This is a genomic window from Chryseobacterium sp. ON_d1 (genome assembly GCF_006829085.1).
Classification (GTDB): Bacteria; Bacteroidota; Bacteroidia; order Flavobacteriales; family Weeksellaceae; genus Chryseobacterium.
In genome coordinates, this window is record NZ_BJTC01000001.1 from 668,856 (window position 1) to 726,526 (window position 57,671).

56 protein-coding genes (2 of these 56 cut by a window edge) are annotated in these 57,671 nt (G+C 38.8%); 35 read left to right on the forward strand and 21 right to left on the reverse strand.

Translation table 11 applies throughout. From position 1 onward, the window contains the following. Positions 1–625 carry the 5' portion of an NUDIX domain-containing protein gene (locus CRS_RS02790; protein ID WP_142722555.1) on the reverse strand. 62 nt of this gene lie to the left of the window's left edge, so 625 of the gene's 687 nt are visible here — the first part of the coding sequence; it begins with the start codon at positions 623–625; the stop codon falls past the left edge of the window. A gap of 513 nt (positions 626–1,138) precedes the next feature. On the opposite strand from CRS_RS02790, the gene CRS_RS02795 reads away from it, so the two are divergent. Genes CRS_RS02795 through CRS_RS02820 form a run of 6 tightly spaced genes read left to right on the forward strand, consistent with a single transcriptional unit; the run spans position 1,139 to position 11,101 of the window. After that, complete coding sequence (locus tag CRS_RS02795) at positions 1,139–3,514, forward strand: glycoside hydrolase family 127 protein (RefSeq protein ID WP_142722556.1); 2,376 nt, start codon at positions 1,139–1,141, stop codon at positions 3,512–3,514. Between the two features lie 32 nt (positions 3,515–3,546). Continuing rightward, on the forward strand, positions 3,547–5,451 hold the full coding sequence (locus CRS_RS02800) for a sialate O-acetylesterase (RefSeq protein ID WP_142722557.1): 1,905 nt from the start codon (positions 3,547–3,549) through the stop codon (positions 5,449–5,451). A gap of 28 nt (positions 5,452–5,479) precedes the next feature. Beyond that, a complete protein-coding gene (locus tag CRS_RS02805) occupies positions 5,480–6,925 on the forward strand; it encodes an MFS transporter (protein ID WP_142722558.1) in 1,446 nt (481 codons plus the stop codon). Between the two features lie 9 nt (positions 6,926–6,934). After that, positions 6,935–8,044 carry an endo-1,4-beta-xylanase gene (locus CRS_RS02810; protein ID WP_142722559.1) on the forward strand — a complete coding sequence of 370 codons (1,110 nt, stop codon included), beginning with the start codon at positions 6,935–6,937 and terminating at the stop codon, positions 8,042–8,044. A 21-nt stretch (positions 8,045–8,065) separates the two neighbouring features. Beyond that, positions 8,066–9,040 carry a glycoside hydrolase family 43 protein gene (locus tag CRS_RS02815; protein WP_142722560.1) on the forward strand — a complete coding sequence of 325 codons (975 nt, stop codon included), beginning with the start codon at positions 8,066–8,068 and terminating at the stop codon, positions 9,038–9,040. Between the two features lie 27 nt (positions 9,041–9,067). Further along, a complete protein-coding gene (locus tag CRS_RS02820) occupies positions 9,068–11,101 on the forward strand; it encodes an alpha-glucuronidase (RefSeq protein ID WP_142722561.1) in 2,034 nt (677 codons plus the stop codon). Positions 11,102–11,225: 124 nt separating this feature from the next. Here CRS_RS02820 and CRS_RS02825 read toward each other — a convergent pair whose 3' ends face one another. Next, complete coding sequence (locus CRS_RS02825) at positions 11,226–11,822, reverse strand: hypothetical protein (RefSeq protein ID WP_142722562.1); 597 nt, start codon at positions 11,820–11,822, stop codon at positions 11,226–11,228. Between the two features lie 157 nt (positions 11,823–11,979). Here CRS_RS02825 and CRS_RS02830 point away from each other — a divergent pair, with 157 nt between their 5' ends. The 18 genes from CRS_RS02830 (at position 11,980) to CRS_RS02915 (ending at position 29,239) form a co-directional block, all read left to right on the forward strand. After that, positions 11,980–12,852 carry an AraC family transcriptional regulator gene (locus tag CRS_RS02830; protein WP_142722563.1) on the forward strand — a complete coding sequence of 291 codons (873 nt, stop codon included), beginning with the start codon at positions 11,980–11,982 and terminating at the stop codon, positions 12,850–12,852. Positions 12,853–12,942: 90 nt separating this feature from the next. Further along, a complete protein-coding gene (gene fsa / locus CRS_RS02835; protein ID WP_142722564.1) occupies positions 12,943–13,596 on the forward strand; it encodes a fructose-6-phosphate aldolase in 654 nt (217 codons plus the stop codon). Between the two features lie 90 nt (positions 13,597–13,686). Next, positions 13,687–14,871, forward strand: coding sequence for a galactokinase (gene galK / locus CRS_RS02840; RefSeq protein ID WP_142722565.1), 1,185 nt, complete (start codon positions 13,687–13,689; stop codon positions 14,869–14,871). Beyond that, positions 14,855–15,904, forward strand: coding sequence for a UDP-glucose--hexose-1-phosphate uridylyltransferase (locus CRS_RS02845; protein WP_142722566.1), 1,050 nt, complete (start codon positions 14,855–14,857; stop codon positions 15,902–15,904). Before galK ends, CRS_RS02845 begins: the two co-directional genes overlap by 17 nt. Positions 15,905–15,982: 78 nt before the next feature. Continuing rightward, the gene (locus tag CRS_RS02850) at positions 15,983–16,783 is read left to right on the forward strand and encodes an HAD family hydrolase (protein ID WP_142722567.1); all 801 of its coding nucleotides are present in this window, start codon (positions 15,983–15,985) and stop codon (positions 16,781–16,783) included. Between the two features lie 34 nt (positions 16,784–16,817). Then, on the forward strand, positions 16,818–17,024 hold the full coding sequence (locus CRS_RS02855; protein ID WP_142722568.1) for an ArsR family transcriptional regulator: 207 nt from the start codon (positions 16,818–16,820) through the stop codon (positions 17,022–17,024). Positions 17,025–17,337: 313 nt separating this feature from the next. Then, positions 17,338–18,159, forward strand: a complete 822-nt coding sequence (locus tag CRS_RS02860; RefSeq protein WP_142722569.1) for an alpha/beta fold hydrolase — start codon at positions 17,338–17,340, stop codon at positions 18,157–18,159. Between the two features lie 16 nt (positions 18,160–18,175). Further along, entirely contained in the window at positions 18,176–18,487 is a 312-nt protein-coding gene (locus CRS_RS02865; RefSeq protein ID WP_002978753.1) for a hypothetical protein, read from the forward strand. Positions 18,488–18,519: 32 nt separating this feature from the next. Continuing rightward, entirely contained in the window at positions 18,520–19,152 is a 633-nt protein-coding gene (locus CRS_RS02870) for a hydrolase (protein ID WP_142722570.1), read from the forward strand. A 64-nt stretch (positions 19,153–19,216) separates the two neighbouring features. Then, a complete protein-coding gene (locus CRS_RS02875; protein WP_228451155.1) occupies positions 19,217–20,560 on the forward strand; it encodes an alginate export family protein in 1,344 nt (447 codons plus the stop codon). A gap of 20 nt (positions 20,561–20,580) precedes the next feature. Further along, positions 20,581–21,324 carry a M17 family peptidase N-terminal domain-containing protein gene (locus tag CRS_RS02880; RefSeq protein ID WP_142722572.1) on the forward strand — a complete coding sequence of 248 codons (744 nt, stop codon included), beginning with the start codon at positions 20,581–20,583 and terminating at the stop codon, positions 21,322–21,324. Positions 21,325–21,330: 6 nt separating this feature from the next. Beyond that, a complete protein-coding gene (locus CRS_RS02885) occupies positions 21,331–23,220 on the forward strand; it encodes an amidohydrolase (protein WP_142722573.1) in 1,890 nt (629 codons plus the stop codon). Between the two features lie 12 nt (positions 23,221–23,232). Further along, positions 23,233–23,658 carry a DoxX family protein gene (locus tag CRS_RS02890; protein ID WP_142722574.1) on the forward strand — a complete coding sequence of 142 codons (426 nt, stop codon included), beginning with the start codon at positions 23,233–23,235 and terminating at the stop codon, positions 23,656–23,658. 1 nt (position 23,659) lies between these two features. After that, positions 23,660–24,133 (forward strand): Dps family protein, encoded by a 474-nt coding sequence (locus tag CRS_RS02895; protein WP_142722575.1) that lies wholly within the window; start codon positions 23,660–23,662, stop codon positions 24,131–24,133. Between the two features lie 4 nt (positions 24,134–24,137). Next, on the forward strand, positions 24,138–24,803 hold the full coding sequence (locus CRS_RS02900) for a YoaK family protein (protein ID WP_142722576.1): 666 nt from the start codon (positions 24,138–24,140) through the stop codon (positions 24,801–24,803). 111 nt (positions 24,804–24,914) lie between these two features. Beyond that, positions 24,915–27,116 (forward strand): histidine kinase dimerization/phosphoacceptor domain -containing protein, encoded by a 2,202-nt coding sequence (locus CRS_RS02905; RefSeq protein ID WP_228451156.1) that lies wholly within the window; start codon positions 24,915–24,917, stop codon positions 27,114–27,116. 12 nt (positions 27,117–27,128) lie between these two features. Beyond that, complete coding sequence (locus CRS_RS02910; protein ID WP_142722578.1) at positions 27,129–28,481, forward strand: sigma-54 dependent transcriptional regulator; 1,353 nt, start codon at positions 27,129–27,131, stop codon at positions 28,479–28,481. Between the two features lie 116 nt (positions 28,482–28,597). Further along, positions 28,598–29,239 carry a TMEM175 family protein gene (locus CRS_RS02915; RefSeq protein ID WP_142722579.1) on the forward strand — a complete coding sequence of 214 codons (642 nt, stop codon included), beginning with the start codon at positions 28,598–28,600 and terminating at the stop codon, positions 29,237–29,239. On the opposite strand, the gene CRS_RS02920 is transcribed toward CRS_RS02915, so the two are convergent. The 18 genes from CRS_RS02920 to CRS_RS03005 all read right to left on the reverse strand — a co-directional run bounded on the left by CRS_RS02920 (position 29,218) and on the right by CRS_RS03005 (position 47,594). After that, the gene (locus CRS_RS02920; RefSeq protein ID WP_142722580.1) at positions 29,218–30,777 is read right to left on the reverse strand and encodes a sigma-54-dependent Fis family transcriptional regulator; all 1,560 of its coding nucleotides are present in this window, start codon (positions 30,775–30,777) and stop codon (positions 29,218–29,220) included. The genes CRS_RS02915 and CRS_RS02920 overlap by 22 nt on opposite strands. A 132-nt stretch (positions 30,778–30,909) precedes the next feature. Next, positions 30,910–31,731, reverse strand: a complete 822-nt coding sequence (locus CRS_RS02925; protein WP_142722581.1) for an alpha/beta fold hydrolase — start codon at positions 31,729–31,731, stop codon at positions 30,910–30,912. Positions 31,732–31,778: 47 nt separating this feature from the next. Continuing rightward, the gene (locus tag CRS_RS02930) at positions 31,779–32,297 is read right to left on the reverse strand and encodes a thioredoxin domain-containing protein (RefSeq protein ID WP_142722582.1); all 519 of its coding nucleotides are present in this window, start codon (positions 32,295–32,297) and stop codon (positions 31,779–31,781) included. A 2-nt stretch (positions 32,298–32,299) separates the two neighbouring features. Next, a complete protein-coding gene (locus CRS_RS02935) occupies positions 32,300–32,761 on the reverse strand; it encodes a redoxin domain-containing protein (protein ID WP_142722583.1) in 462 nt (153 codons plus the stop codon). Between the two features lie 4 nt (positions 32,762–32,765). Further along, entirely contained in the window at positions 32,766–33,458 is a 693-nt protein-coding gene (locus CRS_RS02940) for a YoaK family protein (RefSeq protein ID WP_172616984.1), read from the reverse strand. A gap of 8 nt (positions 33,459–33,466) precedes the next feature. Beyond that, entirely contained in the window at positions 33,467–34,513 is a 1,047-nt protein-coding gene (locus tag CRS_RS02945; RefSeq protein WP_142722585.1) for a cupin domain-containing protein, read from the reverse strand. Positions 34,514–34,644: 131 nt separating this feature from the next. Beyond that, entirely contained in the window at positions 34,645–35,202 is a 558-nt protein-coding gene (locus tag CRS_RS02950; protein ID WP_002978770.1) for a hypothetical protein, read from the reverse strand. A 201-nt stretch (positions 35,203–35,403) separates the two neighbouring features. Next, complete coding sequence (locus CRS_RS02955; protein ID WP_228451157.1) at positions 35,404–35,955, reverse strand: antibiotic biosynthesis monooxygenase; 552 nt, start codon at positions 35,953–35,955, stop codon at positions 35,404–35,406. 22 nt (positions 35,956–35,977) lie between these two features. Further along, positions 35,978–37,036 carry an NADH:flavin oxidoreductase/NADH oxidase gene (locus CRS_RS02960; RefSeq protein ID WP_142722587.1) on the reverse strand — a complete coding sequence of 353 codons (1,059 nt, stop codon included), beginning with the start codon at positions 37,034–37,036 and terminating at the stop codon, positions 35,978–35,980. Positions 37,037–37,048: 12 nt separating this feature from the next. Further along, positions 37,049–39,256, reverse strand: a complete 2,208-nt coding sequence (locus CRS_RS02965; RefSeq protein WP_142722588.1) for a hybrid sensor histidine kinase/response regulator — start codon at positions 39,254–39,256, stop codon at positions 37,049–37,051. Positions 39,257–39,363: 107 nt separating this feature from the next. Next, complete coding sequence (locus CRS_RS02970; protein ID WP_123870921.1) at positions 39,364–40,059, reverse strand: LytTR family DNA-binding domain-containing protein; 696 nt, start codon at positions 40,057–40,059, stop codon at positions 39,364–39,366. A gap of 54 nt (positions 40,060–40,113) precedes the next feature. Continuing rightward, positions 40,114–40,587 carry a Dps family protein gene (locus CRS_RS02975; RefSeq protein WP_142722589.1) on the reverse strand — a complete coding sequence of 158 codons (474 nt, stop codon included), beginning with the start codon at positions 40,585–40,587 and terminating at the stop codon, positions 40,114–40,116. Between the two features lie 190 nt (positions 40,588–40,777). Next, positions 40,778–41,620, reverse strand: coding sequence for a sugar phosphate isomerase/epimerase (locus CRS_RS02980; protein ID WP_142722590.1), 843 nt, complete (start codon positions 41,618–41,620; stop codon positions 40,778–40,780). 20 nt (positions 41,621–41,640) lie between these two features. Then, positions 41,641–43,050 (reverse strand): carbohydrate porin, encoded by a 1,410-nt coding sequence (locus tag CRS_RS02985; RefSeq protein WP_142722591.1) that lies wholly within the window; start codon positions 43,048–43,050, stop codon positions 41,641–41,643. Positions 43,051–43,055: 5 nt separating this feature from the next. Continuing rightward, entirely contained in the window at positions 43,056–44,300 is a 1,245-nt protein-coding gene (locus CRS_RS02990; protein ID WP_142722592.1) for a sugar MFS transporter, read from the reverse strand. Positions 44,301–44,311: 11 nt separating this feature from the next. Next, on the reverse strand, positions 44,312–45,226 hold the full coding sequence (locus CRS_RS02995; protein ID WP_142722593.1) for a carbohydrate kinase: 915 nt from the start codon (positions 45,224–45,226) through the stop codon (positions 44,312–44,314). Positions 45,227–45,278: 52 nt separating this feature from the next. Beyond that, on the reverse strand, positions 45,279–46,289 hold the full coding sequence (locus tag CRS_RS03000; RefSeq protein ID WP_142722594.1) for a LacI family DNA-binding transcriptional regulator: 1,011 nt from the start codon (positions 46,287–46,289) through the stop codon (positions 45,279–45,281). Positions 46,290–46,583: 294 nt separating this feature from the next. Further along, positions 46,584–47,594, reverse strand: a complete 1,011-nt coding sequence (locus tag CRS_RS03005) for an AraC family transcriptional regulator (RefSeq protein ID WP_142722595.1) — start codon at positions 47,592–47,594, stop codon at positions 46,584–46,586. Positions 47,595–48,144: 550 nt separating this feature from the next. Here CRS_RS03005 and CRS_RS03010 point away from each other — a divergent pair. From CRS_RS03010 to CRS_RS03020, 3 genes are read left to right on the forward strand one after another with little or no spacing between them, the layout of a single operon-like run. Then, positions 48,145–49,572, forward strand: coding sequence for a hypothetical protein (locus tag CRS_RS03010; protein WP_142722596.1), 1,428 nt, complete (start codon positions 48,145–48,147; stop codon positions 49,570–49,572). Positions 49,573–49,606: 34 nt separating this feature from the next. Then, complete coding sequence (locus CRS_RS03015) at positions 49,607–50,035, forward strand: transposase (RefSeq protein WP_142722597.1); 429 nt, start codon at positions 49,607–49,609, stop codon at positions 50,033–50,035. 22 nt (positions 50,036–50,057) lie between these two features. Further along, on the forward strand, positions 50,058–50,381 hold the full coding sequence (locus tag CRS_RS03020) for an AsnC family protein (protein ID WP_142722598.1): 324 nt from the start codon (positions 50,058–50,060) through the stop codon (positions 50,379–50,381). A 114-nt stretch (positions 50,382–50,495) separates the two neighbouring features. Here CRS_RS03020 and CRS_RS03025 read toward each other — a convergent pair whose 3' ends face one another. Continuing rightward, the gene (locus CRS_RS03025) at positions 50,496–51,791 is read right to left on the reverse strand and encodes an NRAMP family divalent metal transporter (RefSeq protein ID WP_142722599.1); all 1,296 of its coding nucleotides are present in this window, start codon (positions 51,789–51,791) and stop codon (positions 50,496–50,498) included. A gap of 277 nt (positions 51,792–52,068) precedes the next feature. Here CRS_RS03025 and CRS_RS03030 point away from each other — a divergent pair, with 277 nt between their 5' ends. The 8 genes in view from CRS_RS03030 to ribA are tightly spaced (at most 44 nt apart) and all read left to right on the forward strand, a layout consistent with a single transcriptional unit that may run on beyond the window. Continuing rightward, positions 52,069–52,728 carry a MarR family winged helix-turn-helix transcriptional regulator gene (locus tag CRS_RS03030; protein ID WP_142722600.1) on the forward strand — a complete coding sequence of 220 codons (660 nt, stop codon included), beginning with the start codon at positions 52,069–52,071 and terminating at the stop codon, positions 52,726–52,728. Positions 52,729–52,768: 40 nt separating this feature from the next. Then, positions 52,769–54,259 (forward strand): NAD(P)/FAD-dependent oxidoreductase, encoded by a 1,491-nt coding sequence (locus CRS_RS03035; RefSeq protein ID WP_142722601.1) that lies wholly within the window; start codon positions 52,769–52,771, stop codon positions 54,257–54,259. 1 nt (position 54,260) lies between these two features. Further along, positions 54,261–55,097: a phytoene/squalene synthase family protein gene (locus CRS_RS03040; protein WP_142722602.1), complete on the forward strand. Its 837-nt coding sequence runs from the start codon at positions 54,261–54,263 to the stop codon at positions 55,095–55,097. Positions 55,098–55,141: 44 nt separating this feature from the next. Next, positions 55,142–55,615 (forward strand): SRPBCC family protein, encoded by a 474-nt coding sequence (locus CRS_RS03045; protein ID WP_142722603.1) that lies wholly within the window; start codon positions 55,142–55,144, stop codon positions 55,613–55,615. Then, positions 55,612–56,064 (forward strand): sterol desaturase family protein, encoded by a 453-nt coding sequence (locus CRS_RS03050; RefSeq protein WP_142722604.1) that lies wholly within the window; start codon positions 55,612–55,614, stop codon positions 56,062–56,064. Before CRS_RS03045 ends, CRS_RS03050 begins: the two co-directional genes overlap by 4 nt. After that, complete coding sequence (locus CRS_RS03055) at positions 56,064–56,750, forward strand: lycopene cyclase domain-containing protein (protein ID WP_228451158.1); 687 nt, start codon at positions 56,064–56,066, stop codon at positions 56,748–56,750. The genes CRS_RS03050 and CRS_RS03055 overlap by 1 nt, the downstream gene beginning before the upstream one ends. Next, positions 56,740–57,282 (forward strand): lipocalin family protein, encoded by a 543-nt coding sequence (locus tag CRS_RS03060; RefSeq protein WP_142722606.1) that lies wholly within the window; start codon positions 56,740–56,742, stop codon positions 57,280–57,282. The genes CRS_RS03055 and CRS_RS03060 overlap by 11 nt, the downstream gene beginning before the upstream one ends. 42 nt (positions 57,283–57,324) lie before the next feature. Further along, positions 57,325–57,671, forward strand: partial view of a GTP cyclohydrolase II gene (ribA, locus tag CRS_RS03065; protein WP_142722607.1) — the 5' portion only. It continues 244 nt past the right edge of the window; 347 of the gene's 591 nt are visible here — the first part of the coding sequence; the start codon lies at positions 57,325–57,327; its stop codon lies beyond the right edge, outside the window.

The window sequence follows — 57,671 nt, forward strand, 5'->3', positions numbered from 1 at the left end:
AAAGAAAAGAGCCTTTTCTGGAGGAACTCATATCCTTTTTATTAGTATTGACAAGGATATCCATACTGTTGATCTTGCTGGTAAAGTTCCGTTTGTCAAACTTTTCGTCAAAAATAGCTTCATAAAGATTCTGAAGATCCTTCATGGTAAATTTTTCAGGAAGAAGCTCAAATCCTATTGGCCCAGTGGAAGCTCTTCTCCTCAGTCTGGCCACAGCATCTTTTACCATCTTATTATGATCGAAAATAAGCTCGGGTGCTTTCTGAAGTTCCACCCATTTTGCACTGTACTGCTCGTTGATCTGAATATCTTTCTCAATATTAATCAGTGCGTAATAAGAGATAGACATAATTCTGGCTGTTGGCTCACGGTTAATTTCAGTATAACACTTCAGCTGCTCAAGATAGATGTTCTCAAGACCGGTCAGCGTATACAAAACCCTGTTGGCCGCTTCATCTGATGTCTCGTCACTTCCGATGAACCCCCCCATCAGCGACCATTCGCCCATCTGAGGTTCAAAATTTCTTTTTACCAAAAGGATTTTAAGATTTTCGCCATCAAAACCGAAAATGATACAGTCAACGGCAACAAGGTGTTTGGGATATTGGGAGTAATCCTCAGTCATCTTTTATATTTTACTACAAAGGTAAAGCTTTTATGAATACGATATTATATAAATGTGATTCATACACTTTTTATTCTTAATGATTTATTTCATTAAAATTATAGCCAAAGGATATTTTGGGAGGTGAAACATCCATCAAAACCAGAAAATATCCCTGAAATCAGGTTAATCAAGTATGAATTGAATGTTAAAGTTGTGTTAAAATTAAATTAATAGTTAAAAATAATTAGATAAAACAGCTTAACGTTAAAAATACGATAAGGTATTTGCTGTATTATTAAAATTTTGAATAAAACATATCCTGAATTCATTTTTACAGGGAATCATATGATCTTAAGGTTTTGTTTTTCTTTAAATTAAATATCTTATTTTTTATGATAAGGTAGTATGCTTTTTGTTATTTTTAGGGCTTTATGGAAAGTTTTAAATGAAAAAATAGATCGAACAGACCAGGGAAATGTTTCGTATATTGATTCTTTCCATTATTTTAGAAATGTTGAATTAACATTTATAATGGCCCCGAAACTTTCAGTTTTTTTATTGTGTTTTGCTGCATTTACTTCAGCGCAGGTGAAGGAGAAAATTCATTATTTTCCTTTAGGAACTGTTAAGCTGTCAGAGAGTGTTTTCAATAAAGCCATGATGGCAGACCGTCAATATCTCATGGCTTTGGAGCCGGATAGGTTGCTGGCTCCTTACCTTAAAGAAGCGGGGCTGAAACCAAAGGCTGATAATTATCCTAATTGGGAAAATACCGGTTTGGACGGCCACATAGGAGGACATTATATTTCCGCATTATCCCTGATGTATGCTTCGACAGGGGATTCTGCAATAAAACAGAGAATTGATTATATGATCAGTGAGCTGGAACGTTGCCAGAAAGCCTCTCCGGACGGATATATTTCAGGAATTCCCGACGGAAAAAAGATCTGGAAAGAAATAAAACAGGGAAATATACGCGCTTCAGGCTTCGGCTTGAACGACCGGTGGGTACCTTTATATAATATTCACAAACTGTACTCAGGATTGCGTGATGCCTATTGGTATGCAAAAAGTGAAAAAGCAAAGACAATGCTGATCAGACTCACAGATTGGATGATGAATGAAGTGTCGGATCTTTCTGATGAACAGATACAGGATATGCTGCGCAGTGAACATGGAGGACTCAACGAAGTTTTTGCAGATGTTTACGATATCACTCATGACCAGAAATATCTGAAACTGGCCCATCGCTTTTCTCATCAGGCTATCCTTAACCCTCTTTTAGCAGGAGAAGATAAGCTTACAGGCCTTCATGCCAATACACAGATTCCAAAAGTAATCGGCTACAAGCGCATTGCTGATCTTGAAAACAATGCCTCCTGGAGTAATGCCGCTGATTTTTTCTGGCATAATATTACCGAGAAAAGATCGTCTGTTATTGGCGGAAACAGTGTCAGTGAGCATTTTAATCCTGTCAATGATTTCAGCAGTATGATAAAAAGTATTGAAGGCCCCGAAACCTGCAATACCTATAATATGCTGAAGCTGACCAAAGAGCTTTATGCAACACTACCCGAATCTTACTACATAGATTATTACGAAAAAGCATTATACAATCATATCCTTTCCACAGAAAATCATGATCAGGGAGGTTTTGTCTACTTTACGCCAATGCGTCCCGGACACTACCGTGTGTATTCACAGCCTCAGACCAGTTTTTGGTGCTGTGTAGGATCCGGAATGGAAAACCATGCCAAATATGGGGAAATGATTTATGCCCGGTCAGATAAGGATTTATATGTGAACCTGTTTATCCCTTCCACACTGACATGGAAACAGCAGAAAGTAGTGCTCCGACAGGTCAATAATTTCCCGGAAGCTCCTGAAACAACATTGATTTTTGATGCTGCAGGAAAGTCAGAATTTGATTTAAAACTGAGATGTCCGGAATGGACGACACCTTCGGAAGTAAAAATTCTGGTCAACGGAAAACAGGAAAAAGTACAGCGTGGTTCCGATGGCTATTTTACCCTGACTAAAAAATGGAAAAAAGGAGATGTTGTGAAAATGACCCTGCCGATGCATCTTTCTGCAGAACAACTTCCTGACCATTCCAATTATTATGCATTTAAATACGGACCTGTGGTGCTTGCCGCAAAATACGGTACCGAAAACCAACAGGGACTTCTTGCGGACGATAGCAGAGGCGGCCATATTGCTCACGGTCCGCAAATCCCTTTAAACGAAATTCCCGTTATCCTTGGAAGCCCTTCCGAGGTGGTCAGCCATGTTACGCCTTTGAACAATAAACCGCTCAACTTTGCCGTTAAGGGTCTTTATCCGTCTGAAAAATTCGGGGAAGGACTAAATCTTGTGCCGTTTTACAATATTCAGGCAGAAAGATATATTCTGTACTGGCCTCAGGCTGACAAAAACGAAATAGAAAATACATTGAAGCAGAAGGCAAAAGAAGAAACGGAAACCAGAAAGCTGGACATGATCACCGCAGATAAGATCCAGTTAGGTGAACAGCAGCCGGAATCAGATCATTTTATAGAAAGCAAAGACTCTGGCACAGGATATATGGAAGACAGACATTTCCGTGATGCCAAAGGCTGGTTCAGTTACCAGATGAAAAATAACGGAAAAAATGCTTCATACCTTTACCTGCTTTATTTTGATGCGAATGCCAACCGCACGCTGAATATTGAGATCAACGGAAAAAAAATCATGGCTCAAAATCTGGAAGGAAAGTCCGGAAGTTTACCCCAATATCTGATTGTTCCGATTCCGGATTCAGAAAAGAATGAAGAAAATCTTAGTGTAAAATTCCTTGCAGATGAAAAACTCATGACTGCTAAAGTCATTGAAGTCCGTTTACTGACAGAAAATTACGAAAAGAAATAAAGCTGAACCAACATTAAAAACAGATTTTTTCCATGAAGAACAGAACTCTATATTTATTATTTTTTCTTGCAGCTATTTGCAGTTTTCATGCAAAGGTAAGGCTTCCCGCATTGGTTTCAGACGGAATGATCCTTCAGAGAAATCAGGATCTTAAAATCTGGGGATATGCAGATGCAGGAGAAAAAATTACAATTAAGTTTATCAATAAAACGTATAGTGCCACAGCAGACCAAAGTGGAAACTGGGCTCTTATGCTTCCAAAGCTTAATGCCGGAGGCCCATATACCATGATGATTAATGAGATCACCCTTAAAGATATTCTTATTGGTGATGTGTGGGTAGCTTCAGGACAATCCAATATGGAACTTCCGATGCGCAGGCTGACACCTCTGTATGGAGATGAAATTAAAAAGGCGAATAATCAGAATATAAGATTCTTCACCGTTCCGCAGAAATACAATTTTAAAGCTCCGCAAAATGATCTTGACGGCGGGAAATGGGAAAGTACAAATCCTCAGACAATACTTGATTTTTCCGGGGTTGCCTATTTCTTTGCCAAAGAACTGAATGAAAAAAATAAAGTTCCGGTAGGAATCATTCATACCAGTCTGGGAGGCTCTCCGGTTCAGGCCTGGATGGATGAAAAATCACTGAAAAAATACCCGGAATACCTGGGTGAAGCAGAAAAATGGAAAAACGATGACCTGATACAATCTACAGAATCCCAGGAAAGATCATTAAGCAAAGCATGGTATGCAGAGCTGGATCAGAGTGATATTGGGTTCAATCAGCACTGGGAAAAAGATAACGGAAATGATGCAGGATGGAAAACCATAATGCTGCCTGGATCATGGGAAGATCAGGAAGGCCCGTTTGACGGTTCGGTATGGTTCCGTAAAGAAATTATCCTGCCCAAGGGAGCAGATCAGAAAGCAGCATTTTTAAATATGGGAAGGATAAAAGATGCTGATGTTACTTATATTAATGGGATCAAAGTAGGAAATGTAACCTATGAATATCCACCACGCTGGTACGATATTCCCAAAGGGGTTTTAAAAGAAGGAAAGAACATCATTACGGTAAGAGTCATCAATGGCAGTGGAAAAGGACAGTTTATTGCTGATAAACCATATTACTTAGAAATTGACGGACAAAAAACAGACCTTAAAGGGGAGTGGAAATATAAAATAGGAGCAAAAATGGAAAAAATGGCTCCTGGACAGACATTTATCCGCTGGAAACCGGTAGGGCTTTACAATGCTATGATTAATCCGCTGATCAATTATAAAATCAAAGGATTTATCTGGTACCAGGGTGAAAGCAATACAGGAAAGCCAAAAGAATACGGAGATTTATTGTCAACAATGATCTCAGACTGGCGTTCAAAATGGAAAAAGAATGATCTGCCGTTCTTCATTGTACAGCTGGCTAATTTTATGGAGAAAAAAGATGAGCCGCTTGAAAGCAACTGGGCTGAGCTGAGAGAACAGCAGAGACAGGTTTCTCTTCATATTCCTTACTCTGGCCTTGCAGTAATTATTGATGTAGGAGAGTGGAATGATATTCATCCGCTCAATAAAAAAACAGTGGGTGACAGGCTTGCTTTACAGGCTCTGAAAATAGGTGAAGGCAAAAAAATCATAGCTGACGGCCCCGTTTATCAGTCGATGAAGACAGAAGGAAAAACCATTATTCTATCCTTTAAACCCGGAACAGATGATCTGGTACAGGGAGAACTGAAAGGTTTTGCCATACAGCAGAAAGATGGCAGCTACCAATGGGCCAAAGCAGAAGCAAAAGGAAATAAAGTGATGGTATGGAATGATCAGGTCACAAGCCCTGTCAATGTACGCTACGACTGGGCAGACAATCCAGACGGCAATCTTAAAAACAAAAGCGGGCTTCCTGCTTCACCTTTTACAACAGAAAAAAATTAATTTAACATAGAAAACCTTATCAAAATCAATGGATAATCAGCCACAAAAAATATCGGTAATAGAGAAAGTAGGGTATAGCCTGGGAGATCTGGCGGCCAATCTTGTTTTTCAGACCTTAGTGACCTACCTGACCTATTTTTACACAGATATTTACGGACTCAAAGCAGAAGATGCTTCTGTCATTACCCTTACCGTAGGTTTAATTGCCGGGTTTGGCTTTAATCCGCTTATCGGAGCGCTGGCAGACCGTACAAGTTCACGATGGGGGAAATTCCGTCCATGGATTCTATTTACCGCCGTACCGCTTGGTATTGCAGCACTATTAGCTTTCAGTACGCCTCACTTTTCCTATCAGGGTAAAATGATTTATGCTGCGGTTACCTATTCATTATTATTGTTATTATACGCTTCCAATAACCTGCCTTATGCTGCATTGAGTGGCGTTATCACGGGAGATATGGGAGAAAGAAACAGTATTTCTTCATACCGTTTTGTAGCAGTAATGTTTGCACAATTCTTTGTACAGGTATTTATGCTTCCTATCATTTTATATGTAGGACATGGAGACAAAGCACAGGGAATTGAGACTGTTATGACTTGGCTGGCTGTGATCGGATCCATCATGCTTTTGATTACCTTCTTTACCACCAAAGAAAGAATCATTCCCAAACCGGACCAGAAATCAAGTCTGAAAGAAGATTTAAAAGATTTATTCCAGAACAGACCCTGGATTATTATGCTTACCGTGACCGCATTTATATTTATCACACTGGCCATGAAAGGAGGATCGTATGTATACTATTTCAACAACTATGTGGATGAAAATGCACTCAAAAGTTTTATCTCACCCATTACAGCATTTTTTAATTCTGCAGGGATGAATTTCTTCGGAGAAGACCCGAAATCTGCCGGGTTCGGATTGTTTAATGCAGGAGGAATTGTAATGATGATTGTAGGCATTACTTTTTCTAAAAAGCTGGCAGACAGATTTGGAAAAAGAGATACTTTTATCGCTTCATTATTCATTTCTACACTGTTTATTCTGTTCTTTATATTTTATCCTCCGAAAGCTGTGGGAATTATGTTCCTGTCCCAGATTTTACACGGATTCTTTTATGGAATCAGCACACCGCTTTTGTGGGCAATGATTGCTGATGTGGCCGACTATTCGGAATGGAAGAACAATCGCAGGGCAACAGCTATTATCTTTTCTGCCATGATGGTAGGACTGAAAGTAGGCCTGAGCATTGGAAGCTCTCTGGTAGCTTTAATTATAGGAAAATACGGATACATTTCTGTACATGGGAATGAACAGGTTATTCAGCCTGAAACAGTGGCTGCAGGAGCGAAAATGCTCGTGAGCATATTCCCGTCCATACCGTTTTTCATTGCCTGCGGACTGCTTTTATTTTACAAAATCAACAAAAAAATGGAAGTTCAGATTGAAAAAGATCTGGCTGAAAGAAGAAAATAAAAACTCAATATGAAACGTATTTTAATAGGTTTGGCGGCTCTTACCGCTTCCGGACTGTCGGCGCAGAGGTCTGATGGTACTTTAAAAAGAGCATTTCAGGATAAATTCTACATCGGGACGGCGATGAATCTTCCCCAGATTGACGGTACAGATAAAAAAGCGGTAGCCATTATCAGAAATCAGTTCAGCTCTATTGTCGCCGAAAACTGTATGAAATCTATGTTTCTGCAGCCAACGGAAGGAAAGTTTTTCTTTGATGATGCTGATAAATTTGTTGATTTCGGAATAAAAAACAATATGTTCATCATCGGGCATACTTTAATCTGGCATTCGCAGCTTCCAAAATGGTTTTTTTCAGATAAAAATGGAAAAGATGTTTCTCCGGAAGTATTGAAACAGCGCATGAAAAGCCATATTACAACGGTAGTTTCCCGTTACAAAGGGAAAGTAAAAGGATGGGATGTGGTGAATGAAGCCATTCTTGAAGACGGAACCTACAGAAAAAGTAAATTTTACGAAATCCTGGGTGAAGATTTTATTCCTTTGGCATTTCAGTATGCACAGGAAGCTGACCCCAATGCAGAACTATATTACAACGATTATAATGAATGGTATCCTGAAAAGGTAAAAACAGTCATTGCAATGGTTGAAAAACTTAAATCAAGAGGAATCCGTATTGATGGAGTAGGAATGCAGGCCCATGTCGGAATGGATAACCCTTCTATCGATGAATATGGAAAAGCAATTCTGGCCTATTCCAATGCGGGAGTTAAAGTTAATATTACGGAACTGGAAATTAGCGCACTGCCTTCTCCATGGGGCAGTTCTGCCAATGTTTCAGATACCGTTGCCTATCAGAAAGAAGTGAATCCTTACACCAAAGGACTTCCCAGGGAAGTAGAAATGAAGTGGGAAAAGCGTTACCTTGATTTCTTTGGTTTGTTCTTGCAACATAAAGATAAAATAAGAAGGGTAACCTTATGGGGAGTTACTGATAAACAATCCTGGAAAAATGATTTCCCGGTAAAAGGAAGAACAGATTACCCGTTACTTTTTGACAGGAAAGACCAGGAGAAACCTGTGGTACAGAAAATAATAAAACTGGCAGAGAAAAATTAAAATCAATAGAATTTTTACTTAATGAAAAAATCAAAATATTTATTCCCGGAAGATTATATGGCAGACCCTTCCGTTCACGTTTTTGAAGATAAAATCTATATTTATCCCTCTCACGACCGCGAAAGCGGAATTGAAGAAAACGATAACGGGGATCACTTTGACATGAATGATTACCATGTTTTCTCAATGGATGATGTAGACAGAGGAGAAATTAAAGATCATGGCGTAGTCCTTTCGGTAAAAGATATTCCATGGGCGGGAAGACAGCTTTGGGATTGTGATGTAGCCTTTAAAGACGGAAAGTATTATATGTACTTTCCCCTGAAAGATCAGAATGATATTTTCAGAATCGGTGTTGCTGTGAGCGACAAACCTTACGGTCCTTTCATCCCTGAAAGACATCCGATGATGGGAAGCTACAGTATTGATCCCTGTATTTTTGAAGATAACGGAAAATATTATATATACTTCGGAGGAATATGGGGTGGACAATTGCAGCGCTATAGAGATAATAAGGCCCTTGAATCTGCGATAATTCCTGAAAATGACCAGCCTGCAATCCATTCAAAGGTAGCTTTGCTAAGCGATGATATGCTTCAATTTGCTGAAGCTCCTAAAGACGTTGTCATTATCGATGAAAACGGAAAACCACTGCTTCATGGTGATAAACACCGCTTTTTTGAAGCGTCATGGATGCATCAGTACAATGGCAAATATTATTTTTCTTATTCTACAGGAGACACCCACCTGATTTGCTATGCAACAGGGGATAATCCTTACGGTCCGTTTACTTTTCAGGGAGAAATTCTTACTCCGGTGATAGGATGGACAACGCATCACAGCATTGTGGAGTTTAAAGGAAAGTGGTACCTGTTTTTCCATGATTCTGTTCCCAGTGGTGGTAAAACATGGCTGAGAAGCATGAAAGTCATTGAACTGGAATACGATCATGAAGGGAAAATCAAAACGATTGAAGGTCTGGAAGACCAGTCATAGTCATCTGTAATAATTTAAAATTTTTCAATGCGATATCTGAGACTCAATATTCTATTTTTTCTGATATTTCCTTTGCTGGTTTTCGCGGAGGACGGAAGTCAGCTCTGGCTTCGGTTTCCTGCAAAAAACGGAATATCGGCAGATAAAATTATTTCCAAAGGGAACAGTTCCACGCTGAACATTGCCAGAAAAGAGCTGAGTAGCCACTGGCAGGGGCAGGCTGTGGAACTTCGTACAGAAAACAAGGAGAAAAATCTGAAAGACGGCTACAAAATTATTTCCACGTCTGAAAAAATCGTTATTTCTGCAGGGAAAGAAATAGGACTGCTGTATGGAGTCTATCATATTTTGCGATTACAGCAGACAAAGGCCGACCTGTCTCACTTAAACACCATTGAAAAACCTTCATATGACGTAAGGATTTTGAATCATTGGGATAATCTGGACGGAAGTATTGAAAGAGGATACGCAGGAAGATCACTTTGGAAATGGGAAGATTTACCCGGTAAAATTTCTCCGAGCTATGAAGAATACGCGAGAGCTAATGCCTCTGTAGGAATTAATTCCGTTGTTTTGAATAATGTGAACGCATCGCCCAATATGCTTAGGGAAGACTATCTTAAGAAAGTCAAAGTTCTGGCCGATATTTTCAGACCTTATGGCATCAAGGTGTATCTTTCTGTAAATTTTTCTTCACCTAAAGTGCTGGGTGGATTACAAAATTCAGATCCATTGAATAAAGATGTACAAAAGTGGTGGAAAGATAAAGCAGCTGAAATTTACAGATTAATTCCTGATTTCGGCGGGTTTTTGGTGAAAGCCAATTCCGAAGGACAGCCTGGCCCTCAGGATTATGGAAGAACGCATGCAGACGGAGCCAATATGATGGCTGATGCTCTGAAACCTTACAGTGGAATCGTGATGTGGAGAGCATTTGTCTACAGTCCGAGCAAAGACGACAGAGCCAAACAGGCTTATCTGGAATTTGTTCCTCTGGATGGTAAATTCAGGGATAATGTCATTATTCAGATCAAAAACGGTCCGGTTGATTTTCAGCCCCGCGAAGCTTTTAATCCGCTTTTCGGAGCATTAAGAAAAACTTCTGAAATGGTAGAATTTCAGATCACCCAGGAATATCTGGGCTTTTCAAATCATCTCGTTTTTCTGGCTCCTTTATTCAAGGAAACACTGGATAGCGACACCTATTCTGACGGCCAGGGATCCACGATTGCTAAAATTACAGACGGTACATTAAGACCCGCAAAAATTTCAGCTATTTCAGCCGTTGCCAATATCGGGGAAGATACCAACTGGACAGGACATCATTTTGCACAGGCCAACTGGTATGCATTCGGAAGGTTGGCATGGAACCATCAGCTGAGTTCAGAGCAGATTGCGGATGAATGGATTAAAATGACCTTTACAGACGATCAGAAATTCCTGGATCCGGTAAAGGAAATCATGCTTTCTTCCAGGGAAACTGCTGTGGATTATATGATGCCTTTGGGACTTCACCATATCTTTGCTGGAGGACATCATTATGGTCCTGAGCCATGGGGAGATTATAAAGGCGGAAGACCGGACTGGTCTCCTGTCTATTACCATCAGGCTGATGCTAAAGGAGTAGGTTTTGACAGGACAAAAACAGGAAGTAATGCTGTTTCACAGTATTTTCCGCCACTGAATGAAAGATATGGAAATATCTCAACCTGCCCGGAAAATCTTATTCTATGGTTTCATCATGTTCCGTGGGATTATGAAATGAAAGACGGAAAAACACTGTGGGATGAGCTGTGTTATACCTATGATTCAGGGGTGAAAAAAGTAAGGGACTATCAGAAAGTCTGGGATAGAATGGAACCTTATATAGATAAACAGAGATTTGCTGATGTACAGTCAAAACTCAGAATTCAGTCAAAAGATGCAGTCTGGTGGAAAGATGCCTGCCTGCTGTATTTCCAGACCTTTTCCAAAAAACCGATTCCTTATGACATCGAACGCCCTGTCCATGAACTGGAAGATCTGAAGAAGATTAAGCTGAATATGGGTCATCACAATTAAAAAATGAGGCAGCTCTTTTTCCTGATCGGAAATGGAGCTGCCTCAAAACAATAAACTGTAAGTAAAATTTTAATCCAAAATAATTGGAATGATCGATATGTCAATCTATCTGTAATAGTTGGGATTACCTGAGTGAAATCAGTCGGTTAAAAACATTTCCGTTTTCTTCAACCCGGATGATGTATTGGTCTGCTGTCTTAGGATCAAGATCAAAAGTAATATCCACTTTGCCATCAGCATATTTTCTGTTGGAGTTATAATAGGTGGTATTGGAAAGGTCATATACTGAAATGCTTACAGGACCTTTTACATCAGACATGTGAAGTTTGGCCATATGCCCTGAAATGGTGTATTCAGGTTTATTGACTGAACTTACCGGCTTTTTTTCCACTTCCATTCCATTTTCAGCATTGATTTTTATTTTGTATTTCTCTATCTTCATCTCTGATTCCGCTACCAGATAATAAGTTCCCGGTACCAGACTCTGAAAATCATAAGTCTTCGTTACATGATCCCCATCTGCAAGATTTTCGGAAAATAATTCGTCATGGGCACTGTTATAAATAAAAACAGATACACTTCTGGCGTTCGAAAGCTCAAAATTCAGTGTTTTGGCCTGTACGTTTCCAAAAGAAAGGGAAAAATCCCTGTCCTTACTCATTAAGCTTGCAGAAAATAATAATGACCCTGCAAGAAATACGGTTTTTAATAATGTACTCATGGGTTAAGGCTTTTAGTGATAATTGATAATGCAAAGCTAGGACAGTAGTATTGATCATGCTACAATATAATTTTCGTATATATGTTCTATTTTAACCTTGTTTATATTTTATTGATATATTTTTGTTAATTTTGTGTAGGATAAAATATTTGAATCCATGAAGCATCTACATCCTTCGTTTGAAGCAATACGGCCCACGATTGGCAGCAGCTTTACCAGCCTGAAGTTTCTTGCCAGCGAAAATATAAAATCCCATGTTTGGCACTACCATCCTGAGATTGAACTGATCTTTGTCTGTAAGGGTTCCGGAAAAAGACAGATCGGAAGCAGCATTACCTATTTTTCAGATGGAGATCTGGTTCTGATCGGAAGCAATCTTCCCCATTGCGGACTTACGAATGAAAATACTAATAATGACTACGAGATGGTCATCCAGTTTAAACCTGATTTTTTAGGAGAACCTATATGGAACTTACCGGAAATGCAGAGGATTTCGAGTTTACTAGAAAAATCTAAGGCCGGGATAGTATTTGGGGAAGAGGTGAAGAAAAAAATCGGACAAGAAATTGTTGAAATGCATGAAGCTTCCTCTTTGGATAAGCTGTGCAGATTTCTGAAAATATTGGATGATCTGTCTGTTACTCAGGATTACAGAATTTTAAATGCAGGAAAATATTATCTCCAGACCCAGATCGAAGACAACGAAAGGATCAATCTTATATTCAACTACGTGAAAGATCATTTCAAAGAAGCCATTACGCTGGAGGAAGTTGCTGATCTTGCCAATATGAAAGTACCTTCTTTTTGCCGCTATTTTAAAAAAATTACGAACAAGACTTTTACCCGGTTTGTTAATGAGTACAGGATTACCCACGCGCTTAAGCTTCTTGCAGAACAGCCTTTAAGCATTACTGAAGTCTGCTTTGAATCCGGATTTAATAATTTCAGTTATTTTAATAAGACATTTAAAGAATATATTCAAAAAAGTCCTTCTCAATACAGGAAAGAGTTTAATTATTTCATGGAATAATTTTTGAAGAACAATAAAAAAGTCTGTTATCATACTAATTTATTAAAATATAAGTGTAATTTTAACACTTATAAATAATTAGTCACATTTATGAAATTTTTTATTGATACCGCCAACCTGGCGATGATAGAGGAAGCCCATGCTCTTGGAGTTTTGGATGGAGTAACTACAAATCCCTCACTGATGGCGAAAGAAGGAATTTCCGGAAAGCAGAATATACATCATCATTACCTTGATATCTGTAAAATTGTGGATGGGGATGTAAGTGCTGAAGTATTGGGAATTACTTTCGAAGAAATGGTTAAAGAAGGAGAAGAGCTTGCTGCACTCCATCCAAGAATTGTTGTAAAAGTACCCATGACTCAAGATGGGATCAAAGCCATCCGTTATTTTTCTGAAAAGGGAATAAAAACAAACTGTACGCTTGTATTCTCTTCCGGACAGGCACTACTGGCCGCCAAAGCAGGAGCTACTTATGTTTCTCCGTTTCTGGGAAGGCTGGATGATGTCTCTACGGATGGTCTTCATCTGATTTCGGAAATCAGAACAATTTATGATAATTATGCTTTTCAGACACAGATACTGGCTGCCTCAGTACGACACAGTATGCATATTATCAATTGTGCCAAGATAGGTGCTGATGTGGTGACATGCCCTTTGGCTCCTATACTGTCTCTTCTCAAACATCCTCTGACAGACTCAGGATTAGATCAGTTCATCAAAGATTCACAAAAAATGAAATAAGATTGGGCAGAAAAAGTATAATCTCTGTTATAAATTCAGTAGTTTTATTACACAGATCACCTAAGATCTGCTTTATCAGAAAAGATTGATATGCACGAACAGTTAATCAACCCAACTATAGAAAAGTTTAAGGCCGAATTCAAAGCAGAGCCTGAACACATTTTCCTCTCCCCGGGAAGAATCAATATTATTGGTGAGCACGTAGACTATAACGATGGTTTTGTGCTTCCTGCTGCCATAGACAAATACATCTGTTTTGCTGTCCGCAGGCGGCCCCAGACAAATGTATGTACCCTCATTGCTAAAGATCTTGGAGAAGAATATACATTTGATGTCACCATGGAAGTAAAGCCGGTACAGCAGATGTGGGCGAATTATATTCTGGGTGTTTTCAGCCAGCTTCAGAAGCCGGAAAACCCGTTTTGTGGAATGGAAATTGTCTTCAGCAGTACCATCCCGATGGGCTCCGGACTTTCTTCTTCTGCAGCACTTGAATGTGGTTTCGCCTACATCCTCAATGAGCTTTTTGATCTTCAGCTATCCAAAAAAGAGATTGCAGTGATCGGGCAAAAATCGGAACATACTTTCGCCGGAGTTCAGTGTGGTATTATGGATCAGTTTGCCTCTGTTTTCGGAAGGGAAGATAAAGTAATTATGCTCGATTGTCACTCCCTGGAATATCAGTATTTTAATGCGGATCTTAAAGGATACAGTCTGTTGCTGTTTGACAGCTGTGTAAAGCATACTCATCTGACATCCGGTTATAATGAAAGACGTAAAGATGTTGAAAACGGTAAAAAAGTCCTTTGGAAAAAATTTCCGGAAATAGAAAAATTCAGAGACTTCACGGTGGCGATGCTTGATGGTGTAAAAGAGGAAATGGGAAGTGTTTCATACAAAAGATGTCTCTACCTGCTGAAAGAAATCCAGAGGGTGGAAATGGCAGCAAAAGCGATTTCAGAAGGAGATGTTGAATATCTTGGGACACTGCTCACGGAAACGCATGCCGGTCTTTCAACTGAGTATGAAGTCAGCTGCAATGAACTTGATTTTTTAGTGGAACATGCATTGAAGCAGAAGGGAGTATTGGGAGCAAGAATCATGGGAGGCGGTTTTGGAGGCTGCAGCATCAATCTGATTAAGGAAAATAAAGTTGAAGAAGTGATCAGCGCCGTTCGTGAAAAATATCTTGAACATTTTAATATTCAGATGAAAGTTTATCAGGTTAAAATTTCCGAAGGGATAAAAGAGTACACCAATGAATACATCATTTGACCGTAAAAAACATCCCCACAGAAGATACAATCCTCTTTTGGACGAATGGATACTGGTTTCCCCGCAGCGGGCAAACAGGCCATGGCAGGGGCAGAGAGAAGAAACAGCAGAAGAAAACCGTCCTGTATACGACCCGGACTGTTATCTCTGTTCGGGAAATAGACGTGCTAACGGAGCCAGGAACCCAGAGTATAAAGGAACCTATGTTTTTAATAATGATTTTGGAGCATTGCTGAATGAAGAAGTTGATTTTTCCAATGAAGATCCCGGATTTTTTACTCTTCTTCCCGAACGTGGTATCAACAGGGTGGTCTGTTTCTCTGAAGATCACAGCCTTACTTTACCGGAAATGTCTGTAGAACACATAAAAAATGTAGTGGATGTATGGCAGGAGCAGTTCAGTGAACTGGCCGCTCTGGAGCATATCAACTATATTCAGATTTTTGAAAACAAAGGAAGCATCATGGGTTGCAGCAATCCTCATCCGCACGGCCAGATATGGGCACAGTCGTCCATTCCGGCAATGGTTCAGAAAACCCAGACTCAGTTGAAATCGTATTTTGAAAAGAATAAGAGAACATTACTGGAAGACTATCTTGAGCAGGAAATTGCGGCTGGCGAACGTATTGTTACAGAAAACGAGCATTTTGCAGCACTGGTACCGTTTTGGGCATCATGGCCTTATGAGACGATCATGATCAGCAAACAGAAAAGAGAAAATATTGCGACATTTTCTGAGGATGAAAAAGAGTCTTTTGCAGCGATGCTCAAGGATCTGACCACCATGTACGACAATCTTTTTGAAACATCGTTTCCTTATTCTGCAGGAATCCATCAATCTCCTACAGATGGTAAGGAACATCCGGAATGGCATTTTCATATGCACTTTTATCCTCCGCTGCTCAGGAGCGCAGAAGTTAAAAAATTTATGGTAGGATATGAAATGCTGGCAGAACCTCAGCGCGACATTACCCCGGAACAAAGTGCCGAAATATTAAGAAACCTTCCCACCATTCATTACAAGAAAAAATAATAAAATCAATATCTTTGGAAAGAATATGCAGATTGTAATTCTGATAAACGCAGAATATCGCATAACCTTAATAAAATTATGGAACAGATTAAATTAATTGTTACCGATATGGATGGGACATTTCTCAATTCCAGTCATGAAATGAGTCCTGAATTTTCGGATGTTTATAAAGAACTGAAAAAAAGAAATATTGTATTTGTACCCGCAAGCGGAAGACAGATGCCCGGGATTACCCATTATTTCGGAGATATAGAGAGTGAAATCGGTTTTATTGCTGAAAACGGAGGTTATGTCATCTATAAAGATCAGGAGCTTTTTGCCGATGTATTGGAGTATAAATATATTGTTGAGATCATCAAAGCGGTTCGGGAAATACCGGGTGCTAAAGCAGTACTGTCCGCTAAAAAAATGGCGTATTATGAAACTGAAGATCAGCAGTTTGTAGACTTTTTCTCAAAGTACTATACCGAGAATATGAAAAAGGATGATCTGACAGAAAGAATTGATGATACAGCTTTCAAAATAGCGGTTTACCATCCGGATGGCTCTGAAAAATATCTGTTTCCGGTCCTTAAAAGATTTGAAGAATTCGGTCTGGAAGTGGTTGTTTCTGGCGAGTACTGGCTGGATATTATGAATAAGGATATCAATAAAGGCAATGCCCTTAAAATCCTTCAGAAATCGTTGGGAATCTCACCTGAAAATACGATGGCTTTCGGAGATTATATGAACGATATAGAAATGCTTAAGAATGCTAAATATTCTTACGCCATGAAAAATGCCCATCCGAACGTAAAACAGGTGGCCAATTTTGAAGCATGTACCAATGACAGCTTCGGAGTGCTGAAAACAATTAAGGATTATCTACATCTGAACTAACATTTCCTATAATAAACTTAATAACCAATACAATATGAACAAATCAACCGGCAGAAAACCCGCTAAAACCTGCTATGAGCATATCGGCGGAAAATTAGGGCAGCTTCTTTTAGAACAGTTCGTTGAGAAAGGCTGGATTGCCAAAGAGAATCCTGCAGATCGTAACTATTATATTACAGAGAAAGGACAGGAAGAATTTACAAAACTGGGGCTTGATCTGTCACAAATAAAGGCAGAATAACGGATATCATCATAACTTCCGGTATTACAAATAGTATAATAATATTAAAAAAATCAGACCTGAGTCTGATTTTTTTGTTTTTAATCGTATGTAAGCAGGAATTTAGATTGGTAACACATGCTTTTGGATTTTTTCTGTGCTTAAATTTTCTATGTTTTTATATAAATACTGATAGCTGAATCATAAAACTACGGTATTTCGTAGTATAATTTATGAGTTGTTTTTATTAATATATTGGAAATCAATTGGTTTGTTGTTTTGGGTTGTTTTTTGGCATTATGCTCATAAGTTTAATTCAAAAAATACTACAACAATGAGCACACTAACCTTAAAAGACGGAACAGAAATTTTTTACAAAGATCAGGGGCAGGGACCTGTACTGATGTTTCACCACGGATGGCCTTTATCATCTGATGACTGGGATGCACAGGTGATTTTCTTTTTACAGAGAGGATACCGAGTGGTTACCCACGACAGAAGAGGCCACGGGCGTTCCAGCCAGAACATTTATAATCATACTATCGAACAGTATGCTTCTGATGCTGCAGAACTGGTTGAATTCCTTGATCTGAAAGATGTTGTACACATCGGGCATTCAACAGGTGGCGGGGAAGTGATCCGTTATGTTAACAAATATTCAAACGGGAGAGCTAGGAAAGCGGTTCTGATCAGTGCCATTCCACCGGTAATGGTTAAGAGTGAAAACAATCCTGACGGTGTTCCTATGGAAGTTTTTGACAATATCAGAGAACAGACGATGAACAACAGAAATCAGTTTTATTACGATCTTACTATTCCGTTCTATGGCTACAACAGGGAAGGTGCTGATGTAAAAGACGGAATACAGAGAAACTGGTGGAGACAGGGGTTAATGGGAGGAATTGTTGCTCATTATGATGGGATCAAAGCCTTTTCAGAAACAGATTTAACCGAAGATTTAAAAGCTGTTGATATTCCGGTATTGGTTCTTCACGGTGAAGATGACCAGATTGTACCGATTGAAAATTCAGCGATAAAATCAGCCAAATTACTGAAGAACGGAAAACTGATTACCTATCCTGGTTTCCCTCACGGTATGCCGACAACAGAGCATCCAACCATCAACAAAGATATTTTAGCTTTTATCACAGAATAATCAGCATTCTTTACCAATGAATACGATACAGCCAGCTTTTGATACGTTGACTGAGGCCGTTCAGTGGCTTAATCAAAACGGATATACAGAAGATTTTAACCTTAAAAATGATTGCATCAGGCTCAATAATTTTCTTGATGTTTCTCCGGAAGACTTTAAAATACGATATACATTCCGCTTTGAAGGAGATACCGATCAGGGAGATGAAGAAGTAGTCTACGGCATCGCTTCCGACAAGTATTCTGTAAAAGGCATCCTGACGAGCGCTTACGGAATCTATGCCGATACTGTAAGTACAGAACTCATCAGAAAACTATCATCCAATTAACTTAACCCCAATTATTTAATAAAATAAACTTTATGAAACCATCATCAAAACTCCTTTCCCCTGAAAATCATGCACTGGTACTGATTGATTTTGAAGGACAAATGGCATTTGCCACCAAAAGTATCTCCATGAATGAGCTGCGTAATAACGTTGCGGTACTATGTGGTGCTTCTAAAATATTCAATGTTCCGACTATCGTCACCACAGTTGCTGAACAAAGTTTTTCAGGTCCTGTTTTCCCTGAAATTGAGGAAGCATTTCCTATGGCAACATCAGGGTATATCGACAGAACTACTATGAATACATGGGAAGATGAAGCCGCTTATAAAGCAATTGTGGGAACACAGAAACAGAAGCTGGTTTTCGCAGGATTATGGACAGGCGTTTGTATTGTGGGTCCTGCATTATCTGCGCTTGAGGAAGGCTATGATGTGTATGTCATTACCGATGCCTGCGGAGATGTAAGTGATGAGGCGCACGAAAGAGCAGTACAGAGAATGATCCATTCCGGAGTAAAGCCTATGACTTCCATTCAGTATATCCTTGAACTTCAGAGAGACTGGGCACGTCAGGAAACATACAGTCCTGTAACTGACCTTATGAAAAAATATGGTGCGTCTTACGGATTAGGAATCCATTATGCTCACCATATGCTGAATCATTAAAATCCATATACCATTTTCAATGTTGAAATCTGCACCTTCAATACTGTTCTTAAAAGCTTTTATCATGACAGTTCTTTTATGTTCTGAAACATTCTCCTCCCAGAGTTTTAAACTTCTGCGGTATGACGAAAATTATGAATATCTGAAAGATTCCACAAAGAGCTTTTATGACAAAATTAAATATCTCCCTCTCAATGAAAAGAAAGATATCTATCTCTCATTGGGTGGCGAGGCAAGGTATGAATATGTGGATTTCAACAATGAAGATTGGGGAAGGCTTAAGATAGGACACAACGACTTTTTTCTCCAACGCTATGACCTTCATGCAGACTGGCATTTCGGGAAAAACTTCAGAATATTCTCACAGATCAGAAGTGCTTTGCAAAACGGAAGAAAAAACGGTTCAAGAGGCATTGATGAAGACCAGCTAAGTATTCAGAATCTCTTTCTGGATGCAGGTTTGGTGAATAAGGAAGATCAGAAGCTGATAGTGAGGCTGGGAAGACAGGAGCTGGACTACGGTTCCGGCAGATTAATTTCTGTAAGGGAAGGACCGAATGCAAGGCTGTCTTTTACAGGAGCTAAAATCATGTATTCCTATAAAAATGTTTCCGTAGATGCTTTTGCAATGATGGCAGACTCTGTCAAGACCGGAGTTTTTGATAATACCCTTTCAAAGCAGCTTAATCTTTGGGGACTTTATTCCAAAATCATTATTCCTGAAGCCGGGAATCTGGATCTGTATTATCTCGGAATCCGTAGAGACGAATCTGTTTTTGAAGCCGGAACAGCAAGAGAAAAGCGTCACACAGTCGGTGGAAGGCTGTGGAAATATGGCGGCGGATTTATTTATAACCTGGAAGCAGCCTATCAGTTCGGACGCTTCGGAAATGAAAAGATCAGTGCGTGGACAGGATCTGTAGATATAGGTTATCTTTTTGAAAACTTTACATTCAGGCCAAGTATCAATCTGAGAAACGATTATATATCAGGAGATCATTCAAAAAATGACGGAAAGCTCAATACATTTAATCCTTTATATCCGAAAGGAGGCTATTTCGGCTTCAGCCCGCAGGTGGGTCCTGTCAATTTAATTGATATTCATCCGTATATGACCCTTGATCTGACTTCCAAACTCAAAATGCAGATGGATGTTGTCTTCAACTGGCGATATTCCCTGAACGACGGAGTCTACCGGCCGAGCGGGGCACTGAACCGTCCCGGAAGCAGCTCAGATGAAAGGTATATCGGAACCGCTTATTTAACGAGTTTCACTTATAATTTCAACAAACATTTCTCTTTTGTGAGCGGGCTTCAGTATTTCCACAAAGGGCTTTTTATTGAAGATATCATTCAGGATGCAAAAAGCGGTGTTTTCTGGAATATCAGGCTGGGATTCAAATTTTAATCATTACTAAATCATTTATTATGCAAAATTCAATTTCAAAATACATCAATTGGTCAAAAATATTCTTTACAGCATTGGTGTTGGCAACTGCGGGAACCCACTTCGTTTCAGCACAGGCTGCCGCAGAAAAAACAGCTATTGGAACCTCAAAAACATGGGGAACTGTTGACGGAATTTCTGTTGTAGGGCTGGTACAGGGACCCTCTGCTGCCAAAGCAGATTTGCAGATTGCCTGTGTTTTCGAGTATACGGAAGGAGATATTTTCAATCCGCCGGCGCTTCCCAAAGAACTGAACGGAATGGTTCATCTGGATGAAGCATTAAAAGGAATTATTACAGAAGTCCGTAAAAAAGGACAGTTCAAAGGACACGCTTTGGAAACCTTATTAATTAATCCTCCGAAAGGAAGCCTTGCCTCCGGAAAACTGCTGTTGATCGGCTTGGGTAACAGAAACTCTTTCGATGCCGAACTCATGAAAGAGGTAGGAAGTGTTGCGATGAGAGAAGCTTTGAAACTGCAGGTACATACTGTATCATTTGCCAGCGATATCAAAGATGCAGGAATTGATTCTCCGACAGCCCTGGTAGCAGAAAATGTGGTCTTAGGTGCCTTTGACGCCTATCGTGCCCAATCATATTTAAATACTCAGCATTTATCCGATAAAATGAAACTAAAAAAACTGATTCTGCTGGCCGGGCCATCATTTTTCACCGTTGCCGGAGGAGGAATTCAGGAAGCTATTTCGAAATTGAACACCAAATAATTAAAGATGAAAGCAGATCTTATCGTATACAACGGAAAAATACACACTTTCAATAAAGAAACTCCGGAAGTTTCTGCAGTAGCCATTAAAGACGGGAAAATTATCGCGGTTGGAAATGACGGACTGGCACACCAGTTCGCAGATGAAGCCACAAAACTGATTGATCTTAAAAAGAAAAGAGTAGTGCCGGGAATCAATGATTCTCATATCCATCTGATCCGTGGCGGATTAAATTATAATCTGGAACTAAGATGGGATGGCGTTCCCTCACTGGCCGATGCGCTCAGAATGTTAAAAGACCAGGTAGACCGTACGCCTTCTCCGCAATGGGTTCGTGTCGTAGGAGGATGGTCAGAATTCCAGTTTGCAGAAAGAAGGATGCCAACCCTGGAGGAAATTAATGCCATTGCCCCGGAAACACCTGTTTTTATCCTGCATTTATACGACAGGGCTTTAATGAACAGAGCAGCATTGAAGGCGGTAGGATTTACCAAAAATACTCCGGCTCCGGCAGGCGGACATATTGAAAGAGATGCTAACGGTGAACCCACAGGGCTGATTATTGCGACACCCAATGCCATGATCTTATACTCAACACTGGCAAAAGGCCCGAAGCTTTCTTACGAGCATCAGCTGAATTCTACCCGACATTTTATGACAGAACTGAACCGTTTCGGAATTACCAGCGTCATTGATGCCGGAGGAGGATTCCAGAATTTCCCGGACGACTATCAGGTGGTCAACGAGCTGAATGAAAAAAAACAGCTTACTGTAAGGATCGCCTATAATCTTTTTACCCAGAAACCTAAACATGAATTTGAAGATTTCAGCGATTGGATCGATACTGTAAAATTATATCAGGGCGATGACATGTACCGCCACAACGGAGCAGGAGAGATGCTGGTATTTTCGGCAGCCGATTTTGAAGACTTTCTTCAACCAAGACCGGATCTGCCTGAAAACATGGAAGCAGATCTTGAAAAAGTAGTCCGTTTACTGGTAGAAAACCGCTGGCCATTCAGGCTTCATGCCACCTATAATGAAAGCATCACCCGGTTTTTAAATGTTTTTGAAAAAGTAAACCGCGACATTCCCTTCAATGGTCTACCATGGATTTTTGATCATGCGGAAACCATTGATGAAAAAAATATCGAAAGGGTAAAAATGCTTGGCGGCGGAATCGCCATCCAGAGCAGAATGGCTTACCAGGGAGAATATTTTGCAGACCGTTATGGTTCCCCGGCAGCAGAAAGTACACCACCCGTGAAAAAAATGCTGGAAATGGGAGTTCCTGTAGGCGGAGGCTCAGATGCCACAAGGGTAAGCAGCTACAATCCGTGGGTTTCCATGTATTGGCTGACCGCAGGTAAAACTGTTGGCGGACTTCAATTATACCACGAAACAAAGCTGGACAGAGCAACCGCATTGGAGCTCTATACAAAAGGCAGCGCATGGTTCTCTCAGGAACAGCAGAAAAAAGGTGATATCAGGGTAGGAATGTTTGCAGATCTGGCAGTTCTTGATCAGGATTATTTCACGGTTGATGATGAAGATATCAAAAATATTGAAGCGGAAATGACCATTGTAGACGGGAAAATAGTCTATGCCAAAGGAACATTCTCATCCTATGCACCACCATCTATTCCTGTGCTTCCGGACTGGTCTCCAACGAATCTTTATAACGGATATTACCCTGCAGGCGGACATTTTCAGAAAGAAATTGAGAAAAATACGAAACAGGATTTAAAAGCTCCACTAATCTCACAAATTCATAGCTGTGCAGGAAGCTGCGATATCCATCATCATAACCATAACCAGGCAAGGATGAGCAATGTGCCCGTTAATAATTACCACACATTCTGGGGAGCTTTAGGCTGTTCGTGCTTTGCTTTTTAACGATCAATACATATGGAAATTTTAAAACAAATCCTTTCATCAGATTTAGGCTCATCATTCAATGATGCTTCATTTCTGGTTTTTCGGGTACTCCTGGCGATTCAATTGTTCAGAGTGCATGGTTTAAAGAAATTCAGGCTGGAAAACGGACAAAGGGAAGTGATTCCAAATCCTCTGGGATTGCCTGATCAACTCAATGCCATAGTCGCTTCATTTGCTGATCTGGTGGTTCCATTTCTGATCATTTTAGGGCTGGGAACCAGACTTGCGGTTTTACCGACCATTGGTGTGACGGCTATCGGATATTTTGTAGTTCACAGAAAAGATTCACTGGAAGTACGGGATGTTCCTTTTATGTACACCCTTTCCCTGTTACTGATTCTTGCATTAGGAGCAGGAAGATATTCACTTGATTATTACTTATTAAATATTTTATAAAATGAAAACTTCAATCGGAATTAAAAACGAAAATTTAGCAAAAGTTGCTGAAGTACTGGTTACCACTTTAGCAGATGAATTTGTATTGTATACCAAAACAAGAAAAGCACATTGGAATGTGGAAGGACCGGATTTTTACAATAAACACCTGTTTTTTGAAGCACAATACGGACAGCTGGACGACATCATCGATGATCTGGCGGAAAGAATCAGAACGCTGGGGCATTATGCACCGGCCACTTTAAGGGAGTACCTGGCATTAACGCATCTGTCCGAACATCATCTTGAATCGAACGACAGCCTGGCTTACATCAGGGCGCTTCTTTCCGACCATGAAAGCATCATCATTCATCTTCGTGAAAATATTGAAAACTTCGCTGTTGAATTCCGTGATTCAGGGACAAGCGACTATATCACAGGGTTATTGGAAACCCATGAGAAAATGGCCTGGATGCTCCGTTCACATTTAAAATAGGAAAATGGAAATAAAACATAATATCGGCTTTGTCACCTTATTGTTAACCATGATTGCCGGATATTGCGATACCGTGACTTTTGTATCGGCAGATGCCCTTTTTTCGGCGCATGTTACAGGGAACTTTATTGTATTTGCCTATCAGTTTGTGAAGGGATCGGATATTCATGCGTGGGTAAAGCTGCTTACTTTTCCGGTATTTATTCTTGCAGTTATGGCAGGGGGAAGGATTGCCGGAAAGGTCATCAATCATTATACGCTGTTATTCTGGGAAGGAGCATTGCTTTTGTCGGCCGGAATTATTGTAGCCGTTTTCAGTTACTATGGAACATTTTCAGAAGTCGTGATGTATACTGTGGCTATGATTACCGTTTTTGCAATGGGACTTCAGAATGCTTTCGGAAAACTTTATGCAAAAGAAACCCATGGCCCGACTACCATGATGACAGGAAATGTAACCCAGGCTTCCCTGGATTTCGGAACACTTCTGTCAAGCGGCTTTCACCACCCTGAAGCATGGGCAAGCCTGAAGAAACAGCTGATTACCATCCTTGGATTTCTGGTAGGCTGTTTTTTAGGAGCTTATGCAGGGAAACAGTTCGGACTGGTAACATTGATTTTACCCGGACTGGCAATGATCATCTGCTATTTTTACCACCGTAAAAACTAGCAGTGGACTATGGCAGATTACAGGATAATAGATTACCTTTAAAAAATGAATTTCAGCCTTTATTTTTTATCTAAAAATCTACTAAAGATAGTGTGTTTTTCATTGGTTTTGATGTTTTCATGCAGTATAAAAGCGCAGACCCAGGAAAACCCTGCACTGTTGAGAAAACAGATTTCCTCTTCCACCAATACTGCTCAGAAAACTGCTTTATTATTGCGGCTGAGTAATTATTACATTACTAAAAAAGGAGAGTTGAAAGCTGATCTCGACAGTGCCGCTATTCTGAACAGACAGGCAAAAGCACTCAATATGAAATCCGGGGATCCGATGTCTGCCGGAAAACTCATATTTCTGGAGGCTAAAATAGATAAAGAAAGAGGCAGTAAAAATATTGCTTTTTCCAGAATGAAAGAGGCTCTTTCTTATTTTGAAACCCATCAATTTAAGGAGCAGGCCGGAGAAGCATACAACGAACTATCGTATATGTATGACAATAAACCTGAGTATTTTGATACTAAAATTAAACTTAAAGAAAAAGCGTTGGAACTTTTTAAAAATTCAGGATCAAAGCTGAATCAGGCAGGCATTTTAAAAGATCTTGGTGAGCTTTACTATATCAAAGAAAATTCTGATAAGGCACTGGGCTTGCTCAGGCAATCCCTTTCTGTCTATCAGTCTGTGAAATTCAGAGAATTACAGAGTGTGTACAATCTTATTTCCCAGGTTGAAATTCAGAAAGCGGACTATGAGGAAGCGCTCCGCTATGGCCTTCTGGCAGAAAAAACAGCGGAAAGTGTGAATGATTATTCATTGCAGATGTGCTCTATTTACAGCAACATCGGAATGGTGTATTATTATCTCCGCCAGAATGATGATGCCATGAAGTATTGGGAGAAATCATTGGCTACTGCGAAAAAAAATAAAGATAATAACTACATCAGAACGGTGGCCAATAATATTTCTACGATGCTGATCAGGCAGAAAAAATTTAAGCAGGCCATTACCATGATTCAGGAATACAGAGAAAAGTATCCTATTGTAGATCAGAATTTTGAAATGTCAGAGAATTATATTCTGTTCAGTACGTACACTATTCTAAAGCAGTTTAACGAAGCTGAGGCGTACTACAAAAAACTGGTAGCCTATTATGGTGAAAATGCAGAAAAAAATAACCAGCAGGCCTCATTGCTGCGAAGCTTTGTTTTCTATCACTACCAGACCCGGAATTTTGATAAAATGTATCGTGAAGCCAGACTTTTTGATTCGATAGCCAAAAATAACGGGAATGATATGCTCCGTTCAGAAAATCATTTGATGTGGTTCAAAGCAGATTCCATACAGGGAAAATACCTTGATGCCATACAGCATTATCAGCTGTACAAAAAGCTTTCCGATTCTGTTTTTAACGGTGAAAAAAGTAAGCAGATCAACAGCCTTAAAATTCAGTTTGAGACAGAGCAGAAGGATAAAAACATTCAGCTGCTAACCCAGAAAGCAAAACTGCAGGATATTAAAATTGCGAATGATACCTTTATCAGATATGTTTTCATCGGAAGCATTCTGGCGCTGATCCTTTTTGCAGCCTTGCTGTATAACCGCTCAAGATTAAAAAGCAATGCCAATAAAAACCTGGAACTGAAGCGTAAGCAGATTGATGAACAGAATGAACAGCTGAAAAAGTTACTTTCTGAGAAAGAATGGCTATTAAAAGAAATCCATCACAGGGTTAAAAATAATCTGCAGATTGTGATCAGCCTGCTCAATACGCAGTCGGCTTATCTGGACAATGAAGATGCTTTGATGGCCATACAGAACAGCCAGCACAGAATGCATGCCATGTCCCTGATCCATCAGAAGCTTTATCAGTCTGACAATCTTTCAATGATTGACATGTCGTGGTATATTTATGAGCTGATTACTTATATCAAAGAATGTTATTCATCCGAAAGGAAAATCAACTTTACAGTAGATACTGATAAAGTGTTTCTTGATGTGGCCCAGGCGGTTCCTATGGGACTGATCGTCAATGAAGCAGTCAATAATACCGTAAAATATGCATTTCCGGATGACCGGAAAGGGGAAGTTTTCGTTTCATTTAAAAATACCGGTGAAGATCTTTGTGAACTGATGATTTCAGATAATGGAGTAGGACTTCCCGAAGATTTTAATATCGAGGAAACAGAATCTTTGGGAATGAATCTGATGCGTGGACTTACCGATCAGCTGGACGGAACTTTTCATCTTGAAAACAAAGGGGGCTTAAAAGTCACCATTACCTTCAGAAAAAATACAGAAATAACACCTTCAAATTAAAGGCTGATTATTATGAAAGAAAAAATATTAATTGTAGAAGATGAATTTATTGTAGCCAATGATCTCAAACTGATGCTGATGAAGGCCGGTTATCAGGTTACAGGAATTGCTTCTTCAGTGGTTCAGGCCAGAAAACTGATTGCAGATAATAAGCCGGATTGGGTGCTTCTTGATATCATCTTAAAAGGTGACCTCACAGGAATCGATCTTGCCTGGGAACTGCGTGAAATGAATCTTCCTTTTCTTTATATTTCAGCCAATACCAACCAGTCTACCCTGGAAGCCGTGAAGGAGACACAGCCCTACGGATTTATGGTAAAACCCTTCCGGGAGCGTGATATGATTGTTATGCTTGACATTGCCAGATACCGTTATGACATGGAAAGAGGCTGTGAATTGTGTACTGATACCGGAAATCATGAAGTCATTGAAGGAATTATCGGGAAAAGCAAGGTTCTTCAGGATGTTGTTGAAAAAATAAGGGTAGTAGCTCCTACAGATACGTCTGTTCTGGTAGTCGGGGAGAGCGGAACAGGAAAGGAAAAAGTGGCCCATTCCGTTCATGAGCTTTCAGAGCGTAAAGCTCATCCTATTGTTGTGGTCAACTGTGCTGCACTGCCGCATGCGCTTATCGAATCCGAATTGTTTGGACATGAAAAAGGAAGCTTTACCGGAGCCAATACATTGAGAATCGGAAAGTTTGAGCAGGCTAACGGAGGAACCGTCTTCCTGGATGAAATAGGGGAGCTGCCATTAGATTCACAGGTTAAACTGCTGAGAGTTTTACAGGAAAAAGAAATCGAACGGCTGGGGGGAAATAACACAATTAAAGTAAACGTAAGAATTGTGGCAGCAACCAACCGTTCCCTGGAAAAAGAAGTGGCAGAAGGAAGATTCAGGCTGGATCTGTATTACCGTTTGAATGTATTTCCTATTGAACTGCCTCCGCTGAGAGAAAGAAAGGAAGATATCGTATTGCTGGCCCATTTTTTCCTGAATAAATATGCCGCTGCTTCGAGAAGAAATATCACATCTATCAGTGAAAAAGCATTAGAACAGCTGCTGAATTATCACTGGCCCGGAAATATCCGTGAGCTGGAGCATCTTATTGAAAGAAGTGTTCTATTGGCCAAAACCACAGAAATAGAAAGCTTTGATCTGCCCAAAATCGTTGAAAAGCCTACAGAAACACAAGGGCCGCTGAAATCATTGGAAGATATGGAAAGAGATCACATCATGAATGCGCTTCAGACTTCCAACGGGAAAGTTTCAGGGCCGGGCGGTGCTGCAGAGCTGCTGAAAATACAGCCACAGACTTTATATTCCAAAATGAAAAAACTGGGAATTGACAAAGGCTATAAATAATTCAGGGGAAAGCTAGCCGGAGACCCTATTTTCTTTCAATTTTTTAATCATAATTCTTCAAATAATTGGAGGACAAAATCATTATGTCTTTACAATCCTAAATCAATCAGGTAATTATGGAAAAAGAAACGCTCAGAATAGAAGGATTCAGTGATGGTGTTTTTGCAATAGCTGTAACGCTTTTGGTGCTGGATCTTCACTTTCCTGAAGAGAACTCAATACAAAACGGGAATGATCTGCTGGTCTTTCTGAAGAATCAGTGGCCGGCATTTCTGGCATTTATCCTTTCGTTTTTCAGTATTTTCATCATGTGGGTGAACCATCATAAGATTTTCAAACAGATCTACAGTCGGAATTCAGCAATTATGTTTGCCAACGGACTGATCCTTTTTCTGGTTTCGGCAGTTTCTTATCCTACCGCTTTGCTGGCAAGGTATTTTGATGGTGAAGCCTCTTCTGTTGTCGTGGCCCTCTATACCGGCATTTTTGTTCTGATCAATCTTGCTTACAATTTATTATGGTTTCTGGCTACCCGTAACAAAAAACTTTTGCGTCCCGGTATTACCGATGCTGCTATAAAAAAGATCCATAATAATTACCTGTACGGGCTTCCCATCTATGTTGTTGCATTAATCCTGTCGTTCTGGATCCCGGCCTTGTCGCTGCTGATCATTTTAGGACTTTGGATTTTCTGGGCATTGTCTTCTGGGAAAATAGAAATGGGGCTTGACAAACATTATTCAGATTCCTTGAAATAGTGCTTTTTTTCTATTCCAAGTTTCTGCATTTTGGAAATAAGCGTTGTCGGAGGCAATCCCAGTAATTTGGCAGCGCCTGTTTCCCCGAAAATGCGGCCATTACATTTTTTGATTATTTTTAAAATATATTCCTTTTCAAATTCCTGCAGTGTTTTAACCTGAACATCCTGATCTATATTTTGAGAGTTGATAACTTTAGGAAAATCCATTTCCCTGATCATATCTCCTTTTGCCGTCAGTATGCTTCTTTCAACCATATTTTCCAGTTCACGGATATTACCCAACCATGGATTGTCGATCATCATTTTGACCACGTTCCGAGAAAAACCATTAATCTTTTTGCCTGTTTTAGGATAGAGTTTTTCAAGGAAATAGTCTGCCAGCAAAGGAATATCCTCTTTTCTTTCCCGCAAGGCAGGAAGATGGATAGGAAAAACATTCAGCCTGTAAAAAAGATCACTTCTGAACCGGCCTTCCGTCACTTCTTTTTCAAGATTCCTGTTGGTGGCCGTAATGATCCTTACATTCACTTTTATTCTTTTGTTTCCCCCGATTCTTTCAATTTCTTTTTCCTGAAGAACCCTCAGAAGCCTCGCTTGTAATTCCAGAGGAAGTTCACCAATTTCATCCAGGAAAATAGTACTGTTGTGTGCCTGTTCAAACTTTCCTTTCCGCTGTTCTGTTGCTCCGGTAAAACTTCCTTTTTCGTGTCCGAAAAGCTCAGATTCTATTAAGTTGGCAGGAATAGCCGCACAGTTTATCCTGATCATCTTTTTTCCCGAAAATTCCGAAAGTTCATGAACCGCCTGTGCTATAAGTTCTTTTCCCGTGCCCGTTTCTCCAAAGATAATCACATTGGATTGTGATGGAGCTACCTGTGAGATCTTTTCAAAAATGTGCTGCATGGCTTTACTTTGCCCCACAATTCCCTGAAAGCCGTGTCTGCTTTTCTTTTCTTCTTCAGTTTCTTTCGAAAAATTCTGGATATTTCCCTGAAATGTTTTCAGTTGTTCCTGAACATCCATATTATGGAGGGTAATGGAAAGCTGGGTAGAAATGCCGTTTATAATTCTTTCCGGAATTGTATCTTTTGAAATAAAGCTTTTGTAGAAAAGGAAAAGTACATTTTTACTTTCACTGACAGCCGGAAGTCCCAATCCTACAGCCATCCGCATTCCAGAATTTTTAGCTTCGGTAAAACAGGAAGGAAGAGGTGACAGGTCTTTAAGATCAAAAAGAAGAGGCTCCGCAGAATCAAGACATTTTTTTAAATACCTGTCAAGCTGATAATCTGCGATATGATTCTGATTTTCAGTCCCGCTGCCGAGTATTTCAATATTTCCTTTTACATCCCTGATCATCATACAATCATTGAATCCCAGTTCAGTTTTGAAAGATTTATGGATAACAAGCTGAAACTTTTTCTTATCTAAAATAGTAGAAAACTCTTTGGTTAAACGGGAAATCATAAGCTGTTCTTTCTGCATTTCCTGCAGGCGTTTCATCATTTCTGCATTGGGATCAGAAGGCTTACTCATAGAAATTCTTACTTGAAAGTTTAAAGATAGGAAAAATTGAAAAAGATCTGCATGTGAATGGTTACAATACCTGAAATAAAAAAAGATGAACCATTAAAGTTCATCTTTAGTATATTGAAAAAAGCTTCGTTTTTAAGATCTGATAAATTCCAAAAGGTCTTTGTTTATGATTGGATGCTCTGTAGTCGGCATCCCGTGAGGGAATCCCGGATACGTGATCAGCTTTCCGTTCTTCAGTAATTTAATTGATTTTAATGCAGCATTGGCAATAGGAACGATCTGGTCATCTTCGCCATGCATTACCAAAACAGGAATATCCACAGCTTTTAAGTCTTCGGTTAAATCTGTTTCTGAAAAAGCTTTGATCCCATCATAATGAGCAACAATTCCACCCATTAATCCCTGTCTCCACCAGTTTCTCTGAACTCCGTCCTTTATATTCGCACCTTCTCTGTTGTAACCATAGAAAGGGAAAGTCAGGTCAAAATAAAACTGGTTTCTGTTGTTCAGGGTTTGTTCCCTGATGTTGTCGAAAACTTCCATGGGAACGCCGTCAGGATTGTTCTCACTTTTCACCATTACCGGTGGAATAGCACTGATCAGAACTGCTTTTTTAGCTCTTCCATTGGAATATTTGTTGACATAACGGATCACTTCCCCGCCACCTGTTGAATGCCCGATGTGTACAACATCTTTCAGATCTAAAAATTCAACCAGCTCAGCGGCATCAGAAGCGTATTGTTCAATAGTATGATTATAAATATTCTGGCTGGAACGCCCGTGGCCTCTTCTGTCGTGGGTAACCACCCTGTAGCCTTTCTGTAAAAAGAAAATCACCTGTGCATCCCAATCGTCTGATGATAGAGGCCATCCGTGGTGAAACATTAATACCGGGCCCTGCCCCTGATCTTTGTAAAAAATTTCTGTTCCGTCTTTTAAGGTTAATGTGCTCATGTTGTTTATTTTTAATGTTATGAATTGATTTTTAAATATTTTTCTGATTAATAGGCTGTATTTTCTCGTACCAACTGAAAAAGATCTTCGGCACCGCCGTTGAATTTATTTCCGTTGATGAAAAAAGAAGGAGTTCCGTTCACGCCGCTGATGATACCACTTTCAAAGTCTGTATCTACTTTTTCTGCCAGTTCCTGCTTATGAATATCAGCTTTGAACTGAGGGATATTTAAACCCAATTTTTCTGCAAGTTTTAGCGGGAGACTATCATCCAGATGAGCCTGATTTTCATAAATGGCATCATGCATTTCCCAGAATTTTCCCTGCAAAGCTGCCGCTTCTGCCGCCAGCGCTGCCGTTCTTGCATACTGATGCATTTCTGACAGCGGAAAATTTCGGAATACAAATCTGATCTGATCTCCGAATTCTTTCATTAATTCTTTAAGAACCGGATAGGCTGCTCCACAGTAAGGGCACTGATAATCCCCGTATTCTACAATGACTAAGCTGGCATCTGAGCTGCCCTGAGTGTGGTCAGCATTGCTGACTGATGGTTTAAGTGACATAATTATTTTGTGTTAAGGTTTTCTAATGCTTCTAAAATTCCGTCTGCCCCAGGATTGATGGCGGTGGGAGAAAGGTAGCTCCATTCGATGATGCCGTATTTATTGATGACAAAAAGGGCTCTGTTGCATTCTCCTTCTTCGTCATTGTAAACACCATATTTCCTGGCTGTTTCTCCTTTGGCTTCAAAGTCTGCAAGCAGTGGGAAGTGCAGGTTTCTGGATTGTGAAAATGCCAGGTGGCACCATTTGCTATCCACAGAAATCCCGAAAATTTCTGCATCATATTTTTTGAAATATTTCAGCATTTCGTTATACAATGCCATCTGGTCACTGCACACCGGGCTCCAGTCTGCCGGGTAAAATGCAAGAATGACATTTCGTCCTCTGAATTCGGATAAGGTAATTTTCTGATCTGGGGTTGCAAATAATGTAAAATCTGGGGCAACCGTATTTTTTTGTAGCATAGGATTAGTTTTTAATGGTTGGAATTGGAATTGTTAACGCGCAGATGAGCAGTAAGGCCGCGGGAAAAATCAGTGTCCAGTTTCCTAAACAGAAGAGCAGGAAAGGAGCAACTGAAGCACCACAGAGAAAACCCATCCACAAGAATAACAAATGAAAAATATTCACTCTGTATTCCTTTCGCTCGTCTGCCTGATCACTCATGACAAACAGAGCCGCTGTTCTTGCCAGACTGTTTAAAGTTCCCGTCACAAAATCCGTATTGATCTTTTGGTTACCCACCGAAGTGACAGCAGTATTCATAAGACCCATTGCAAAACCGGTAATGGCTATGGAAAGGCCATTGGCAAGATGCTCATAATAATCAGTGATACAGTAAAGAATCATGATTCCTGAAACCATATAGAAAATTATTTTTTTGTTTATAAATTTCTTTGATAATGATAAACAGGTGCCCATATAAATCCCAGCCAGGAAAAAGCTGATCACTGTGACAGAGCTGATGATAACATTATGTTTTTCACTGAAAAGAGCGGCTCCCAATTGTGTGGTGTTTCCACTCATAAAAGAAACATAGGTTTTCCATTGTATCAGCCCTGTAGCATCTGTATATCCCGCAATGAAAGCAAGGAATACTGCAAGTTTCTCCTGTATTCTGACAGAACTGTCATAGGGTGGGAGTTTTGTTTCTGAAACCACAGGAGGAATTATTTTCCGGGTTTGATGAATACTTTCTTTTGTGGAAACTTTTCTATTTCTCCTTCTTTCAGTCCGAAATTCGTATTAACCACATCTTTAGGGTTTCCTGCCAGCCATTCGCTGATATCAATGGATTCGTAGGTACCGTTATTAAATCCGATCAATACTTTACAGACGGTATCTCCTGTATTTTTGATATAATGTCCGGCTCCCATAGGCACATAGCCTACATCACCTGCATTGAACTGTTCTGTAACAGAAACTCCTTCTGCCAGGAATACCGACATTTCTGCCTGTCCGGATATAAAATACTGCCATTCGTCTGCATTCGGATGCCAGTGCATTTCTCTTAAAGCACCGGGCTGCAGCTCCAGTACAGAACCGGCCATTGTGGTGCTGATCGGAAATTCCTTACTCGTAACCAATCTCTGAAGACCACCACCGGGAATGATTCTTGGCTGTTGGGAATGCAGAGGATAGCGGTGAAGGCTTGTCAGCTCAATATCTGATTCCTCAGGACGGGCTGCGGCATTCACCGAGAGTTCGTCCGGAACAACTCCTGCCGCAAAGTAAACTTCTTTCTGAGGGAGTTCTGCTACCTCTTCAAGGCTCAGCCCTAAATTTTGTGCAACGATTTCAGGAGGCATACTTGAAACAAAGTCTGTAACGCTGAAGGTATGGTCTTCCGAAAAATTGCCGTTGTCAAAAATCAGGATAAAATGACATTCCTCTGTTCCGGTAGCCTGGATGGAATGTCCGTAGCCTTTCGGGAAATACCACACGTCACCAGGTTCAAAATTATCAGTATAACTTCGTCCGTCCGGATGAATAATCGTTGTACGTACCGTTCCTGAAATCACATATGCCCATTCTGCGGCATTGGCATGCCAGTGAAGCTCTCTCATGCTTCCGGGCTGTAATCTCATGGAAACTCCGGCAATACCTACAGAAGCAGGGAATTCTTTTACGGAAGCACCTCTTGTTGTACCGCCGTCACTGGTGCGCGGTTCTTTTTTTTCTAATTCGTATCTGAAACTTAATGATGCAGGATTCATAGTATTATTTTTTGTGATTAATTCTCTTTGTTTTTGTTATTGTAAAGCTATCCCGAAATCTTGCTTTTTTTTAATATTATTCGGTGAAAAGGCAAAATGAGTCGTTGAAGATATAAAGGGCTTGCTGCTTTTTAAAAAGGCTGGTTATATTGCCCTGTCAATGCTTTATTTTCAATACTTTTTGCAAAGTTTGGAGTCTCCTCATGATTATGGGCATCAGAAGCGGCCTGTCTGGATGCAGCAGCATCTGCAAGGTTGATCCCATGTTCTTTCATATATTCAAACATTTCGGGAGTGGCTGTCGCATGAATTTCATTAGTATAAAGACAGGTGTTTTCATCAATCTTTGTCACTTTCAGCTCCCATAGAACCTGAACTTTTGTACGGCCGTTTTTTGTAATTGAATCAGAGATGGAAAGCATGCGGCAGTAATCAGGACGATGAACATCTGCAATATAATGCTGAACCATCAATGCATCTCCAATCGTTTCTACATTTAAAGATACCGGCTTACCATCAAAGGTGACAGAAATAGCGGCTCCGATATGTTGGGTAGAGCAGCGTTGGTATTCGGCGTCCGGCAGATTAAGCAGCCAGTCTGCGATATTCACTTTTTCAATGGGTGCATTGATGATGGCACTTACGCTTGAGTGAGATAGTGCGTTTTCGGGAGTTTGTAAGATTTCCATAGTGGTTGATTTTGATTGTTATGTTATTGATGATGTAAAGCTACAAACCGGTTGTTTTAATTTTTAATGCTGTTCGGTCAACAGGCGAAAACGATCGTTGAATAAGCTGATGATGTTCAAATAGCAACAGGGCGGGGTTCCTGAAAACAAAAAAATCACTGTAGGTTACAGTGATTGATAAAGGATAATTTTTAAATGAGGTTATTTATATAGCCATTTTTTAATCAGTCTGGTATAATTGGGCATCACAGCAAACACCATCAGAAAGACAATGATCCCGGAATTGATGAATCCATCAGAATAATGATTGGCGGGAATATGTAAAAACCGTAAAAAAGGAATGATCAAAGCAGGAATAAGTACAGAAAGCGGATAAATAGCTGACCAGGTTGCCAGAAACTGTTTCCAGCGTACCGGAACTTTATTCCCTTCATTTTCTGTCGTAAAAAGAAAATCCAGCCCTGATCTGATCTGGTAATGGTCGTTTTTTCTGAACAGCGGATTCGCTTTCTCAATGAGTTTTTTCCGGTTATCCGACTCCATCCAGCTTTTAAGATGATTAATCGTATCAAAACGGATGATAACAGTGTACACAAAAGTCAGATCAGGAATAGGACGAACAATCTGAAGATCAATAAAGCCTTCCGAATGCCTGGTGACAGGAATAATTTCGTCCAGCCATTTTTCATATTGTGATTGTTTTCCATCCAGAATATGATGGGTAATGACTACTGAAGCACCCTGATTTTCCATAACTGATTTTTTATAGGTTAATTTAATACGCTCTTTTATACTGCCACGGAATTTCTGTTTCAATACCTAATGCCTTGGCAGAATGAATAGCAAAATAAGGATCTCTCAGATGTTCCCGGGCGATAACCACCAGGTCAGCATCTCCGTTGGCAATAATATGATTGGCCTGTTCCGCTTCTGTAATCATTCCGACAGCTCCTGTTAAAATCCCGGTCTGTTCTTTAATGGCTTTTGCAAAAGGAACCTGATATCCCGGAAATACTTTATCCTTGCTTACATGGGTAAATCCTCCGCCAGATGCGGTGATGAAATCTACACCGTTTTCTTTAAGGATTTTAGAAAGTCTGATACTGTCTTCCAGCGTCCAGGCTTCATCCGATTCTATATAATCAACAGCAGAAATTCTTACAAACAGAGGCATTTCAGCAGGAATAACTTTCCTGATTTCCTGAACAGTTTCCACAAGGAAACCGCTTCTGTTTTCAAAACTTCCGCCATATTCATCCTGTCTTTTATTGATTACTGCGGAATAAAACTGGTGAAATAAATAACCATGGCCTGCGTGAAGCTCAATGGTATCAAAACCTGCTTCAACGGCACGAAGGGCTGCCTTTACAAATTTGGTTTGTAATTCCTGAATCTTATCAATGGTGAGCTCTTTCGCAAAAACTCCGTTGAACTCGTGGGCAGAAGATGATCTTACAGTCCAGGCACCTTCTTCCGGAGTGAGAGGCTTCATTCCTTCATTGGGATGTTTCAGGCTTCCTTTTCCTCCAGCATGCCAAAGTTGTATTCCTATTTTTGCATCCTGTTCATGTACAAAATTCACGATGTTTTTCCATGCATCTTTCTGTTCATCATTCCAGATTCCTACATCGGATAATGTAGCGAGACCTTCTTCTGAAACGGCTGTACATTCAGTAAGGATCAATCCTGCCCCGCCTACAGCACGGCTTCCAAGATGAACGAGATGCCAGTTGCCGGGAATCCCGTTTTTAGCGCTGTATTGCTGCATAGGAGATAATGCAATCCTGTTCTTTAAGGTAAGACTGCGAATTTGTATAGGTGAAAATAAATTCATTTTTTCTTATTTTTAAATTGTTTTTGAAAATGCCTCAGCTTCAGAAACAGCTTCTGACAATACTTTCTGTACTTCTCCCAGAATTTTTTGAAGATCAGGGCTTTCTGCTGAAGCCGTTTCAAGGATATCAAGTTTCTCCTTTAACAGAGGATGTAACCCCATGATGGCAATGCTGGATTTCAGATCATGAGCCCAAAGTTTTATCCCTGGAAAATCCCGGTTTTCATAAGCCGTTGTCAGTTTCTGTACATGATTGGGAATATTCTCAATAAACTGTTGAGTCACCATTTGTTCGAAGCTTTTATCACCACCGCTCACCGTGTGCATATAAGTGAGATCAATATACTGATAGTCAGATGATGGATTTTCGTTTTTCTTTTCGTTTTTATTATTTTCTTTAAACCCGAATTTCGAAATCAGCATAAACAGCTCTTCTTCATTGACGGGTTTAGAAATATATTCGTTCATCCCACGGCTCAGGCATCTTTCTCTTTCCCCTGCCAGCGCATGTGCGGTCATCGCGATGATCGGAACATCCAGTTTGATTTCTTCCCGTATTTTCTGAGTGGCAGCATATCCGTCCATCTGAGGCATCTGTATATCCATTAAAACCAGATCGCATGCATTGCTTTTGAGATAACTTACGGCTTCAAGGCCGTTCGATGCAATATGAAAATCGATATTCCATTGGGAAAGCAAATGTTTCATCAGGCTTTGGTTGATCACATTATCATCAACCACCAAAACTTTCAGAGGCATATTGGATTTATCTTTAAAATAATGCGGATCAGCAGCTGGCAGCACGGTAAGCTGTTCTTCAGCAACTCCGTAAGGAATATAGAAATGAAATGTGGTTCCTTTACCCTGTTCACTGCTTACTTCGATGTTTCCGTTTTGCAGTACAATCAGGCTTTTCACTATGGATAAGCCTAATCCTGTGCCGCCGTAATTTCTTGTTGTTGAATCTTCTCCCTGATTGAATCTTTCGAATATTTCAGTAAGCTTTTCTTTGTCAATTCCAATTCCTGTATCTGAAATCCTGAATCCGAGAACGGCTTTCTTATCTGTTTGCTGTTTACTGTAGATTTCAACAGAAATATTTCCCTGGTGGGTAAATTTTATGGCATTTCCGATCAGGTTAACTAAAATCTGTGTTAGTCTTGTAGCGTCTCCCACCAATGTGTCAGGAATGGAAGAATCAACAGTACTGGAAATGGTAAGTCCTTTTTCTTTGGCCCTTTCTGTAAAAAATGTTTCGACAGAATTGACCAGTCCGTTGATGCTGAAAATTCCAGGGGTAATGCGCATCATTCCTGCTTCTATTTTGGATAAATCCAGAATGTCATTGATGATCGCCATCAGGTTTTCTCCGGAACGCTGTATTGAAGAGACAAATTCTGCTGAAGTTTCATCCAGCGGGCGTTTTTGCAGCAAATTGGTAAACCCGAGAATTCCACTTAAAGGAGTTCTGATTTCGTGGCTCATATTGGCAAGGAAATTTTCTTTGGTTTGTGCTGCTACTAACGCTTTTTTCTCAGCAATATCAAGTTCGCTAATGAGTAATCTCTGGCGTTTAAACTGTCTGAGGATGTGATATCCAACGACAGAACCGCTCAAAATCAGTAAGATCAGCAATGAGATGTCATAAAATCTTGCTTTTTGTCCCATTTCTTCACTTTTCTGGCTGAGTTCAACCATATTGAGCTTTCTGCTTTCGTATATTTTAGCTGTGATTCTGGTGATCTCATTGGAGATATTTCTTGCACGCGGATTGGCAATGGAGGTATTGTCGTCCATGTTTCCTACAGACAGGTAACGGTGCAGGAGTTTATCTTTGGTTGTTTTCTTTTCCATGGCAAGAACGCTTAATCTGTGGATCAGCTTTTCTTCCTCAGCATTTACATTGTCTTTGGAAAGAGAATCCAGAAAATTTTCGATCTGACTGATTTTTTGGTCGATACCTTCAAGATGAGTGGTGTCATTCGTTGCGATAGAAGCTCTGATCCTGCTTTCTACCCCCAAAATATCACGGTCTATTTCTCTCAAATGATTGCTTGAACGCAATTCGCTCAGCAAGGTATTGTTATTCTGAATCAGGGCTTTGGTATTTCCTGCAGAATTGAGCTGAACAGCAATCAACAGGAGTGAGCCCGCAATAAAGGTCAGGATAATAAAATAGCTGAATCGCTTGTTATCCATTACTGAAGATATATTTTTCATAATAACGGTCTGATTTAAATAAAATGCAGATAAAGGTTGATTAAACCCTAAACTGTTCAGGGATTGAGATCAAAAAAGGAAGTCAGATTTCTGATGGCCGGCAAAGGCTAAAAGACATTCATTCTCGTGTTGAGTGCTTTCCTGTAGGCATCTGCTACAGGAATGAATTTACCGTTGATCATAATACCGCCGTCCTGAAGGGTGTCAATTTTACCCACAGAAACAATATAGGAACGGTGAACTCTTATAAAATGATCTTTAGGAAGACGTTCTTCAGCCGTTTTCATTTTACCGTGGATCGCAAACATCTTTTCTTTGGTGTAAAATTTTACGTAATCACCCATAGCCTCAGCATAGAAAATATCGTCCAGCTTTAAGCGCCTTGTAATATTGGAGTCCCTTACGAAAAGAAACTCATCCCTTGTTACTTCTACATTTTCTTTTCTGCTTTCAAGAATCGTCTGCGCTTTGCTTACTGCCTGCAGAAATCTGACCGGCATAATGGGCTTCAGAAGGTAATCTGCAATATTAAGCTCAAATGCTTCCAGTGCATATTCCTTTTTTGAGGTTGTGAAAATGATGATTGTCTCTTTACCGGAAAGCGTTTTCGTGAGTTCAATTCCTGTCATTTCCGGCATTTCTATATCAAGAAATATCAGATCGACGGAATTGGACTGGAGATAATGATAGGCTTCTATAGCATTGGAAAACTCGCTGACAATAGAAAGATCAGGGACCTGTTTGGCGAGATGTGCTAATGTTGTTCTTGCAATATCATTATCATCCACGATTAAGGCTTTCATAGGTATAGTTGTTTATGATTTACACAAAGATAATTATTCCTTTTTTATTTTGTGTTATCTGAAATATGAACGGATCATCCAGGCCATTTCTTCATGGGTTTCCATCAGGCCTGTAATAAAATCACTGGTACCGTAATCTTTGTACTTTTCTGCAAATGGAATAATATTTCCACGGAGAAATTCAATGATGCTCTCATGATCATTCAATAAATCCTTCATGTATCCCAGACCATCGTTTGTTCTTTCACTGTATTCTGTTAAATGAGTCAGTTCCAGATAGATTTTCATCGTGGCCGGTGCATAATGGCCGATTTTACGCATGCGTTCTGCAACGCTGTCAATCAGCTCATCCAGCTGTTTGTACTGTTCTTCAAAGAAAATGTGGTTGGCGTGGAAGTTATCTCCGGTTACATTCCAGTGGGCATTTCTTGTTTTGATGTAAAGCAGTGTTTCATCAGCCAGTAATTTTGCCAATTGTTCTGCAACAGCTTCTGTGTTTTTTTCTGTAATTCCGATTTTTGTTTTCATAATAATAGGATTTATTATTGAGCATTATTGCCCTTTTTCTGACGTAAAGGTCAGTCATAATCCTGTGAAATTATCTGTATTTTCGATGAACGGGCAGAATCAGTCGGTGAAAAGATGGTTAATCCATCATTTCGGAATTATAATTTTAGAGTTCGGAAAATGGTAACGGACAATGGTAACGGACAATGGTTTAGCCGTAAAGATTCTTTTTTAAAAATGCAAGGCTTCCTTCGGCAAGTTCCTGGGCGTTGTAAGGGGAAGTCTGCCATAGTGATACTTTTTCCTGCATTCCGGCAATTGAAGAAGAGAAATTTTCAAGAACGAGATTCCCTTCAAAGTTAATTTTTTTCAATGCAGAGAAAAATTCTTTCCAATTGACTGTGCCTTCTCCGAGCATACCGCGGTGAGATTCTGTAACATGAAGGTGCTTCAGCATTTTTCCGGAATTGATAATCGGATCATAAAAATTATTTTCTTCAATATTCATATGAAAGGTATCAAGGTGAAGGAAAAGGTTATTTTTACCCGTTTTTTTAATAAGTTCCAGTACATTTTCCGCCGTATTGCAGACATAGGATTCATAACGGTTAATGGGTTCTATGGCGATATCTATGCTTTTGGTTTGGGCATAATCTGCCACATTACTCCATACGTCAGCAATGATTTCTTTTTCATTTTCTGTGAGTGGTTTTCCGGTAAAAACACCAATGCCGCCATGCAGGACACCTGCCAGAAGATTGGTTTCCAACTCATATACTTTATCGATGGCTTTTTTGATCAGTCTTTCTGCTGATTCGGGCTCAAATGCTATATGTGTTTCTTTGGGAAGGTTCAGTGAACAGACAGCTTCCAGATGGTTTTCTTTTAATTGTTTTTTTACTGTACCGGCATCAAAGTCCATTGAATTCGGCAACAGTATTTCGATAAGATCAAACCCTGCCTTTGAGGTTTTTTCTATGGCATATTTTCCTGATTCGGCATTCCATAACGGAGTGATCCAGGAGAGTAGGGAAGCCCCTAATTTTACATTCATAATATCTTTTTATTTTATTGTTAAAAAATCCACCATTCTGTCCGTATTCCGAAATAAGTCCCGAATCTTTTTGCCCCGGACTGTTGTAAAAATGGTGAGTATAGCGTACTCATTGCCTGGTTATTGTATCTTGAAACTTCTGCAATCAACCGGATGTGCGGTCTTGCCCAGACACTTCTTTCAGCGGTAGGGACAATAGTAGGAGCCAAAACCAGTTTCATCATTGATGCAGCATCCTGCGTTCCGTTTTTTCGGGTGGCATAATGGAACTCAGAAAGGATATGAAACCAGTTGTTGAAATAATAGGTCGCTCTTATACCGGTATTAAACTCTGTTTTTCTGTTGAAGATTTCGCGGTTATAATAGTCCATCGCTTTATCCATGCTTTCTGATCCTCCTTTACTTTTGGTAAATACGGCGTAGGGATTAAGCGACCATCTGTTTGAAATATTCCATAAAAAATGCTCAACAACAGTCAATGAGTAAGCACCTTGATATGTTTTTGTGATCTCGTCAGGGGCGCCGTAGGTTCTCCAGGTCTGTGTATTTCCATTATCACCCCCATTGGCAATTCCGCTTCCATATCTGAGGGAAAACTGGTTGAATGAACCAGGTATCCTGGTGCTGAGATCTGTGGTTAATTTAGCTCCGAAAACCCAGCCCTGATCTGATGGATATTGTTCTATAGAATTCTCTCCCGATTTTTCCACATGATGAAATTCTGCCAGAAATTTCAGTTTATACTTTGAATTTTTAAATGGAAGCGTATGTTCGAGAACAAACACTTCCCTCTGTCTATAGATCAGGTTTTTTGCTCCGCTGATCACATTGGTATAGGAATAGGGAGTAGAGTTGCTTGCCGCCGTGTCAATAGCCGCCGGGAAAAACATGGAAAATCGTGTGTTTTTGTGCCTTACACCCCAACCGGTTGCCGAATGGTCATCAAAATAAAAATAATCTGCAATATGAATATCATCATATCTCAGCCATCTTGATCCTGCCCAGACATCCCAGTCACTTCCCATAATATTTCTGGCCTCAACAAATGCTTCCGGTAAGGCAACAATCATTCCCTGATTAGATTTTGAGTCTACATTTCCCAGAAAGGTTCCTCCTGAATAAAAGCTCAGTCTTGCCTGCATATCGATCTTTGTATTTTTTGTACTGTCGCCGTTTACCACTGGACTAAAATGGAAAGCCGGTAAAAAGTCAACATAATCTCCCTGATCCATTCTGCCTCCTAAAGATCCCTGGTTATTCAGGTTGAGTTGTCTTCCTGTTTTTCCATCTGCATTTGGAGAATAACCGGCTCCGATTCTTCCGGTTGTTCCGAAGGAAAATTTTTTATTGGTAATCGTGATCTGGGCATTAATTCCCCTGCCAGCACATAAAAAGAATATGCACCAGGCTAATAAAAGCTTTGTTTTCATAGGGATTATTTAAGTGTTTTTGGCTTATAGAATTTTAATGCAAATAATAAAATAACCGCATAGCAGAGGATAGGAAGGAGATAAGCATGAGCAATATCTTTTTCTGCAATTCTACCCATTATTGGTGGGAAAACAGCTCCTCCAAACATCGCCATAACCAGGAATGATGAAGCCTGCTGAACTTTTGAACCTAATCTTTTGAGCCCCAGACTGAAGATCGTTGGATACATCACACTCAGAAAAAGGTTAAGCAAAATAAGACTGATGAATGAAACCCACCCTAAGCTTTGTGAAATAATAAGGCAGAGAACAATATTACATGCCGTAAAAATAGCCAGCAGCTTGTTGGGGGCAATAAACTTCATCAGAAAGGTTCCTATAAACCTTCCGATCATCATCATCGCCATACTTAAAGAAAAATAATAGGAAGCCTGGATCTCCGGAAGATGCATCTTTTCAACACCATAATTGATAAAATAAGCCCAGGTTCCGCCCTGTGCCGCGATATTAAAAAACTGTGCAATAACCGCGAATATAAAATGTCTCTGTTTGTAAAGTGGTGCATGAGGATCTGATACGGAAACATCTTCTCCGTTTTCATTCTCTGAGATCAGGATATCTTCTGCATGAGGATCTTTCAGATCAGGTACTCTGATAAAGCTGAAAATAATGGTAATAGCCAGAATGACAATACCAATCCACGTATAGAGATTTTTTACCGAATCCAGTGAGCCTGATCCGGAATCAGGACTTCCGAAAATGAAATATCCACCTAAAAGAGGGCCGATAATAGCTCCCAATCCATTAAAAGACTGAGCAAAATTAACCCTCTGGTCACTGGTCCTTTCGTCACCCAATGCAGCAACAAATGGATGTGCAACGGTTTCAAGAGTTGCCATTCCCATCGCCAGGACAAAAAGAGCCAGTCTGAAAAAGTCAAATGAAGAGGTATTGGCTGCCGGGATAAATAAAAAAGATCCGAGTGCGAAAAGCGAAAGCCCTAGTATAACGCCTAATTTATACCCAAATCTTTTCATAAAAAGACCCGCCGGGATACCCATCAGTGCATAGGCTCCGAAAATGGAAAGCTGCACAAGTCCTGATTTGGATTTTGAGATATTGAGGACATTCTGAAAATGCTTGTTCAATACATCACCCATAGTAAGAGCAATCGCCCAGAAGAAAAATAAAGAAGTAACAAAAGACAGAATGATATAATATTTTTTATCTGTAAATTTTGGAGTATTCATATAGTATGTTTTTAAGAAGTTTTACAGCTGTTTTTTTCTCTGAATGCTCTGAATTCTTCATAAGTATAATCAGGGCATGCCCCGGATTTGGAAGTGATAAAAGCACCTAATGACGTGGCCTGTTTCATAATCTCTTCCGGAGATTTTCCCTGAATTCTCTTAGAAAGGAATCCTGCCAGAAAAGAATCTCCACTGCCCACAGTATCTGCAATTTCAATATGAACCGCCGGAAAATTATAAGCCTTGTCACCCACAAAATATCTTGCTCCTTTGCTTCCTTTCGTAAGAACAATCTCTTTAAGGTTGAAATAATTCTGAAGATGCCTGATGCTGGTATCTTCATCAGTATAATCTTCGCCAAGATATTCAAGAATGGTTCTGAGTTCTGCCTTATTCATTTTTACGAGATCAGCCTTGTGCAGTAGTTTTCTGATAAATTCAAAATCGATAAAAGGAGGTCTGAAATTGACATCAAAAACCCTGAACTTTGACCATTCCAAAAGTTCCAGCAGAGTTTTTTTTGCGACTTCATTTCTGGTAACCAGACTTCCGAAGACAAATGCTTCAGAGTTTTGAATCAGTTCTGCATGTTCAGGGAGAGCTTCAATATAATCCCAGGCTACCTCATTTACGATTTCATATACTGCTTCCCCGTGCTCATCAAAATTGGCAAGAACTGTTCCTGTTGGCTTATCCTGATCTAGCTGTATGAAATCTGTTGTTATTCCCCAATCGTTAATTTGACTGAGAAGCTGTTGTCCTAATTCATCATTCCCGATTCTGCTGAGCATTTTTGTATCAATTCCCATTTTGAAAAGATTATAGGCCACATTAAACGGTGCCCCTCCAGCTCTGGAACCTGATGGAAAGATATCCCAAAGAACCTCTCCAAAGCAGACAGCATATTTGTTTTTATTTGTTTTCATATTTAGTTAAACGTTTAAGTTAGTATTAAAAAAAATTATTTACAGGTTAGAATTATTTTTTTACAGATTGCTTATTGACAAATTTTGCTGATAATCTTATCTTTTTTCCGGTTTCTGTATAGTCGTTAATCTGTCTGTCAAGCAGCTTAATCGCTTCTTCTGCCATTTCTTCAATAGGCTGCTGGATATAGCTTATTTCAGAAGGAAAAAGCTGATAAGCATCTGTCTCGTCAAATGCCAGTACGGAAATCTGTTCCGGAACTTTTATATTATTTTTAACGATATAGGAAAGCCCTGCCACTGCCAGTTTATTGCTGGAAAAATAAAGTGCCGTATTTTCAGGTTTTTTGTCCAGCATATTTTCAAGTTGTGAATGTACCTCGTGCGCAATATTTTCCAATCCCACCAGCAGGTATTGTGTTTCAACTGTTTTTTTTGACGATCTGACCGCTTTTTCAAAACCATGCTGACGGTCCAGCAGGTGTGGAAGTTCAGTTTCATAGCCTATATAAATTATTTTATCAAAATCTTTATTAAGAAGTAAGCTGGTTGTACTTTCAGCTATTTCCTGATTGTCAATGGTAATACCAGGAATAGCAACTCCTTTGAGATATCGGTCAATCGTAACGATGGGATATTTGATATTGATAAGATTCTCCAGTGTTTTCTCCGATCCTGCCACCGGAGCAACAATCATCCCGTCAACCTGCTGCTGCGAGAAGAGTTCTGTCAGCTTTTTAAATTTGTCAGCGTTCTCATCAGAACTGCCAATGATTAAAGTATATCCTAACTTTAATGCCTTATTTTCAAGATTTCTCGCAATATGAGAGTAGAATTCATTGGAAATATCTGCCACAATGAGTCCTAAAAGTTTTGTTTTACTGGTTTTAAGGCTTTTTGCTATTTTATTAGGAGTGTAGTTAATCGTTTCAGCAATTTCAAGAATTTTTTTTTGGGTCTCTTCACTTATGCGCTGCCCTTCTTTCCTGTTAAGCACATAAGATACTGTGGCTACAGAAACTCCAGCCATTTTAGCAATATCTTTTATCGAAGACCTTTTCATTTTATTATTTTCTGTGCAAAAATATTTGATAAAATATCAAAAAAACAATAGTGTGTTTTTTTTGGAGATGTGAGAAAAAAGTGTAATTTTGACGATTTTTACAAATAAAAATTAATACCCTGATTATCAATTATTTATATTGTTGTAGTGACTTTAAGATGAATGGAGTATTAATTTATTGTATCGTAATCATTAAATTTGGTTAAACGTTTATCCAATAAATGTTAAAAAAAATCCATTTTTAAGATTAAACAGATTTCCTGAATAGCATAAAAATCTAAGTTTTATGATTAGCTAAGGAGTAGGAATGATACTTTTAATATATTCTGATGGGGTAATCCCTTCAATTTTTTTAAAAGTTCTGTTAAAAGTAACCTGATTTGAGAATCCTGAAGCGGTATATATATACATGAGATTAACTTTATTTAAGTCTTCTTCTTTCAGCATTTTTTTGACATTTTGTATTCTGCAGAAATTTAAGTATTGGCTGTAACTGTCATATCCATTTAACTTAATAGCTGTTGATATATACATACTGTTTGAATTAATTAATGAGGAAAGGCCGGACAAACTGAGATCAGGGTTTGTAAAATGCCGTTCATCTTCAATAATCCTTTTTATATTACTGAACAAAACCATATATTTTTCTAAATCTTTTTCATCTTTCAGATCTTTTTCAGGTTTTTTTTCAGTGTTTATCGAATCGTTAATGATAAAAATCTTTTCATTCTCAATACTATTATTATGTTCATCATTTTCTTTCCTTTTTATTAAACGGTTGTAATGCATTAATAGCATGAGTATAAATACATTCGAAAAAAAGACAAGTACCTCCGAAATCTTTCTGGACGACTCTGTGATAAAAATAAACTCATTAAACTGATAGAACTGATTTAGTAAAAAAATGATAACAATAAGTAAGAATACATATATCGTATATATATATACATATTTTTTTGAAAAAAAAGTGTCAGCAGCAAGAATGATCGGCAGAAACCAGGTGGAAACAAGAATATTATTTTTCCACGCATTGAGCATTATATAAGTAAGAAACAATGAAACTGCAACCATATAGATGTGGACCATCTTATTAATATCATATTTAGGCAGAATGATTAGCCATGTATACAATACAAGGGATAAAAATCCAAAAATATAGAAAGATAAGAATGTTGTCTGAAGATAAAGATATAGATAAACAGAGTAAAAGCTTAGAATTATGGTTATGATGATAATGTAATTAGCTATCAGCTCTCTTTTCAGCTGATCAACCGATGCAGTTTTAGAATTTCTAAATAATTTCATTTAACTAACATTTATTATTAAATAATTTTAATTATTGATAATGTTTTTAATCCTTTATGTCAAAGTGATGGATTTTTAATAACAATTATTAAATATGGTTTTATATTTATAATAATATTTCTAGCAGGCAAAATAACTGAAAAAAAAATTAATTACTACTTTATTTCCATCTGCTGAGAGGAAATGAGTCATAAAAACAATAGTCTTTTTTAAAATTGTTTTATTACAACTTCCTGTTATTAAGCATATTGATGATTTAATGCTTTTTATTCTATTGCAATTCAAATATTAAATATGTTTTAACTTATTTATTTGTTTTCAATTGTTTTAAGTCGGATTATATAAATGTATTGACGCTATAATCAATATATCGATTCTTTGTAGATAACTTTGTTAGAGCCCTTTGAGGCAATTCTTTAAAAAACAAACGATCAAAAAATTTACTGTTATGAAAAAAAGTTTATTATCCCTGGTGCTAACTTGTTCCTTGGTTTCAAGCGCTTATTGTCAAGTAGGTATAAATACCTTAACTCCACAAGGTATCCTCCACATGAAAAACACTACAAAAAAATTAGGGGTAGTGATGCCTATCGTTGATTCTGCTCCTTCAACAGTTACTCCCTCGGGGATGACTCCCGTGGAGGCTACCGTAGTATATGATTCTATCAAGCAGTGTTTACGACTGAATACATCGGCTGGATGGTCAGATTGTCTTTTGGATAAATCCGCAGTTGAAGGATTAATATCTTCATCCGTTCTTGGTGACAGATTCTGGATGGTGAGCAAGTATTCCAGTGATACCAGTGAGCTTATGCAGAAGAGATTTAATTATACTTATAGTACTACTGTTTTTAATAGTATTACGGATAATAATTTTCTTACAGGAGCTGGTTACAAAACATTTGGTTTAGGGCTTTCTCCTGCCGGAACTCAGGCACCTGCCACCAGATTGCTTGCGAAATCGGCGCTTACAATGAATGGAGGGCTGGAATCAAGAACTGTAATTACCACTTCGGGGGATATCTATGTAACCGGTTATAATTATAATGGAAAACTGGGAACAGGGGGCAACGGTGATGTAATAGACAGTTGGGTAAAGGTTACTATTGCAGGTTTAGCAGCTGGTGAAAAGCCAATTCAGGTACAGCAAAGTGCTTATAATTCTGTTATACTGACCAACCTTGGTAACGTTTACGCTGCAGGTGATAATGCAAGAGGGCAAACGGGTTTAGGTACTACAACGGGAAATACCTTAACCTATACTAAAATACCTTCATTAAGTAATATTAAATCTATATGGAGCGAGCAGGAAAGAACTACCAACAATATGTTTACTGCAATAGATGCTACCGGCAAAGTGTTCGCATGGGGGTATAATTTTTACGCAGGGCCATGGGGAGCAACTGTATCATCTATTTCAACGCCACAGGATATCTCCAGTTTCTTTGCTGCAGCTACTGCCGGCGGAGCAAAAGTGGCTAAAGTAATGATTGGGTATTATTCATTGATTGCAATGATGGACAATGGTACAGTATGGGGATCAGTAGCCCAGGGATTTCCTTTATCCAGAATAGGTAAGGGTACTGGGAATGCTGCAAATAGTAATTTAATGTTGATTTCTGATGGTATTTCCGTAGCTTCTGGGGAGAATATTGTTGATTTTGATATGGATATGGATGGAGCTGTAGTCATTACCAATCATTTTGTATGGTATACAGGATTCTCTTACAATTATAGATTTGGAAATGGTAATACAGGCCAAAGTACTAGCTGGACTTTGCTTTCATCATCATTGTTTGACGGTACAGTAACTTTAAATTCTTTGGACTTAGGATATTACGGTATGATTATCGCAACCGGAAGTGGCCTGTCGGAAGGAGGAAGCCGATTAATTGTTTCCGGTAATAATGTATATGAAAATCTTGGAAGCTCACCGGCAACCGGAGATGTTCAGAACTCAACATATGCAACTTATTAATTATACGATATAAATTATAGATGTTTAAGAAATTATGGAATTTAAGAATATTCATATTGGCAGTTTAATTGAAAAAAGAGTTTTGGAGTGTGAATTAGATTTAGGGAGAATTTGTAATTTCTTTAAATGCAGTATTGAAGAAGTTGAGAAAATGTATCAGCTGAAAAGTATGGATTCTGAACTTATACTTCGATGGAGTAAACTGACAGATTATGACTTCTTCAGAGTGTATTCACAACATTTAATATTATATTCTCCTAAAGCAGTAAACAGCAGTAAAGTTAACACTACAAATCTCCCAAAGTTTAAAAAAAATATATATACCCAAGAGATTATTGAGTTCTTTTTAGAACTGATAAACTCGGGAGAGAAAAGTAAAAGGCAGATTATTGAAGAATATAATATTCCCAAAACTACTCTTTATAAATGGATTGTTAAATTTCCCGAATCTCATAATGTCTGAAACCTAATATTCTTATAATATCATGAAAAGATCTTCACCAAATTATATAAAAATTTATTCTGATATTATCCAGCGGAAGTTTCCTCATAAAAAAGAGGAATGTGAATGGTTTCTGACAAAAAAAGAGCTGTCTGCTGTGGATATAATAGAGCTGAATAAAAGAATTTTTGGAACAAAGGATGAAGAAGTCAAAAAGATGAATCAAAAACTTCGTTCCTATAATAAATCTGATATTCTGGATATACTCACTTACCAGAAAAATAATAAAATGAGTAATCTTAAAGTAGCAGAACACTTTGGATTAAGCAGAAATACAATGACAAAATGGAAAAGGATGTTTAAATAATTAAAAATTAATTGTAATAAGATTGTTATAAGTTTGGGAATGGGAGCTCTTTAAGGGCTCCCATTTAATTTATTCGATCAGTCTCTTTTTTCTAAAGTATTATACCGGTTTAATTTAAATAGTAAACAGCATTGCTACAGAAGCTGTGGCCATGAATATGAAAGTAGCCCATAATAAGATTTTTGAAAGCCATCGGCTTTTGAATTCCCCCATAATACGCTCACTTGCTGAGATCCGGATGATGAGAAACAACAGAGGGACTGCAGCCACGCCATTTAATACAGCTGTATAAACGAGAGCTTTAACAGGGTTGATGCCAATGAAATTCATGCACAGACCAATGAGTGTTGATATGATGATGACAATATAAAAACCCTTGGCCTTTCTGAATGTGAAACCAAAACTCGCATTCCAATCGAATGCTTCAGAAACAGCATATGATGCTGAGCCTGAAAGAACGGGAATCGCAAGCATACCCAAACCGATAATTCCAATTGCGAATATAATCTTGGATATCAATCCCGAATGAGGAAAAGACTGTACAAGAGGCTCTAAAGCTTTAGCTGCATCCGCAGCTGTATTGATATCGGTGATATGGCTTCCATGGAGTACCGTTCCTCCAACCAGTATAATACACCAGGTTGTAAATTCAGAAATAAGCATACCTATATTATTATCTTTTCTCATGGCATGAATATGAGCCCATCCGATTTTGGGTTTTCCGTCCCGGATCAGCCCTTTTTCATTTTCTTCTTCTACCTCCTGGGAAGCCTGCCAAAAGAACATGTATGGCGTAATAGTAGTCCCAAATACTCCTGTGATAATGAAAAGAAAACTGAAAGAAAATTCAAAGTGAGGGACAATGGTTGCTTTCAGTATATCTTTCCACGGCTGATCAATGATAAATGCCGTAAGAGGGTAAGCAAGAAGGGATAATGCGAGCCATTTAAGTATCGTTGAATAAACACGGTAATTTGTGAAAATCTCCAGAAGGAGTATGCTGACAGTAAAGAAAAGCATTAATACAATAATATCAGCAGGAATAATTAATTGTGCCGCCGCCGCCATAGCCCCGATATCTGCCCCAATATTAATGGTATTGGCAATAATTACCAGCCCGACAGCACTGTAAAGTATCTTTTTACTGTAATGATCTTTGATCACTCCAGTCAGTCCTTTTCCTGTCACCATTCCAATTCTTGCGCAAGCTTCCTGAACAGCGGTCATAAATGGCAGCATGTAAAGCGCTGTCCATAGCTGTCCATAACCAAATTGTGCACCTGTCTGAGAATAAGTAGCAATTCCGGACGGATCATCGTCGGCAGCACCAGTTGTTAATCCTGGGCCTAATAATCCAAAGAATTTTTTGATTTTTCTGGTTCGGGTTTGAACATAACGTTTAGCTGACATACCGTATGGGAAATTTGTTTCTACAATATACTATTTAAATGAGATTCATCTTTTTATTTTCATCTTTTTCTTAGAATTTCGGCTGGAAGTCAGTAATAAGGTTAAAGATAATTTATGGATTATTAAATGCTGTTGTGTAAAAGCCTCTGGATTCCGATTCTTTGCTATCAATTAAACCGAAAGATGGTTCATAAATATTATACTATTTAAATTAAAAGTATATTTATATTCTTTTTGTTATAAATTATAAGTATATTTGTATACTAATTACCAGCATATGGATTACAATCTTTTAAAAGCAGTTGTGGAATTAATTCAACAATTTGCAGAAGAAAATAGAGGTAGTACTTTATACAGTGATGACCTTCAGGGCTTTATAGAATGGATTAATGCTTCTCATAAAGAAAATTACTTATCTGAAGAACCTTCTTGGAAGGGTAAAGATATGGGGAGAAGTTCAGAAAGTGTAATCAATACTTTACTGATAAGAATAGGGAGATATGCAAAATCATATTCTAAATCTGTGATTAATGATTCTCTGTTCTCCAGTCAGGATGACTTCATATATCTTATCAGTCTGAAATCTATGGGGCCTATGTCAAAAATAGACTTGATCAGACACAATGTACATGAAAAACCTGCCGGAATTCTTATCATCAACCGTCTTATTCATAATGGATGGGTTGAGCAGGCTATTTCCGAAAATGATAAAAGAAAAAAGCATATTCAGATTACCCAAAAGGGTCTTGATATGCTGGATCAACATATGAATAAGATTCGTAAAGCTTCGAGGATCGTAGTAGGGCGCCTTACCTATTCTGAACAAATGCTGCTTATTGGTATACTTTCAAAGCTGGATGAATTTCATTCTTCGGTTTATCGGATGAATCTGGAAGCAAGAGATTTGCTGGATAATGCATACAAAAAACTGAACTGAGCTGCTAAAAAGTACCATCGTAAAATATTTAATAAGGATTATGAATACGGAGAAATCAAGAAAAAAAATAGCGGTAATAGGTTCAGGATTTTCTGGACTGTCTGCAGCTGCATATGCAGCAAAAGCAGGAAATGAGGTACATGTATTTGAAAAACATAATCAGCCGGGAGGACGGGCAAGACAGTTCAGAACACCGGAAGGATATGTTTTTGACATGGGCCCTAGCTGGTATTGGATGCCTGATATTATTGATGGGTTTTTCAATGATTTTGAAATGAACTCTGATGATTTTTTTCAGCTTGTTTCTTTAGACCCTCAGTTTGAGATGGTTTTTTCAGAAGAAAAAATCTGTATTCCCAGAAAGAACAGTGAAATCCGTGAATTATTTGAAAAAATAGAAAATGGAGCGGGCGGGCAGTATGATAAGTTTATGCAGTCTGCAAAATATAAATATGAAGTGGGAATGCAGGATTTTGTTACCAAGCCCTGTTACAGCTGGCTGGAATTTGCTTCTTTAAAAATAGCAGGGAGTGCCTTAAAACTTGATCTTTTAAGTAATTTCAGAAAATATGTTTCAGGTTATTTTTCAGATCCTAAGCTCAGATCCCTGATGGAATTTCCTGTTATATTCCTTGGAGCTTCCCCTCAGAACATTCCGGCGCTGTATAGTCTGATGAACTACGGAGGGTATGTTTTAGGTACAAAATACCCCATGGGAGGTTTTTATCAGCTTGTGCTTGCTATGCAGCAGGTTGCTGAAAAACAGGGAGCTGTTTTTCATTTTAATCATGAGGTTCAGAAGATTAATACGGCAAATGATAAAGTTGTTTCAGTTAGTATTGATGACAAAGATTATGAGTTCGATGCAGTGATTGCCTCTTCAGATTATCACCACACGGAAACCCTGATTCCTAAATCTCTAAGAAATTACAATAACACTTATTGGAAAGAAAAAACATTTGCGCCTTCATGTCTGATTTATTATCTGGGAATCAAAGGTAAAATTCAGGGTTTAAAACACCATACATTATTCTTTGAGAATGAGCTTGATGACCATATAGACTGTATTTATAAAAATAAGAAATGGCCGGCAAAACCACTTTTTTATTCCTGCTGCCCATCAAAAACAGATCCTGAGGTTGCTCCTCAGGGTTGTGAAAACCTGTTTTTACTGCTGCCTCTTGCACCGGGAATATATGATGACGAGTCTACCAGGGAAAAATATCTGCTGGAAATGCTTAAAAGGATAGAAAAACATACAGGAACAGAAGATCTCCTTTCGAGGATTGAGTATAAAAAGAGCTATTGTGTCAGTGATTTTATTTCAGATTATAATGCTTATCAGGGAAATGCTTACGGATTGTCTAATACACTGTCACAGACTGCTGTTTTAAAGCCCAAAATCAGAAACAGGAAGATCAGGAATCTTTTCTATACCGGACAATTGACAGTTCCTGGACCAGGAGTACCTCCTTCGGTGATCTCAGGGAAAATAGTAGCAGCGGAAGTTAATAAACTAAAAATAAAATAATATGAAAAAATTGTTTGATGATTTGTCTTACGATGTAAGCAAATATACCACACAAAAATACAGTACCAGTTTTTCTTTAGGGATATTGGCATTGAAACCTTCCATTAGGCCTGCTATTTATGCAATCTACGGCTATGTCCGTCTTGCAGATGAGATTGTTGACAGTTTTCACGGTTATGATAAAGAAAAGCTTTTGAAAAGATTGAAGACAGAAACCTATCATGCACTCGAGGACAGAATATCACTGAATCCTATTTTACACTCATTCCAGGAAACTGTTCATCAGTATAAGATTGATATCCGCCTCATTAATCAGTTTTTGCACAGCATGGAAATGGATCTTTATAAAATAGAATATAATTCAGCATTGTATAATGAATACATTCATGGTTCTGCAGAAGTGGTGGGGCTGATGTGCCTGCAGATATTTACAGGAGGAGACAGGCAGCAGTTTGAGGAGCTTAAACCATTCGCCATGAAACTGGGTTCTGCTTTTCAGAAAGTCAACTTTTTAAGAGATCTTAAAGATGATTACCAGCTATTGGGGCGAAGCTACTTTCCTTCTTTGAATATGTCTGTTTTTGACAATTCTGTGAAAACTCAGATAGAAAATGAAATTGAAGAAGAGTTTAAAGAAGCATTAAAAGGAATTAGGAAACTGCCGGGATCTTCTATGTTTGGGGTTTATCTTGCCTACAGGTATTACCTGTCATTATTTGAAAAAATTAAAAAAACAAGTTCCCAGCATATCCTGAAGCAAAGAATAAGAATAGCCAATTCACAAAAGCTGTTTGTTGCGTTCAAAAGTTATATACGCTACAAATCTGCTTATTTATAAGGCACTGGGAATATTTGTGCTGAATGTATTAATAAAAAAAAAAAATGGTATACAGATTATATAGAGAGCAACAGCTGAACTGTGATATTGATACGGCATGGGAATTTTTTTCTTCGCCTCATAATTTATCGAAGATAACTCCGAAAAGCATGAATTTCGTTGTCCTGTCGGATGTTTATGATGAGCCTATTTTCCAGGGAATGGAAATCCGGTACAAGGTTTCTCCTTTGTTGGGAATTCCGATGGGATGGAAGACTGTAATAAGCCAGGTGGAGGATTATAAAAGTTTTACTGATTTTCAGGAGTCTGGCCCTTACAAATACTGGAACCACTTTCATGAATTTGTTCCGGATAAAAACGGAATATTAATGAAAGATACTGTAGACTATGAGCTTCCTTTAGGAATATTAGGAACAATAGCCCATAGTTTATTTGTAAAAGAAAAACTGGAAAGTATTTTCGATTTCAGGTATAAAGTTTTGAATGATCTTTTTAATAACAAATTAGGGGAAATATGAATTTTCTGATCGTTTTGTGTGTGTTTATTGCTATGGAAGGAGCTACCTGGCTTATTCACAGGTATGTCATGCACGGCTTTTTGTGGAGTCTGCACCGTGATCACCATGATCACAGCAATGAGGGAAAGCTTGAAAGAAATGATCTTTTCTTTTTCATTTTTGCGAGTCCGGCCATCGCTTTATTGTACCTAGGTGTAAAGCAGGAATTCAGCTATTGGTTTTTTATTGGTCTGGGAATAAGTCTCTATGGAATGGCTTACTTTTTTGTTCATGATATTTTTATTCATCAGAGGGCAAAAGTTTTCACAAAAACAAAGAATCCTTATTTTCTTGCTATACGCCGTGCTCACAAACAGCATCACAGGCATCTCGGGAAAGAAAAAGGAGAGTGCTTCGGTTTTCTTTGGGTTCCGGTTAAATATTTTAAAATGTATTTTAATAAGCAATGATGTCTTATACCTACATACTGATCAATTTTTTCACTGTCATTATATGTTTTTTGGCATCTTTTGACAGAAGGATACAATTTAATAAGCATTTTGGGACTTTCCTGCTTTCATCCACAATTGTAGCGATTCCTTTTATTCTGTGGGATATCTGTTTTACCAGGATGGGAGTGTGGTGGTTTGATCTGAAATACACTTTAGGATTTAAGATCGCCGGACTTCCGGTTGAAGAATGGTTGTTCTTTTACTGTATTCCTTTTGCGTGTGTTTTTACGTACTATTGTTTTGAGAAGTTTTATAAGCTGGCCTGGGCAGAGGTCTTCAATAATCTGATTGTTTTCACATCAGTGATTATCCTTGCTGTAGCCGGACTTTTGTTTTTTAATAAAATATACACTTTGCTGACGGTGATCGTAACCATCCTTACATTGTGTTATCTGCATTTTATAGCCAAAAAAGGATGGATAGGAAAGGTGAGTCTCGTGTATCTTATTTTAATGCCGGGCTTTTTTGCGGTAAACGGAATCCTCACCGGATCTGTAATTCCGTCCCCTGTCGTTAATTATAATCCGGAAGAGTTTATGGGAATAAGAATGATTACCATTCCTGTTGAAGATGCTGTTTATGGTTACAGTCAGTTTTTACTTAACATTTATTTCTTTAAAAAATTGAATAAAAATGAAAAATAAAATAATTTTCGCCCTATTAATAGCCTTTGGATGCATATTGATTTCCTGTTCGTCCATCCCGGAAAAAGCAGAACCTGTTAAAAACTTTGATATCAGCAAATACCTGGGGACATGGTATGAAATTGCGAGGTTTGATTATCGGTTCGAAAAAGATCTTGATAATGCAATAGCTCAGTATAGCCTGAATGGTGACGGAAGTGTAAAGGTGGTCAACAGCGGATATAATTTTAGAAAGAACAAGTGGGTATCGGTTGATGGCACGGCGAAATTCCGTGGAGACAAGACCGTTGCAGCGCTGAAGGTAAGTTTTTTCGGGCCTTTTTATGCCGGATATAATGTGATTGCCCTTGAAGATTACCAATATGCTTTGGTTGCCGGAAAGAACTTGAACTATATGTGGATTCTTTCACGGAAAAAAAACATTCCTGAAAACATCAGGGTTAACTTTATGAAAAAAGCAAAGGAAATTGGTTATGACACTTCAAGGCTTATCTGGGTAAAACAGGATAGAAAAAGTCCTTTTGAAAAATAACACTTAATAACATATAATTTTAAAACGATTAATATTTAGACCATGCTCAAAATACAAGCACAATCCAATATACCGACGGATTACGGAATATTTACTGTTTATGCATTTTCAGGAAGTGAACAGGACTGGAGCCCGCATTTAGTCTGGGTGGCAGAAAATACAGATTTTGATAAGCCGGTTAATGTCCGCTTTCATTCAGAATGTATCACAGGAGAAGTGTTTCATTCTAAAAAATGCGAATGCGGGCAGCAGCTGAATGCTGCTATGAAATATATGTCTGAAAATGGAGGTGTGATTATTTATCTCCGCCAGGAAGGCCGGAATATAGGGATCATCAATAAGCTGAAAGCTTATGCGCTTCAGGAACAGGGATTTGATACTGTGGAGGC

Bases quoted from the DNA above. Each gene is read 5' to 3' on its own strand.
- CRS_RS02795 (WP_142722556.1), top strand. From the start codon at position 1,139: ATGGCCCCGAAACTTTCAGTTTTTTTATTGTGTTTTGCTGCATTTACT.
- CRS_RS02800 (WP_142722557.1), top strand. From the start codon at position 3,547: ATGAAGAACAGAACTCTATATTTATTATTTTTTCTTGCAGCTATTTGC.
- CRS_RS02805 (WP_142722558.1), top strand. From the start codon at position 5,480: ATGGATAATCAGCCACAAAAAATATCGGTAATAGAGAAAGTAGGGTAT.
- CRS_RS02810 (WP_142722559.1), top strand. From the start codon at position 6,935: ATGAAACGTATTTTAATAGGTTTGGCGGCTCTTACCGCTTCCGGACTG.
- CRS_RS02815 (WP_142722560.1), top strand. From the start codon at position 8,066: ATGAAAAAATCAAAATATTTATTCCCGGAAGATTATATGGCAGACCCT.
- CRS_RS02820 (WP_142722561.1), top strand. From the start codon at position 9,068: ATGCGATATCTGAGACTCAATATTCTATTTTTTCTGATATTTCCTTTG.
- CRS_RS02825 (WP_142722562.1), bottom strand. From the start codon at position 11,822: ATGAGTACATTATTAAAAACCGTATTTCTTGCAGGGTCATTATTATTT.
- CRS_RS02830 (WP_142722563.1), top strand. From the start codon at position 11,980: ATGAAGCATCTACATCCTTCGTTTGAAGCAATACGGCCCACGATTGGC.
- fsa (WP_142722564.1), top strand. From the start codon at position 12,943: ATGAAATTTTTTATTGATACCGCCAACCTGGCGATGATAGAGGAAGCC.
- galK (WP_142722565.1), top strand. From the start codon at position 13,687: ATGCACGAACAGTTAATCAACCCAACTATAGAAAAGTTTAAGGCCGAA.
- CRS_RS02845 (WP_142722566.1), top strand. From the start codon at position 14,855: ATGAATACATCATTTGACCGTAAAAAACATCCCCACAGAAGATACAAT.
- CRS_RS02850 (WP_142722567.1), top strand. From the start codon at position 15,983: ATGGAACAGATTAAATTAATTGTTACCGATATGGATGGGACATTTCTC.
- CRS_RS02855 (WP_142722568.1), top strand. From the start codon at position 16,818: ATGAACAAATCAACCGGCAGAAAACCCGCTAAAACCTGCTATGAGCAT.
- CRS_RS02860 (WP_142722569.1), top strand. From the start codon at position 17,338: ATGAGCACACTAACCTTAAAAGACGGAACAGAAATTTTTTACAAAGAT.
- CRS_RS02865 (WP_002978753.1), top strand. From the start codon at position 18,176: ATGAATACGATACAGCCAGCTTTTGATACGTTGACTGAGGCCGTTCAG.
- CRS_RS02870 (WP_142722570.1), top strand. From the start codon at position 18,520: ATGAAACCATCATCAAAACTCCTTTCCCCTGAAAATCATGCACTGGTA.
- CRS_RS02875 (WP_228451155.1), top strand. From the start codon at position 19,217: ATGACAGTTCTTTTATGTTCTGAAACATTCTCCTCCCAGAGTTTTAAA.
- CRS_RS02880 (WP_142722572.1), top strand. From the start codon at position 20,581: ATGCAAAATTCAATTTCAAAATACATCAATTGGTCAAAAATATTCTTT.
- CRS_RS02885 (WP_142722573.1), top strand. From the start codon at position 21,331: ATGAAAGCAGATCTTATCGTATACAACGGAAAAATACACACTTTCAAT.
- CRS_RS02890 (WP_142722574.1), top strand. From the start codon at position 23,233: ATGGAAATTTTAAAACAAATCCTTTCATCAGATTTAGGCTCATCATTC.
- CRS_RS02895 (WP_142722575.1), top strand. From the start codon at position 23,660: ATGAAAACTTCAATCGGAATTAAAAACGAAAATTTAGCAAAAGTTGCT.
- CRS_RS02900 (WP_142722576.1), top strand. From the start codon at position 24,138: ATGGAAATAAAACATAATATCGGCTTTGTCACCTTATTGTTAACCATG.
- CRS_RS02905 (WP_228451156.1), top strand. From the start codon at position 24,915: ATGTTTTCATGCAGTATAAAAGCGCAGACCCAGGAAAACCCTGCACTG.
- CRS_RS02910 (WP_142722578.1), top strand. From the start codon at position 27,129: ATGAAAGAAAAAATATTAATTGTAGAAGATGAATTTATTGTAGCCAAT.
- CRS_RS02915 (WP_142722579.1), top strand. From the start codon at position 28,598: ATGGAAAAAGAAACGCTCAGAATAGAAGGATTCAGTGATGGTGTTTTT.
- CRS_RS02920 (WP_142722580.1), bottom strand. From the start codon at position 30,777: ATGAGTAAGCCTTCTGATCCCAATGCAGAAATGATGAAACGCCTGCAG.
- CRS_RS02925 (WP_142722581.1), bottom strand. From the start codon at position 31,731: ATGAGCACATTAACCTTAAAAGACGGAACAGAAATTTTTTACAAAGAT.
- CRS_RS02930 (WP_142722582.1), bottom strand. From the start codon at position 32,297: ATGTCACTTAAACCATCAGTCAGCAATGCTGACCACACTCAGGGCAGC.
- CRS_RS02935 (WP_142722583.1), bottom strand. From the start codon at position 32,761: ATGCTACAAAAAAATACGGTTGCCCCAGATTTTACATTATTTGCAACC.
- CRS_RS02945 (WP_142722585.1), bottom strand. From the start codon at position 34,513: ATGAATCCTGCATCATTAAGTTTCAGATACGAATTAGAAAAAAAAGAA.
- CRS_RS02950 (WP_002978770.1), bottom strand. From the start codon at position 35,202: ATGGAAATCTTACAAACTCCCGAAAACGCACTATCTCACTCAAGCGTA.
- CRS_RS02955 (WP_228451157.1), bottom strand. From the start codon at position 35,955: ATGGAAAATCAGGGTGCTTCAGTAGTCATTACCCATCATATTCTGGAT.
- CRS_RS02960 (WP_142722587.1), bottom strand. From the start codon at position 37,036: ATGAATTTATTTTCACCTATACAAATTCGCAGTCTTACCTTAAAGAAC.
- CRS_RS02965 (WP_142722588.1), bottom strand. From the start codon at position 39,256: ATGAAAAATATATCTTCAGTAATGGATAACAAGCGATTCAGCTATTTT.
- CRS_RS02970 (WP_123870921.1), bottom strand. From the start codon at position 40,059: ATGAAAGCCTTAATCGTGGATGATAATGATATTGCAAGAACAACATTA.
- CRS_RS02975 (WP_142722589.1), bottom strand. From the start codon at position 40,587: ATGAAAACAAAAATCGGAATTACAGAAAAAAACACAGAAGCTGTTGCA.
- CRS_RS02980 (WP_142722590.1), bottom strand. From the start codon at position 41,620: ATGAATGTAAAATTAGGGGCTTCCCTACTCTCCTGGATCACTCCGTTA.
- CRS_RS02985 (WP_142722591.1), bottom strand. From the start codon at position 43,050: ATGAAAACAAAGCTTTTATTAGCCTGGTGCATATTCTTTTTATGTGCT.
- CRS_RS02990 (WP_142722592.1), bottom strand. From the start codon at position 44,300: ATGAATACTCCAAAATTTACAGATAAAAAATATTATATCATTCTGTCT.
- CRS_RS02995 (WP_142722593.1), bottom strand. From the start codon at position 45,226: ATGAAAACAAATAAAAACAAATATGCTGTCTGCTTTGGAGAGGTTCTT.
- CRS_RS03000 (WP_142722594.1), bottom strand. From the start codon at position 46,289: ATGAAAAGGTCTTCGATAAAAGATATTGCTAAAATGGCTGGAGTTTCT.
- CRS_RS03005 (WP_142722595.1), bottom strand. From the start codon at position 47,594: ATGAAATTATTTAGAAATTCTAAAACTGCATCGGTTGATCAGCTGAAA.
- CRS_RS03010 (WP_142722596.1), top strand. From the start codon at position 48,145: ATGAAAAACACTACAAAAAAATTAGGGGTAGTGATGCCTATCGTTGAT.
- CRS_RS03015 (WP_142722597.1), top strand. From the start codon at position 49,607: ATGGAATTTAAGAATATTCATATTGGCAGTTTAATTGAAAAAAGAGTT.
- CRS_RS03020 (WP_142722598.1), top strand. From the start codon at position 50,058: ATGAAAAGATCTTCACCAAATTATATAAAAATTTATTCTGATATTATC.
- CRS_RS03025 (WP_142722599.1), bottom strand. From the start codon at position 51,791: ATGTCAGCTAAACGTTATGTTCAAACCCGAACCAGAAAAATCAAAAAA.
- CRS_RS03030 (WP_142722600.1), top strand. From the start codon at position 52,069: ATGGATTACAATCTTTTAAAAGCAGTTGTGGAATTAATTCAACAATTT.
- CRS_RS03035 (WP_142722601.1), top strand. From the start codon at position 52,769: ATGAATACGGAGAAATCAAGAAAAAAAATAGCGGTAATAGGTTCAGGA.
- CRS_RS03040 (WP_142722602.1), top strand. From the start codon at position 54,261: ATGAAAAAATTGTTTGATGATTTGTCTTACGATGTAAGCAAATATACC.
- CRS_RS03045 (WP_142722603.1), top strand. From the start codon at position 55,142: ATGGTATACAGATTATATAGAGAGCAACAGCTGAACTGTGATATTGAT.
- CRS_RS03050 (WP_142722604.1), top strand. From the start codon at position 55,612: ATGAATTTTCTGATCGTTTTGTGTGTGTTTATTGCTATGGAAGGAGCT.
- CRS_RS03055 (WP_228451158.1), top strand. From the start codon at position 56,064: ATGTCTTATACCTACATACTGATCAATTTTTTCACTGTCATTATATGT.
- CRS_RS03060 (WP_142722606.1), top strand. From the start codon at position 56,740: ATGAAAAATAAAATAATTTTCGCCCTATTAATAGCCTTTGGATGCATA.